The 42,129-nt window shown below is 52.0% G+C and carries 41 protein-coding genes; 24 read left to right on the top strand and 17 right to left on the bottom strand.

What is annotated here, in order from left to right:
• From IPI86_RS21235 to IPI86_RS21225, 3 genes are all read left to right on the top strand, one after another.
• A partial coding sequence (locus IPI86_RS21235; RefSeq protein WP_345300026.1) for a dihydrodipicolinate synthase family protein occupies positions 1 to 831 on the top strand: 831 nt, incomplete at its 5' end.
• A gap of 79 nt (positions 832 to 910) precedes the next feature.
• A complete protein-coding gene (locus tag IPI86_RS21230; RefSeq protein WP_345300025.1) occupies positions 911 to 1,852 on the top strand; it encodes a proline racemase family protein in 942 nt (313 codons plus the stop codon).
• 38 nt (positions 1,853 to 1,890) lie between these two features.
• Complete coding sequence (locus IPI86_RS21225; RefSeq protein ID WP_345300024.1) at positions 1,891 to 2,781, top strand: R2-like ligand-binding oxidase; 891 nt, start codon at positions 1,891 to 1,893, stop codon at positions 2,779 to 2,781.
• A gap of 125 nt (positions 2,782 to 2,906) precedes the next feature.
• On the opposite strand, the gene IPI86_RS21220 is transcribed toward IPI86_RS21225, so the two are convergent.
• Positions 2,907 to 5,024, bottom strand: coding sequence for a PAS domain S-box protein (locus tag IPI86_RS21220; RefSeq protein WP_345300023.1), 2,118 nt, complete (start codon positions 5,022 to 5,024; stop codon positions 2,907 to 2,909).
• A 206-nt stretch (positions 5,025 to 5,230) separates the two neighbouring features.
• Here IPI86_RS21220 and IPI86_RS21215 point away from each other — a divergent pair, with 206 nt between their 5' ends.
• The 13 genes from IPI86_RS21215 (at position 5,231) to IPI86_RS21155 (ending at position 18,746) form a co-directional block, all read left to right on the top strand.
• Positions 5,231 to 6,694 (top strand): CDP-glycerol glycerophosphotransferase family protein, encoded by a 1,464-nt coding sequence (locus IPI86_RS21215; RefSeq protein ID WP_345300022.1) that lies wholly within the window; start codon positions 5,231 to 5,233, stop codon positions 6,692 to 6,694.
• A gap of 39 nt (positions 6,695 to 6,733) precedes the next feature.
• Positions 6,734 to 7,339, top strand: coding sequence for a hypothetical protein (locus IPI86_RS21210; protein WP_345300021.1), 606 nt, complete (start codon positions 6,734 to 6,736; stop codon positions 7,337 to 7,339).
• 67 nt (positions 7,340 to 7,406) lie between these two features.
• A complete protein-coding gene (locus IPI86_RS21205; protein ID WP_345300020.1) occupies positions 7,407 to 7,838 on the top strand; it encodes a hypothetical protein in 432 nt (143 codons plus the stop codon).
• A complete protein-coding gene (locus tag IPI86_RS21200; RefSeq protein ID WP_345300019.1) occupies positions 7,835 to 8,365 on the top strand; it encodes a hypothetical protein in 531 nt (176 codons plus the stop codon). The genes IPI86_RS21205 and IPI86_RS21200 overlap by 4 nt, the downstream gene beginning before the upstream one ends.
• A gap of 77 nt (positions 8,366 to 8,442) precedes the next feature.
• Positions 8,443 to 9,948 carry a glycosyltransferase family 39 protein gene (locus IPI86_RS21195; protein WP_345300018.1) on the top strand — a complete coding sequence of 502 codons (1,506 nt, stop codon included), beginning with the start codon at positions 8,443 to 8,445 and terminating at the stop codon, positions 9,946 to 9,948.
• Positions 9,949 to 11,403: a hypothetical protein gene (locus IPI86_RS21190; protein ID WP_345300017.1), complete on the top strand. Its 1,455-nt coding sequence runs from the start codon at positions 9,949 to 9,951 to the stop codon at positions 11,401 to 11,403. It begins immediately after the preceding gene.
• A complete protein-coding gene (locus IPI86_RS21185) occupies positions 11,400 to 12,320 on the top strand; it encodes a sulfotransferase (RefSeq protein WP_345300016.1) in 921 nt (306 codons plus the stop codon). Before IPI86_RS21190 ends, IPI86_RS21185 begins: the two co-directional genes overlap by 4 nt.
• Before the next feature lie 24 nt (positions 12,321 to 12,344).
• On the top strand, positions 12,345 to 13,112 hold the full coding sequence (locus tag IPI86_RS21180) for a glycosyltransferase family 2 protein (protein ID WP_345300015.1): 768 nt from the start codon (positions 12,345 to 12,347) through the stop codon (positions 13,110 to 13,112).
• A 68-nt stretch (positions 13,113 to 13,180) separates the two neighbouring features.
• On the top strand, positions 13,181 to 13,795 hold the full coding sequence (locus IPI86_RS21175) for a hypothetical protein (RefSeq protein ID WP_345300014.1): 615 nt from the start codon (positions 13,181 to 13,183) through the stop codon (positions 13,793 to 13,795).
• Positions 13,796 to 13,803: 8 nt separating this feature from the next.
• Complete coding sequence (locus IPI86_RS21170; protein WP_345300013.1) at positions 13,804 to 15,291, top strand: O-antigen ligase family protein; 1,488 nt, start codon at positions 13,804 to 13,806, stop codon at positions 15,289 to 15,291.
• On the top strand, positions 15,288 to 16,013 hold the full coding sequence (locus IPI86_RS21165; RefSeq protein WP_345300012.1) for a sulfotransferase domain-containing protein: 726 nt from the start codon (positions 15,288 to 15,290) through the stop codon (positions 16,011 to 16,013). Before IPI86_RS21170 ends, IPI86_RS21165 begins: the two co-directional genes overlap by 4 nt.
• Positions 16,014 to 16,082: 69 nt before the next feature.
• Positions 16,083 to 17,834, top strand: a complete 1,752-nt coding sequence (locus IPI86_RS21160; RefSeq protein ID WP_345300011.1) for a GAF domain-containing sensor histidine kinase — start codon at positions 16,083 to 16,085, stop codon at positions 17,832 to 17,834.
• A 3-nt stretch (positions 17,835 to 17,837) separates the two neighbouring features.
• Positions 17,838 to 18,746 (top strand): alpha/beta hydrolase, encoded by a 909-nt coding sequence (locus IPI86_RS21155; RefSeq protein WP_345300010.1) that lies wholly within the window; start codon positions 17,838 to 17,840, stop codon positions 18,744 to 18,746.
• On the opposite strand, the gene rdgB is transcribed toward IPI86_RS21155, so the two are convergent.
• The 15 genes from rdgB to trmD form a co-directional block, all read right to left on the bottom strand.
• Positions 18,743 to 19,339, bottom strand: coding sequence for an RdgB/HAM1 family non-canonical purine NTP pyrophosphatase (rdgB, locus tag IPI86_RS21150; RefSeq protein WP_345300009.1), 597 nt, complete (start codon positions 19,337 to 19,339; stop codon positions 18,743 to 18,745). The genes IPI86_RS21155 and rdgB overlap by 4 nt on opposite strands.
• A 23-nt stretch (positions 19,340 to 19,362) precedes the next feature.
• On the bottom strand, positions 19,363 to 20,388 hold the full coding sequence (queG, locus tag IPI86_RS21145; RefSeq protein WP_345300008.1) for a tRNA epoxyqueuosine(34) reductase QueG: 1,026 nt from the start codon (positions 20,386 to 20,388) through the stop codon (positions 19,363 to 19,365).
• 48 nt (positions 20,389 to 20,436) lie between these two features.
• A complete protein-coding gene (locus tag IPI86_RS21140) occupies positions 20,437 to 21,057 on the bottom strand; it encodes an NBR1-Ig-like domain-containing protein (RefSeq protein WP_345300007.1) in 621 nt (206 codons plus the stop codon).
• 25 nt (positions 21,058 to 21,082) lie between these two features.
• Positions 21,083 to 21,784, bottom strand: coding sequence for an NBR1-Ig-like domain-containing protein (locus tag IPI86_RS21135; protein ID WP_345300006.1), 702 nt, complete (start codon positions 21,782 to 21,784; stop codon positions 21,083 to 21,085).
• Between the two features lie 186 nt (positions 21,785 to 21,970).
• Positions 21,971 to 23,206: an NBR1-Ig-like domain-containing protein gene (locus IPI86_RS21130; RefSeq protein ID WP_345300005.1), complete on the bottom strand. Its 1,236-nt coding sequence runs from the start codon at positions 23,204 to 23,206 to the stop codon at positions 21,971 to 21,973.
• Positions 23,207 to 23,327: 121 nt separating this feature from the next.
• Entirely contained in the window at positions 23,328 to 24,287 is a 960-nt protein-coding gene (locus IPI86_RS21125) for an NBR1-Ig-like domain-containing protein (RefSeq protein ID WP_345300004.1), read from the bottom strand.
• Positions 24,288 to 24,371: 84 nt separating this feature from the next.
• Positions 24,372 to 25,340, bottom strand: a complete 969-nt coding sequence (locus tag IPI86_RS21120; protein ID WP_345300003.1) for an NBR1-Ig-like domain-containing protein — start codon at positions 25,338 to 25,340, stop codon at positions 24,372 to 24,374.
• Between the two features lie 239 nt (positions 25,341 to 25,579).
• Positions 25,580 to 26,125, bottom strand: a complete 546-nt coding sequence (locus tag IPI86_RS21115) for a hypothetical protein (protein ID WP_345300002.1) — start codon at positions 26,123 to 26,125, stop codon at positions 25,580 to 25,582.
• 142 nt (positions 26,126 to 26,267) lie between these two features.
• Entirely contained in the window at positions 26,268 to 27,803 is a 1,536-nt protein-coding gene (locus tag IPI86_RS21110; protein ID WP_345300001.1) for an ABC transporter ATP-binding protein, read from the bottom strand.
• A 9-nt stretch (positions 27,804 to 27,812) separates the two neighbouring features.
• On the bottom strand, positions 27,813 to 28,925 hold the full coding sequence (locus tag IPI86_RS21105; protein WP_345300000.1) for an ABC transporter permease: 1,113 nt from the start codon (positions 28,923 to 28,925) through the stop codon (positions 27,813 to 27,815).
• Positions 28,926 to 28,933: 8 nt separating this feature from the next.
• Positions 28,934 to 30,061, bottom strand: coding sequence for an ABC transporter permease (locus IPI86_RS21100; protein ID WP_345299999.1), 1,128 nt, complete (start codon positions 30,059 to 30,061; stop codon positions 28,934 to 28,936).
• Positions 30,062 to 30,202: 141 nt separating this feature from the next.
• A complete protein-coding gene (locus IPI86_RS21095; protein ID WP_345299998.1) occupies positions 30,203 to 31,249 on the bottom strand; it encodes a BMP family ABC transporter substrate-binding protein in 1,047 nt (348 codons plus the stop codon).
• Positions 31,250 to 31,377: 128 nt separating this feature from the next.
• Positions 31,378 to 32,367 carry a BMP family ABC transporter substrate-binding protein gene (locus tag IPI86_RS21090; RefSeq protein ID WP_345299997.1) on the bottom strand — a complete coding sequence of 330 codons (990 nt, stop codon included), beginning with the start codon at positions 32,365 to 32,367 and terminating at the stop codon, positions 31,378 to 31,380.
• Between the two features lie 10 nt (positions 32,368 to 32,377).
• Positions 32,378 to 33,658, bottom strand: a complete 1,281-nt coding sequence (locus tag IPI86_RS21085) for an MFS transporter (RefSeq protein ID WP_345299996.1) — start codon at positions 33,656 to 33,658, stop codon at positions 32,378 to 32,380.
• 125 nt (positions 33,659 to 33,783) lie between these two features.
• Positions 33,784 to 34,590: a tRNA (guanosine(37)-N1)-methyltransferase TrmD gene (gene trmD / locus IPI86_RS21080; RefSeq protein ID WP_345299995.1), complete on the bottom strand. Its 807-nt coding sequence runs from the start codon at positions 34,588 to 34,590 to the stop codon at positions 33,784 to 33,786.
• 105 nt (positions 34,591 to 34,695) lie between these two features.
• Between trmD and IPI86_RS21075 the strand changes: the two genes are divergently transcribed.
• Positions 34,696 to 35,397 carry a phosphatidate cytidylyltransferase gene (locus IPI86_RS21075; protein WP_345299994.1) on the top strand — a complete coding sequence of 234 codons (702 nt, stop codon included), beginning with the start codon at positions 34,696 to 34,698 and terminating at the stop codon, positions 35,395 to 35,397.
• Between the two features lie 92 nt (positions 35,398 to 35,489).
• On the opposite strand, the gene IPI86_RS21070 is transcribed toward IPI86_RS21075, so the two are convergent.
• Complete coding sequence (locus IPI86_RS21070; protein WP_345299993.1) at positions 35,490 to 36,236, bottom strand: PIG-L deacetylase family protein; 747 nt, start codon at positions 36,234 to 36,236, stop codon at positions 35,490 to 35,492.
• Positions 36,237 to 36,486: 250 nt separating this feature from the next.
• On the opposite strand from IPI86_RS21070, the gene IPI86_RS21065 reads away from it, so the two are divergent.
• The 7 genes from IPI86_RS21065 to IPI86_RS21035 all read left to right on the top strand — a co-directional run bounded on the left by IPI86_RS21065 (position 36,487) and on the right by IPI86_RS21035 (position 42,111).
• Positions 36,487 to 38,010: an aromatic amino acid ammonia-lyase gene (locus tag IPI86_RS21065; RefSeq protein ID WP_345299992.1), complete on the top strand. Its 1,524-nt coding sequence runs from the start codon at positions 36,487 to 36,489 to the stop codon at positions 38,008 to 38,010.
• A gap of 124 nt (positions 38,011 to 38,134) precedes the next feature.
• A complete protein-coding gene (locus IPI86_RS21060; protein ID WP_345299991.1) occupies positions 38,135 to 39,109 on the top strand; it encodes a substrate-binding domain-containing protein in 975 nt (324 codons plus the stop codon).
• A 19-nt stretch (positions 39,110 to 39,128) separates the two neighbouring features.
• Entirely contained in the window at positions 39,129 to 39,338 is a 210-nt protein-coding gene (locus IPI86_RS21055) for a TOBE domain-containing protein (RefSeq protein WP_345299990.1), read from the top strand.
• A gap of 3 nt (positions 39,339 to 39,341) precedes the next feature.
• The gene (locus IPI86_RS21050) at positions 39,342 to 39,815 is read left to right on the top strand and encodes a hypothetical protein (protein ID WP_345299989.1); all 474 of its coding nucleotides are present in this window, start codon (positions 39,342 to 39,344) and stop codon (positions 39,813 to 39,815) included.
• An 82-nt stretch (positions 39,816 to 39,897) separates the two neighbouring features.
• On the top strand, positions 39,898 to 40,620 hold the full coding sequence (locus tag IPI86_RS21045; protein ID WP_345299988.1) for an ABC transporter substrate-binding protein: 723 nt from the start codon (positions 39,898 to 39,900) through the stop codon (positions 40,618 to 40,620).
• Entirely contained in the window at positions 40,571 to 41,146 is a 576-nt protein-coding gene (locus IPI86_RS21040; protein WP_345299987.1) for a hypothetical protein, read from the top strand. Before IPI86_RS21045 ends, IPI86_RS21040 begins: the two co-directional genes overlap by 50 nt.
• Positions 41,147 to 41,157: 11 nt before the next feature.
• Positions 41,158 to 42,111: a substrate-binding domain-containing protein gene (locus tag IPI86_RS21035; RefSeq protein WP_345299986.1), complete on the top strand. Its 954-nt coding sequence runs from the start codon at positions 41,158 to 41,160 to the stop codon at positions 42,109 to 42,111.
• The last annotated feature ends 18 nt before the right edge of the window (positions 42,112 to 42,129 follow it).

Here is a 42,129-nt window from a genome sequence, read left to right as displayed (position 1 = left end):
TTCAACGCGGACGAAAGCATCAACTACCCCGTCCTTGAACAACTGATCGAATACCTGATCGCCAACAAGATCGCAGGGCTTGTCCCTGGCGGCACCACGGGCGAAGTCTACGCCTTCACCGAAGCCGAACGGCTGGATATTTTCAAATTCACCAAAGAGAAAGTCAACGGGCGGGTGACGCTCATTGCAGGCACCAACTCTGGCGCCACGCGCGACGTCGTCCGCTACTCGCAGATCGCCGAGGGCATGGGCTACGACGCGCTCATGGTCGCCGTCCCGCCGTATTCACGTCCCAACCAGCGCGAACTGCTCGCGCATTACGAAGCCGTCGCCAAAGCCGTCAAAATTCCCATCGTGCTTTACAACTTTCCCTGGCGCGCAGGCACCGAAGTCAGCTACGAAGTGATGGACGGTCTGACCAAATACGATCACATCATCGGCATCAAAGAAGCCAGCGGCGACATGTCCCGCGTTTATGAAATGCATCTGCGCTACGGCGACCGCTATCAAATGATCTGCGGCTCCGACGATCAGGCGCTCGACTACTTCCTGTGGGGCACCACCTCATGGATCGGCGGCGCCGCCTCCTGCGCTCCGCTCGAACATCACAACGTCCTCGAAGCCGCGCTCGCCAACGACTTCGTCACCGCCCGCAAGCACATGGACAAGCTCCTCCCGCTCCTCCGCAACATGGAAAGCGGCGGCTACACCCAAAAGGTCAAAGTCGGCTGCGAACTGCGCGGCATCCCCGTTGGAAATCCACGCCAGCCGCTGTTGCCATTGTCCGCTGAAGACCGCGCTGAATTTGAGCGCATCTTCAAAACCATTTAAACCACGGAGACACTGAGGCACGGAGGAAACTTTAAAACTCTTGTGTCTCCTTGGTTATTTCATCCTTGATGTCTACCCAATGAAAAGAATCCCATTCTTGGACTCCCACACCGGCGGAGAACCTACCCGCCTCATCACCTCGCTTCCCTTCGACCTCGGAACTGGTTCCGTTGCTGATAAATTATCCACGCTGAAAAAGAATCACGACGACCTGCGCCGCACTGTCCTGCTCGAACCCCGCGGCTCGGACGTGCTCGTCGGCGCGTACCTCGTCCCGCCCGCCGACCCGACCTGTCAATTCGGAGTCATCTACTTCAACAACGTCGGCTACCTCGGCATGTGCGGACATGGCACGATTGGTCTCATTGCATCACTGGCATATTTAGGAAAAGTCCAACCTGGCGTGATTCGGGTGGAGACTCCTGTTGGGGTGGTGGAAGCAACTCTGCACAAGAATGAAGCAGGCGAGTATCCCAATAAAGTTTCGGTGCAAAACATCCCCGCCTATCGCCACTTGACTCACGTCCCTGTCACCGTTGACGGCAAAACCATCCACGGCGACGTGGCGTGGGGCGGCAACTGGTTCTTCCTCTGCCACGACCACGGACTTGAAGTCAACATGCAAAACCTCGAAGCGCTGACCGAATTCTCGTGGCGCGTCCGTGAGCAATTCACCGCCAACGGAATCACTGGCGCAAACGGCGCAGAAGTTGACCACGTCGAGTTATTCGCATCCACACCTGAAGCCGACAGCAAAAGTTTTGTCCTCTGCCCAGGCAAAGCCTACGACCGCTCTCCCTGCGGAACAGGCACCAGTGCAAAACTCGCTTGTTTATATGAAGATGGAAAATTGCAAGAGGGACAAATCTGGAAACAGCAAAGCGTCGTCGGCAGTATCTTCGAGGGCAGTATCCAGATTCAGGATAACCGAATCATCCCAACGATTACGGGCGAAGCGTGGGTCATGTCCGAAGGCACGATTTTGGTGGATGAACGCGATCCGTTTGGAAGCGGCATATAATCTTCAACTTGCAACCTTAAACCTGAAACTGGAATCCCATGACCCACACCTCCTTCGCCACCACCACCCGCGGATTGAATCGCGACCTGCCGCCCATGCGGCTGTACGAAAAAGCCAAGAAGCTCGGCATTTGGAATCCATCCGATATTGATTTTTCAAAAGACAAAGCGGATTGGGTCAAGTTCACCGATGAAGAAAAGGATTTGTGCCTTTTGCTGCTCTCGATGTTTGTGGCTGGCGAAGAAGCCGTGACCCTCGACCTGCTGCCGCTGATCCAAGCCGTTGCGCAGGAAGGCCGCATCGAAGAGGAAATGTATCTCACCACTTTTCTCTTTGAAGAAGCCAAGCACACCGATTTCTTCAGAAGGTTCATGGACGAAGTCGCCGAAGCAGGCACGGACCTGACTCGTTATCACAGCGACAACTACCGCCAGTTATTCTACGAAGCATTGCCTTCTGCATTGAACGCCCTGCGCGTCGATGCATCTCCCGCGAATCAGATCGCCGCATCCGTCACCTACAACATGGTCGTCGAAGGCGTCCTCGCAGAGACGGGGTATCACGCCTTCTTCACCATGCTCGAACGCAATGACCTGCTCCCCGGCCTGCGCAAGGGAATTTCCCTGCTCAAACAGGATGAGTCGCGTCACATTGCGTATGGCGTGTATCTGCTCTCGCGGCTCATCGCCGCCCATCCGCAGGAATGGGACAATCTCCAAACGCAAATGAATACCCTGCTCCCCTCCGCCATCGGCGTGATCGGCGATGCCTTCGCCCGCTATCAAATCGTCCCGTTTGGTCTGGTGGAAGAGGACTTCGTCAACTACGCCATGTCACAATTCGGCAAACGCTTCGAACGCCTCGAAAAAGCCCGCGGCGCAAGCCTGGATGAGATCAATCGCGTGGCACGTGAAGCGGAAGAAATATAACTGGGATATACCTGCATTTCAACATATATGAAATAGACTCTATCGGAAATTAAATCGGGAGGCTGATTCACGCAGAAAACGCAGATTTTTCTTTTTTCGAATCAGACAGAATAATCAGGCCCGCATTACTTGTCCATTTCTGATGAATAAATTACGGATTGGTTGCGCCCTGCTTTCTTTGCTACGTATAAGGCTTTATCTGCAAGCCGTACCAGTTTTTCCAAACCATTTTTTTCGTTTGGCAGTGTTTCGGCTATACCAATGCTAATCGTTACGTTCTTGCGTTCCTCTTTGTGACCCAGAAAAGAAGATGCAATATGCTTGCGGATATCTTCAGCAACCGCAAAAGCATCTTTTGATGTAGTATTGGGAAGCACAACAACAAATTCTTCGCCGCCGTAGCGGGATAAAACATCAGTTTCACGCAGACGTTTTTTGGCAATCTGCACCACATGTTTCAGCATTTCATCCCCCAATTGATGCCCGAAGGTATCGTTAAATTTTTTGAATTTATCGATATCGAACAAGATGATCGAAAGCGGGTGAAGATATCGATTCGCCATGGCGATTTCGTAGGTGGCAATTTCAAAAAAATGACGATAGTTTTTTGCGCCTGTTAATCCATCCGTACGCGCCAAATGATGTTCGCGGTCAAGGGCCTGTTCGAGCTCGCGTTTTTTTTCTTCAATGACTCGATACATCTGAGTAAGTTTTTCTTCGGCACGTTTGCGTTCGGTAATATCGGCCGTCACAACAACGGCCTTCTCGTGTTGAAAAGGAAGCGGGGCGGCGCTCACAGTAGTCCAGATTGTATTGCCATCTTCAGTTATTACACGCATCTCAATGTCGAAGATCGATCGTTGTTCCTGTATGGCTCTTATGGTGGGAAATTCTTCGAGGGCAAAGGGTGTGTTATCGCCGTGGAGATACTGGCGGTTTCTATACGACGCGGCGAGCAAACCTTCTTTGGAGATGCTGAGAATTTTTTCAAGCCTGGAGTTCATATCCACAATAACTCTGTTTTCGTCAATGATTGAAACTCCAACAGGTAGAATCTCGAAAAGCCTTCTCCATTTCTCCTCATTTGCACGCAAGGTTGCTTCCGCCTGTTTCCTGTCAGTGATTACCCTCAGGATGACCATAATTTCTTTTGGAGTTCCATCCGGGTTACTATTTATTATGATCTCACGGCTTTCAACCCACTCCCACTGTCCATTCTTATTTTGTATGCGGTATTCCATGCCTTCGTTTCTTTTTCCGCCAAGAAGTCTTTGCCAATAATCGGAGACAGCCGCTACATCTTCCGGGTGAATGTATTTTAGTAAGGAACCTTGCGCCATTAATTCATCGCGGTCGTAACCAAGAAAGGTGTTCCGGTTAAAGTATGTGACTTGCCTCTGTTCCAAATCCAGCGTGTAAATTGCATCGGGAAGATTATCCGTCAGATGGCGAAAGAGATTACGGTTTTCCTTTAATTTGGTCTCGGCCTGCTCTTGTTTCGTCATATCGCGGATAATGGTGACGGTTAATTTCCCTCCGTCATAATCTGTAAATAAATTGCTTGTCAACTCAATGGGGAATTTCGTTCCATCCCTGCGTATCCCGGTTAACTCGCCGCGAAATCTGCCAGTCCTTTCTCTTTCTCTCAAAGCTTCCATCAAGCGTGGATCGCTGACGTCCAGCAATCCGCTGCGCCCAAGCATACGAATTTCATCTTCGGTCCTGTCAAACATGCGGCAGGCCGCAGGGTTTGCAGTCAGAATACTACCATCCGGAGCGGTGAGTAGAATGGCATCCATACTGTTTTCGTAAAGTTGGCGAAAACGAGCATTTCCCTCTTCATTCACTTTTTCCGCAAGTTTAGCGCCTGTAATATTTTCGTGCAAAACAATTACGTAGGTTTCCCCTTTGTATTCAAAGTGTTTTGCGCGGACGGTAAACCAGCGCGCCTCAGTGGGGGAATTGCATGGATATTCCAACAGGAATTCATTTTCCTCTCCCCGAAAGACGGCATGGATCCCTCGTAATGTCTTCTCAACAGTATCATCGTGCTCGCTCTGCAGCGCCTGTTCGCAAACAGCCAGATAATTCACGCCAACGTAAAACTTGCTGTCGGAGCAGTCGTTTTCCCGTGCAAACTGCTTCCATGATTCGTTTACATCAATAATCTCCCCCTGTGAATTGAGGATTGCGATATGAGCTGGGAGGGAATCCAACAGTTCATCTGCAATGCGCTTTTTCACAAGGTGTTGCATGTGCGCCTCCAGAAACGTTATGGGGTCTATGGCTTATAATAATACAAAACCAAGAATATATCACCTATTTAAAGATAACCGATGGGTGAACGCCAGGGATATATTTTCCTATTCCATTTGGCATGTGTTGTCAGGTTAGAATCTGTTCTCGAAACAGAAACAAATCCCAGTCAAAAAGAAGCGAAATCCATTCAGTGACCAAACGCATTTTCATCTCTGCCGACCACGGCATGGCAATCATCTATTTCCTGCAAAGCGACGTCGTCTCGACCCTGCTCGCGCAGCGTGCGGGCGTTGAGGTCGTCGTCCTCACCGATGACGACACCAAAGAAAAGATCGCATCGCGTTTCACTCGTCCCGGCCTCACCTTCGAAGGGCTGCGCCTCAAACAAGCCAACGACTACGCAAAAAAAGTTCAACCAAGAATGCAATGGCTGCTCGGCTACCTGCGCCGTGTGGGCGGCTCGCGCCGCATCAACACCGAAGCCATGGACAGCCACATTTGGGAGGTCTGGGGCGAGAACGGCTGGAAATTCCGTTTGGGGATTTGGATTCCCTCCGCGTTGATGATTCTCCTCCTGCGGAATTTTTCCTTCGCCCGCAAACTTTTGGTGCGGATGCAAAACCGCTTCACGCCTACCCCGGGCCTGTACACTGACCTCTTTGACAAATACCAACCTGACATGGTCATCGCCTCCACCCCAGGCTGGCGCATGGACCGTTATCTCCTGCGCGAATCTGCCCGCCGCGGAATCCCGAACATGACCGTCATCGTCGGCTGGGACAATTCATCCAGTTACAACGTCAGCGGCGCAGACGTGCAGTGGGCCACCTGTTGGTCTGAGTTGCAAAAAGAGGAACTCGTCAAAGGTTCAGATTGGAACCCCGAGCATGTGCATGTCGGCGGCATCCCTTCGTATGACGGATATTTCCGCAAGTCATGGCTCATGCCGCGCGACGAATATTTCAAACTGCACGGGCTTGACCCCAAGCGCAAATTAATTTCTTACGCCAGCAGCTTTGTCCATTTCGCGCCGAACTTCCCGAACATCGAAGCGCTGGCAAAACTGGTTTCATCCGATGCGCTGGCGGAGCCTTCGCAATTGTTGATCCGCCTGCATCCGAGTCACTTTCAAGACAAGCCGAAAATTTTTGCAGACGAGCGCGCACAGGTCTTTGAATTGGAGAAGAAATATCCCAACGTGCATGTCGTTCAGCCCGTAGCCTTGGGCGGGTCCCTCGGTTATTACGGCGGCGAAGACATGGACGAGAAAAGCTCCATGATGGCGTATTCAGATGTAGTGGTGACTGTCTATTCAACGATGCTGGTCGAGACCGCTGTCCACGATACGCCGATGATCGCGGCGACTATAGATACCCCAGGTGGATGGAACAAGCCAAAGAAATTCTCGCTCTCGCTGAAAGAGATCGGCGACTGGCCCACGCATCAACGCTTCCGCTGGGCGAAAGCGGGACGTGTTGCGGAAAACGAGGATCAACTTCGGGACGCGTTAAATCTCTATTTAACAGATTCAACTGTCGACGCAGCCCAGAGGCGGAAATTCGTCGAAGATGAGATCACATTTACAGATGCAACATCTGGAAAGCGGACAGCGGAATTTATCTTACAGGTCTTGAAAAAACAGCCTGTCGAGTAGACCTCTTTTTCATGGTAAAAATGGGGGCTGGAGAAACAAATGAACAAGAAACAACTGACCATCCTTTCCATCCTCGTCATCTTCACTCTATCGGCCTGCGGTGGCGCTTCCGAGCCCACCCTCACCGCAGCGGACGTGGAGGGCACGGCCGTAGCCAATGCATGGATCGCGCTCACCCAGACACAAGCTGCGCTCCCCACTCAAACACCCTCCCCCATTCCCACCGAAACCTTCACGCCCTTACCCACCATGACGGCGCCTGCGCTCATCCTGCCCACGCTGGCCCCGCCTACACTGGCTGTGGCCACCAATCCAGCGGACGATCCCTGCAACCTGCCGCCGCCCGCTGAACCAAAGGGACTCACGGTCAAGGTCAAGTTCGTCAATAAATCAGGCGGACAAGCCGCCCTGTCGTTCGGCATGAACTTCCCGAACAAGATCGGCGAATGCGGCACCTACGGCTATACACTCGGCCCGTTCGACGAACCGACCGTCACCGTGCTGGCGGGCTGTTATTGGGGCTACGCCTGGATCACCGGCGACAAGCCTTCTGTGGCCAAGACAGGCGATGCCATTCTGTGCGTCGATGACCCCAACGAGGTGCGCGCCATTTGGATCACCTCTGAAAATATCGGCTTCCATTAGCCTCAAACGGACTCCAACGTCGGGGACGTTGGAGTTTTTTACTTTATCAACCATGAAACCAAAAACCATGTCCCTCTTTTATTTTTCGATCACTCTGGCCATCTGCTCCAGCGCGCTTTATCACTTTGTCGCCAAAAGCACACCTTCAAACGTGAATTTCACCGTTTCGCTTTTGGTGACCTACGCCGTCGCCTTTATCGTTACGCTGTTCACCTTCTTTTTCTTCCCCGCAAAAAACGGAATCGCCGCCGAGTTGAAACAACTCAACTGGGCCAGCATTGGGCTGGCAGCCGCCATCGTCGGCATCGAGTTCGGATTCCTGCTCACCTACCGCGCAGGCTGGAATCTCGGCATCGCCGCCGTGCTGGTCAATGTGGTGGCATCGCTCATCCTTGTCCCTGTGGCGATCTTTGTTTTCAAGGATGAAATCTCATGGGTGAACATTCTCGGCATTTTGATTTGTTTAGCTGGGCTGGTCATGCTAAACTGGAAGAGATGAACAAAACAATTATCATAATTCTTCCTCTGCTTCTACTGGTCGCAATTCTTACATCCTGCGTGCCAACGTCTGCCCCCATCTACTTACCCACCTTTATCCCCACCCTTGCATCCACTGCCGCTTCGAGCGTCGAAATCAAACTTCCCGTCGTACAAACAGTGGAATCTTATTACAAACAGATCAACGACGCCCAATCCCCCAACGACCTCATCAAACTGTGGGACATGCTCTCCAGCGAAGAGCAATGCAACCCAAGATATGGTGGATGCGACCTTAGCTACTTCCAAACCTGGTGGTGGAAGTGGAAAGTGATTTACAAAATATACGAGTGCGGAACCAATACTGTCATGGCAGAAGAAAGCCGCTACCCGCGGGAAGCTGATCCAGCCACGGCGACTCTCAAAGTGAGCTTTATCAGGTTCCAATTGCTTCAAGGGGACGAAAAGATTTTCATCACAAAGGGACAAGCCGTTCCACAATTGGATGCAGGCTGCGTTCTGGCAATTGACAGCGCCGCCAGCCCGTAAAGAAATCCGTTTCCGTCCGTAAATCCGCAACAGAGTCCGTTTATTAAATCCGTTACAATAGGCGGGCTGTGTCAGAAATGAAAGTTTCCTTTTTCTCCTCCCGTTTCGCTCAAATTGCCGCGCTCGTTCTGCTTTTGGGTCTTGGGCTTGGAATCCGCCTCTACGACCTCACCGACCTCCCGCTCGATTTTCATCCCACGCGCCAACTACTCTCCGCGCTCAAGGCGCGCGGCATGTATTATCAAACGCTCAGCGATATTCCCACGGAACAAAAAAGCTTCGCCGTACAGCAATGGAAGATCCGCGCGGCAATCGAACCTGAGATCGTCGAGCGCCTCGTCGCATTCACATATCAATTCACAGGCGAGCAGATTTGGGTTGCAAAAATTTACTCCTCGGCATTTTGGGTCATCGGCGGAATCTTTTTATTTTTGCTGGCGCGTCAACTCACCTCTGTTGACGGCGCTCTCGTTGCCACAGCCTTTTATCTTTTCACGCCCTACGCCGTCGCTGCCAGCCGCAGTTTTCAACCCGATCCATTGATGGTGATGCTCATCATCATATTTTGGTGGGCGGTTTATAAGTGGAGCGACGACCCAACTTCCTATCGATGGGCGATCCTCGCAGGTCTCTTCGGCGGATTCGCCATTTACGTAAAATTCGTCGCGGCATTTTTTGTCATCGGCGGCGGGTTGGGATCCATTCTCAGACGAGAGTCTCTTTTTGAAACGGCACGCAGGCCGCAGGTCTATGTCATGACCGTTTTGGGCATCCTGCCAGGCGCGGCGTACGTTATCTACGGCGTATGGATCGCGGGCTATCTCGGCCAGCAATTCGGCGGCCGATTCATCCCAGCGCTTTTTCTGAGCCCATCCTATTATCTCGGCTGGGTCGGAATGCTCAACATCGTCATCGGTGGAATTGCCTTGATGTTGGGATGGCTCGGTTTATTTTTTGTGGATGAAAAAAAACGCCGCTTCTTTCTTGGACTTTGGGGCGGGTACGCCCTCTTCGGCATGTACTTCAACTATCACATTTCCTCGCACGACTATTACAGCCTGCCGTTGATTCCCATTGTGGCCTTGTCACTCGCGCCTTTGGCAGAATGGTTCTTCACTCAACTCACAGCATTGACGCCAACACGCCTCGCCCGTTTTTCTGCTTTCGGCCTTTTGCTGTTCGGAATTTTCGCCTCCTTATGGAATATCCGCGCCGAAATGAAAGCGACCGACTACCGCCCCGAAGCACAAATGTGGGCAGAGATCGGCAAGACCCTCGGAGATAAAAACACCGCAGGCCTCACACAAGATTACGGCTCGCGCCTCGCCTACTGGGGCTGGACGAGCATCACCACATGGCCCACCTACGGCGACCTCGTTTATCACGATGACCTGCGCGGCGCTCAACTCGAATTCGACGGGTTATTTGAAGACATCGCCCTCAAAAAAGAACTCTTTCTGGTAACCGATTTTGACGAATTAAAACGCCAGCCATTGCTCAAGGAAAAATTATCAGGTTATCCCATCTTTGCCGAAGGCGATGGCTACATCATCTTCGATCTCACCTCTACAGGCTTACAATAAATGACCCAAACAAAAAAAACATCCTTTGACTTTCTCACCATCGCCACGGGGTTGGGTGCGGCCTTCTCGGCTTTTGCGCTCGGAGTATATGCCTACCTCGGCATTTTCTCCCGCCACCTCGCCGACGATTATTGCAGTGTGGACTTTATCCGCACCAATTTTTTCAGCGCACTGCTAAACAACTACATTTTCGTATCAGACCGTTACACCAACTTCATGCTCATCGCATTGAGCGAATATATTTCACCGCGCACCGTGACGATCCTGCCCGCCTTATTTATCGCCCTCTGGCTGACAGGCATCGCGTGGATGTTATCTGAAGCCAGCCGCTTTAGCAAAAATGGCTGGTCGAAACTCACCATCGCCGCGCTCACCTTTTTGGTGGTGTTCTTTGCCTTGCTGCAAGCGCCCAACCGTTTTCAAATTTTGTACTGGCGGTCCGCCATGTCCACACATTTTGCGCCGCTGGTCTTCATGCCGTTTCTCGCGGCTTTCATTTTGAAGGTCATCACCGAATCCGAAGCAAAATCTGCCTCCTTTTGGAAATACGTTCTCGGCTTTTTCATCGCCTTCATCATCGGCGGATTCTCCGAACCGACCGTTGCGGTGATGATCACCCTGCTGGCCCTCGCCTTCGCCGCCACCTGGAAATGGATGTCACCTTCCACCCGCAGCACCGCCCTGAAAATGATCGGCTGGTCGCTGGCTGGCGCGGTGCTGGCATTGCTGATCATGGGGCTGGCTCCCGCCAATTATTACCGTGTCAGCCTTGGCAAGGAACCGCCAACGATCTTCTTCCTTGTTATCCGTTCTTTTCAATACGGACTCAACTTCATTGATAATTCATTCAGAACGCTGCCCCTGCCGACCCTTTTCACAGTGGCGATGCCGTTTTTCATGTTCTACAACATGTACGCCTCCCCCACTTCCACCTTGACCGAATCCCAGCGCAAACTTGCCCGCACCATGTTAATAGTCATTCCCGTACTTTCTTATCTGCTCATCGTCGCCAGCTTTGCCCCCAGCGTGTATGGACAGTCCTTCCCCGTGGAGCGCGCCCGATTTGCAGGTCAGGTCAGTTTGGTGGCTGGGTTGATGATCGAAGGTGCACTGCTCGGAAGTCTGCTCGCGCAGTGGCGGCCTGCTGCCCTTGAAAAGCTGCCGCTCAAATTGGCATCTGCTGTTTTACTTGCGGTGGCGGCGTTTTATCCTTTGCGCGCTGGCTGGCTGGCACTCAACGACATCCCAGATTACCGCACCCGCGCCGAAGCCTGGGATACGCGTGTGATCCAGATCAATGACCTCATCGCACAAGGCGAAACCGACTTGCTGATCGTCCAACTTGATGGCGTGGAAGGCGTCAAGGAAATGGAGATCACAGAGAAACATTGGGTCAATCGCTGTGCCGCGAAATATTACGAGGTCAACTCCATCCGCACCGCGCCGCCAAAATGAACATGAAACAGCCGATCCTCGTCACAGGGGCGCACCGCAGTGGAACCACCTGGGTTGGCCGCATGTTGGCGGCGAATCCACAGACCGCTTATATCAGTGAGCCGCTCAACGTACTGCATCGCCGCGGCGTGTATCGCGCCGATGTTCAACACTGGTATCAATACATCACCGCCGAAAACGAAGGCGCATACCTGCCTGCCTTCCATGAACTATTGAATTACCGTTATCACCTTTTCGCAGAGATTGGCTCGATCCGCTCGCAAAAGGATTTCCTGCGCATGGGCCGCGACCTTTCCATTTTTATGAAAGGCAAATTGCAAAATCAGCGCGTCCTGCTCAAGGACCCGTTCGCGGTTTTCTCTGCGCCGTGGTTCGCAAAAACATTGAATTGCCAGATCGTCATCACCGTACGTCACCCCGCTGGGTTTGCCAGCAGCCTCAAACGCCTCAACTGGCCCTTCGATTTCCGCGACCTGCTCAACCAGCCGATGCTGATGCGCGACCATCTCGAACAGGATCGTGCCGAAATGGAATCGATTCCAGCGGATGACATCATCGGTCAATCGTCCCTGCTCTGGCGGATGATCTACCGCGCGGTTCACTCTACCCGTGACCTGCTCCCCGAAATCAAAATTGTCCGCCACGAAGACCTTTCACTTGACCCCGTGGCAGGGTATAAATCCCTATACGAGTCTCTCGGCCTGACCTTTGACGAAAAAGTGCGCGACACCATCCTCAATTCCAGCAGTTCCGAAAACCCGACCGAACTCTCGAAGAAAAGAGTCCACTCGGTGAAATTGGACAGCCGCGCCAACATGGACAACTGGAAAAAACGCCTGACCGCCGAAGAGATTCTCCGAATCCGCAAGATGACCGAAAGCGTCTCTCACCTCTTTTACTCCGACGCCGAATGGTAACCATTTTCTAATCCCTGATTTCTAATGTCAAACCTCCCACTCGTTTCCATCATCACGCCTTCCTTCAATCAGGCGCAATTTCTCGAAGCCACGATCCAATCGGTGCTTGGGCAGGAGTATCCACGCATTGAGTACATCATCGTGGATGGCGGCTCCAAAGACGGCAGCGTGGACGTGATTCAAAAGTATGCGGGTAGAATCGCCTGGTGGGTCAGCGAGCAGGACAAGGGTCAGACCGATGCGATCAACAAGGGCTTCAACCGCGCCACAGGCGACATCCTCGCATGGATCAATTCGGACGACACCTATCATCCGCAGGCGGTTGCGCAGGCTGTAAAATATCTTATGGAAAATCCAGAGGTGGGGCTGGTGTACGCCGACTGCAATTACATTGACGAAGCTGGGAACGTAATCGGAAAATTTCCCGCCGCGCAAACAGATTATCGCCGCTTACGCGAAGGCTACGTCCATATTCCGCAGCAGACGATGTTCTTCCGCGCAAAATACTGGAAGGAGCTCGGCCCGCTCGACCCATCTTTTTATTTTGCAATGGATTATGATCTTTGGACGCGCATTGCGAAACATGCGCCATTCAAATATATCGCAGGGCAAACGTGGGCGAATTTCCGCATCCACAATCTCGGCAAGACCACCTCTGCTGATGACCGCTGCTGGCCCGAAATGATTCGCGTGCATTACCGCGATGGCGGCAGTTTTCTCTCCATCATTGTGGCGAAACATTATTTGAGAAAAATAATTGGTCCACTTTGGAAATGGCGAATTAAGAAGTAATCCTTCTATCCTTCGACTGCATTTCTCAAAGTTCACTCGTCACTCCGCTCAGAACGGAGAAACACAATATGAATCATCTTCTCACCTCCCCCTCTCTTGAAGACTTCATCCGCCTGCTTAAGGCATGGCGCTTTTGGATGTTTGGCGCGCTCGTTGGCGCGATCATCGGTGCTGTGGTTTATTATGCGGCTCCGCCGCCATTTCGCGCGCAGGCCACTGTCAATGTGGATTTCAATTTGGAGCAAGCCTGGCCGAAGGAAACGGATCGTCAGCAGTTTTATTATCTCGAACGCGAATCGCGCAAATTGGAAGAGATCGCCTGGTCTGATGAAGTGCTGGGACGGCTATCATCTGAATTCGGCATTCCCTTAGAAGAACTGCGCAGGGGCAAACTGCAACTCAGTCAACCTGCTGAAGCAGGCTGGCATTTCTACGCCGATGACGATGATTCACAATTCGCCGCATCGTTGGTCACAACCTGGGCGGAGGCTTTCGTTGCCGAAACCGAAGCGGATGTGGCCTCAGGCACGATCAACGAATTCGTCCGCCTCGAAGCGACTCAGTCTGAAAGTATTGCCAAAGAGAGAAGCATTCCATTAAGTAGTTATCTATTGGCAGGTTCTATCGGTTTTCTCATGCTGGCTATATTTGCATTACTTTTCATCAAGCCCAATAATAAATGAAGACCTCCGTGTTCTCTGCGACCTCAGTGGTAAACAACCCTCACAAAATCTCCCGCATCCTTTGGGGTGCGGCGTTGCTGACTTTGCCTGTAACCAGTTTCCGCTGGTTTCCATTTTTGGGTGAAGGCACATTGGTTCGTCCGCTGGCGATGTATCCGCTGGCGGTTTTGATTCCGCTGCTGCTGATTCTGGCGTGGCGCGGAAAAACAAAGCTCAATTGGTCAGGCGCGTTGATTCCGCTTGGGGTGCTGGTCCTGTTCATGGTGGCAGCGACCAGCTTCGGGGCGTTGATCGATCCGATCCCATTGCGCGGGCAAACCTATTCAGGCAGAGCCATCCGCGCGCTCGCAACTCTCTTCATCGGCATCGCCTTCTTCATCGCCGCCCTATGGATGAACAAAGACGAAGATGATTTCCGTTTCACGGTCAAATGGCTGTTTGCGGGATTGTGCCTCGATCTTGCATGGAGCGGTTTGCAGGCAGTCACGTTTTACACGGGCCTGCTCGAAAAAGAAATGGTGACGCACTGGCAGCGCGCATTTTCAATGCGTGAACTCGTGCGCACGAATCGAATCTCTGGCCTTGCATATGAACCCGCCTGGCTTGCGGGACAATTCGCGACGACCTTCATCCCATTTTTATTTGCCGCCGTGCTGACGAATTTCCGCATCACACGACTGAAATGGCTGGAACCTGTTCTACTGGCATTGTCTTTGCTGGTGGTTTTGGCAACCTACTCACGCGGCGGATTGATCACCACCATTGCCGCGGCTGGGTTGACATTTTTATTCATGGGCCGCGATGTCACCCGCTCGGTGTGGAATTGGTTCATCAGCGGTTTTCGCGGACGTGTTTTGGAAATGGCATTTCGAATCGGAATCATCGTCGCGATCATTGGCGCATTCGCAGGCACGTTCCTGTTCCTCAGCCAGAAAAATTTCTTCCGCCGTTTATGGGAAACGGACGCGCAAAGCTTGAGCGAATACATTGTGGATATCAACGCGGGCGCGCGCGGTGCATACTCCGCTGGGGCATTATCTGCTTTCGAGGAATATCCCTGGGCGGGTGTGGGCCTCGGAGCAAGCGGTTTCTACATTTACCCGAACCTGCCCGATTGGTCGCTCACCACCGTGCCTGAGATCGCCAAACAACTCAGCCCTGAAAACAGGCTGTATCCCAACCCAAAAAATCTGTACGTGCGCCTGCTGGCTGAAACGGGTTTGATCGGCTTCTTTTTGTTCGCAGCATTTCAGTTTTACATACTTGGCGATATACTCAGCCTTCTGCGCCGCAGGGAAAGCTGGGCTCGATTTGCAGCAGTGGCGGGAATATTTGCATGGTTTGCAATCACATTTTATAATTTCACACAGGATTCGCTCACAACGCCGAACCTCTGGATCATTCCGGGCATACTGGTAGGGCTTGCGGCAACCTCTGGAGACTCTTTAACAGATTCTGGGCAGGGCGTTGCACTCCAAAATAAGGAAATTAAATGATCGTACTATCCGTCGGAATGCCGCGCGCTGGGTCGGGCTGGCACTACAATCTAATTCACGATCTCATGAAAACCACAGGCTGTGCCGATGCGCGCGATATCCGCGAACGGTATCGGCTGCAAAATGTCCTCACCGAGGTCAACTGCAATATCGGTGTGCTTTCAGCCAGAAGGCTTGGACTGGTGATGATTCCCGCGCTGGTCAATACTTTCGTCATCAAGGCACACTCCGCGCCGACGAATGCCTCGCGTCTGCTCTCGACCCTGGGCAGGCTGCGCATCACATACATTTATCGTGATCCGCGCGACGCCATGCTCTCGGCCTTCGATTTCGGTCAGCGTGCGCTCACCAAAGGCCGCCCCAATGCATTCTCGCACCTGTCCGATTTTGACAAGAGCATGGATTTCATGATGGAATATGTCCACATTTGGGAAAAATGGATCAAAGAGAAGAATGTCCTCACCGCGCGCTACGAAGACCTGTTGACGAATTATGATGTTGAATCTGCCAAATTGGTCGAATATCTCAAATTAAACGGGAGCAGGCCTGAGGTCCGCAAGGTGATCGAGCAATATCGTCCAAGTACTGCGGAAGGGCAGCAGGGTCTGCATTTCTACAAGGGCAAAATCGGGCGTTTTCGCGAAGCCTACAATGACGAACAAAAATCGCTCTTAAAAGAGAAGCTTGGCCCATATTTAACTCAAATGGGCTACAATACTTAACAAGGTGTAATCTAGCTGTAAGTCACCCTGGTTGTCGTACCGGATATTTTTCGTTATCATAGGGAAGTTATGTTACGAAGATTTGATTCGCCCTACATGGCAGACTGGTTTGCCATATCTTTGAGATGGATCATTCTGGTCGGCTTTGTCGTTTCACTTGGACTCGGGGACAAACTTGAAATTGCAGTTTCGTGGCCGCTGGGGTTATTGATCGCCTGGAATCTTTTCATGACCGCGCTGGCAGGAATGAACATACGCGTGGCCTACCACCGCCTTTTCAGTACACTTGTTGATATTACCCTGGCTGGATTATTCTATTGGGCCCAAGGCGGTCTGCGCGGACCTGCGGTCTGGGCTGGCATCCTTCCGATCCTGACGGGTTCGATATTTTTTGAATTACTGGGGGCGGTGATTGCCTCCGTATTGTTCTCAGTGCTTATGATCTACATGGGCGTACAAGCCGAGGACAGCCTGCCGCTCGCCATCGCTTTTTCTGCATCCCTGATCGCATTAAGTCTGGTGTTCGGTTTTCTCGGCAAGCGTATGATCATCCATATGAGAAAGAATCGCGAACTGTGGCTGGATTCTGAAGAGAGAAAAAGCGCCCTGCAAGCCGAACGCATGCGCGCCATTTATGAATTGACGGCCGCATTATCCTCCACTTTAAGTTACAAACGTGTGCTTGAATCTGCACTTAACCTGAGCGCTTCCGCATTAAATCCCGACCCTGAACAACTGCATAGTGATCCCCTCGTTGGTGTGGTGATGCTGTTCAACGGCGGCAAATTGCGGATCGGGTCGGCGCGGCGCTTCACTACTGCCGATATGCGTGTCACCTTTGATGCCGCGGAAGGCATCCTCAAAAAGACAATCGACGAAGGCGAGCCGCTCTGGTTCAAAGACATCGGCTATGACCCCGAACTCGGCCGCGTGATCGCGCTCCGCAATTGTACGAGCGGATATTGTTTCCCCTTGCGCAGCGGATTCAATGTGTACGGTGTGCTGTTATTCGCCCATCCTGACTCGGAGTATTTCACAATGGAGCGCCGCAACCTGCTCGATATCATTGGCCGTCAAGCCGTGATCGCGATCCAGAATGCGCGTTTGTATCAGGACCTTGTCGAGGAAAAAGAACGCATGGTGGAGATCCACGAAGAAGCGCGCAAGAAGCTGGCGCGCGATCTGCACGATGGGCCCACCCAATCTGTCGCGGCCATTGCCATGCGCCTCAACATCATGCGGCGCATGCTGGCAAAGGATGTCAATTCTGCCGCCGATGAAGTGGTCAAACTGGAAGAGCTGGCGCATCGCACCACCAAGGAAATCCGCCACATGCTCTTCACCCTGCGCCCGCTCATCCTTGAATCGCAAGGCCTCGTTGCAGCGATCCAGGCCATGTCAGATAAAATGCAGGAAACCTATGCCCAAAAAGTGACGCATAATATCGATGAAAGAGTGACCACTCAATTGGAAATGGGCAAGCAGGGCGTGATCTTCTATATCATTGAAGAGGCCGTCAACAACGCCCGCAAACACGCGGCGGCTGAAACCATCGCCGTCAGCTTAACTCAAATGGATGCGGGTATTGCCCTGTTGGAGATCGCAGATAATGGCATGGGCTTCGACGTAAAATCCATAACCGAGGCATACGACAAACGAGCCAACAGCAGCCTCGGCATGGTAAATTTGCGTGAGCGTGCAGAACTTGTAAACGGATTATTCCAACTCGATTCCACGCTGGGGAAGGGCACCAAAGTACAGGTCTACATTCCCCTCACCGAGGAAGCTGCAGACCGCCTGCATCACATGCGTTCAAAATAAAACATGCCTACCGCAGCAAATCTATATTACTTTGCCCACGAGGCAGAAGAAGATACTCCTACAAAACGCCCGCCCGTAATCCTCATTCATGGAGCGGGCGGTAATCATTTATCGTGGCCGCCGCAGGTTCGCCGCATGGTGGATGAAAAGGTGTATTCGCTCGACCTGCCCGGGCACGGAAAATCCGAGGGGAACGGCAGACAATCCATCGATGATTATGTTGATGATGTGCTTGCATTCATGCAGGCATTGAAACTTCGCACTGCTGTCTTTGTGGGCGTTTCCATGGGCGGCGCCATCGCGCTCGCGATCGCAGCAAAATATCCGCGAAAAGTACGCGGACTGGGTCTGCTGGGCAGCGGCTCGAAAATGCGCGTGGCCTCCCTCATTTTGGAAACAGTAGGAAGCCCCAATACATTCGAATCCGCGGTCGAATTGATCAATGAAAGCTGTTTTAGTGCAGATGCCCCGCAAAACTTGAAAGACCTCTCAAAACGTCAAATGCTCGATGTGCGCCCGCCCGTGCTGCTCGGCGATTTTCTTGCCTGCAATGAATTTGACGTAACCAGCCAGTTGAAAAAGATCCGCGTCCCCACCCTAATCATTTGCGGTGTGGAAGACAGGATGATGCCCGTAAAATATTCCGAGCTGCTGCAGGAAAACATGCCCAACGCCACGCTTCACATTGTGGAAAACGCAGGGCATCTCGTCATGGCTGAGCAGCCCGATATCGTGGCAGATCTGCTAAAAAAATTCGTCGATTCAATACCCATCCGCACGAGGAAGACGAAAAAAGACCGCGTCGAACTTAACGTTGAAGTTGATCCTGCCCAAGAGACAGAATCAACATTTCAAGCAGATTCTACCAATTCACCAGAGACGAACAGCACCGAACAGAGATCGGTCAGTTAAAAAAATATTTCTCTCAAAATAGGCATTGCATTCATCACCGCCCTGGCCCGATGGCTGAGGCGGTTTTTTTCTTCCATTTCCAACTCAGACATGGTCTTACCCAGTTCAGGCATGAAGAAAATGGGATCATAGCCAAAGCCGCCTGTGCCGCGTTCCTCGGGGATGATCTCACCGTAGCAATCGCCATCGGCGATTTTCACATCCTCGCCAGGAACCGCGATGGCAATCGTGGCATGGAAGTGCGCTGTCCACGGGCGCGATTTGTCTTTTAGATTTTCAACCATGTACGCACGGCGATCTGCATCGTCTGCGCCGGGCTTGGGATGATAGCGCGCGGAATACAAACCTGGTGCGCCGTCGAGTGCATCTACTTCAAGACCCGAGTCATCGGCGAGGGAGATCAGTCCGCTGGCTTGGGCGAAAGCGATGGCTTTCTTCGAGGCGTTCTCAATGTAGGTCGCGCCATCTTCCTCCACATCGAGATTCAGGTTGATATCGGCAGGAGTGACAAGTTCAACATCCAATTCTTTGAGAAGTTCCTGAAGCTCTTTTACTTTGCCTTTATTATTTGTCGCGATAAGAAGTTTTTTCATTTCATTTTCCAGGAGTGCGGACTTCAATCCGCATTTATTTTTTGGACAGCCCATTTCGCATGTTCGCGGATCATCGGTTCTTCGTCTTGAGCGGCTTGTTCTAAAACAGGAAGGTCATTTTCATTGCCGTTGTTTCCAACAGCAACAGCCAGGTTGCGGAGATAACCACGTCGCTTGGCACGCTTTATAGGACTCTTCTTGAAGCGCTGATTAAATTCAACGGATGTCAGAAGCAGGTCAGAGGTCAAGACAGGAAGCGGGATTTTCGATTCGAAAGCGGGATCTGCCGGGGGTGAGAATCGATTCCATGGGCAGGCTTGTTGACAGGCGTCACATCCGAAAATCCAATCCTGCATAAGCGGACGTAATTCTTCGGGGATGTCGTCTTTGAGTTCGATGGTGAGGTAGGAGATGCAGCGGCGCGCGTCGAGGGTGCGATTGGGGAGGATGCATTGCGTGGGGCAGGCTTCGAGGCAGCGCGTGCAGGTGCCGCAGTGATCGGTGATGAGGGCGTCATCGGGTTCGAGTTCGATGCCGAGCAGGATTTCAGCGAGAAAAAATGCGGAGCCCATCTTTGGGTTGATGAGCATGGAGTTTTTGCCGATCCAGCCGAGGCCTGCGCGTTGGGCAAGTTCGCGTTCGAGAATGGGACCTGTATCGGTGTAATAACGATTGGGGACGGGATGACCGATTTGCTCTTCAATGAATTCCACGATCTGTTGCAGGCGCGGGGGGATGATATCGTGGTAGTCATCGCCGAGGGCGTAGGAGGAAATGCGAAGGGTTGAAGGTTGAAGGTTGAAGGTTACAGGTTGGTATGGCAAGGCGAGGACGAGAATGGATTTACATTCGGGGAGAATTTGTTTGGGGTCCGCGCGGCGGATGCGATTGCGTTCTTCGGCGAGGTAGTTCATTGTGCCGTGTTTGCCCGCATTGATCCATTCTTCGAAAATACCGTAGTCCATAGGTGACTCGCAAGAAGTAACGCCAGCCAGGATGAATCCCAGCTGGCGCGCTTTGTCTTTAATGGCTTGCTTGAGGTCGGACAAGTTGATTTTGAGAAATGGTGTGCTGATTTACCAGATTATGTGGACGCACTAACGATATTTACGAAAATCTTTAAGAATGGCTTTGCCAAAGGTAACGCCCTTGGAGTTTGCCATTTGCCATGCGCTGGTGTATTCGCCGATCTGATCGGGGGCTTTGAAATTGACAGACACTTCCACTTCCTGACCCACTTCAACCAGGCCGATGGGAACGGGCACGCCGCCCATCTTATCACCATAGGCATAAACGAGGCCATAGCCATCACCCCAGGCACAGATGCCTGTGTTCTTGATCTTCCAGGTTTTGACAAATTCCTGTCCTGGCGTCATGGCGGTGCCATCCAAAATGGTGACATCCACTGTGGCGGCGTCAAAGGAATAGTCATCGCAGGCTGGGCCCGCAGGAGTGCCAAGCGCGATCTGGGTCGGGTCGGTTGAAAATGCGATGGTTGGAGTTTCAGTGGGTGGAGGTTCAGCGGTGAATGTCGCTGTGGGAGGCATCGGGGTGGGTGTGAACGCGGCGGCTGTAAGAGTGAACTCCGCAACTACTGTAAATGCCGCAGAGGTGCGAATGGCAAGCACATCGGGCGTCGGCACAACGGGAGTGGCAGGTGCACAAGCAGCCAGGATCAGCGTGGTAATTACTGCAAAAATGACAAATCTAACTTTCATGGTTCCTCTCTTGATTATCTGCCGACTATTTAATGACGTATTTAACCCATACCATGGAGCCGAAGTAATTACCTTCGTCATCTCTCATTTTCCAGGTACCGATATATTCACCAGGCGCGTTATTGGTGACCAGCTTCAAGACAAACGAAATGTTGGCGCCCGTTTTGACGTAATCTTCAGCTTTTTTGATGACAATATCGGAACCTTTGAAACCCGGTGTGGAAAAATCGGGGAGGAAGGCAAAGGTGTACCCCTCATCCCATACACAAGTACCAGTGTTCAAAAATTGAAAGACTTTTTCGAAAGCCTTCCCGCGCTGCAATACGTCACCGTCAAAAGGCTCACTCTCCTTGACCAAAATCCCGTCATTGCAGCCGTTCTTGGTTGTGATAGTTGCAAAAACGGATACAGTTGGCACAGGGGAGGCCAGAGGAGTGATCCCCAAAACAGGCTGCTGGGTGTTAAAGGGAATGGGAGTGGCACCACCACCGCCAACCGACGCAAACGTGGCAGGTGCCGAAAGTGTGTTTGTTGGCAGGAGGGTATTGGTCGGCAAAGGAGTCGGGGAACTTTGCGCCGCAACCTGGGTCAAAACAGTATTAAATGCCTGTGTCTGTACCGCGCCCAGATCCTGCGTGGGGACCGGAGTGGCTCCCAGATTACAGGAACTGAGGATCATGGCAAGCATGGAAAAGACCGCCAGCCAAAAAAATTTACGAACTCTCATTATAGGTACCTCCGAACATAGTTAACTCAAACTGCTGCCTGTATTCTCTGCTCTGGTCTTACCAGGTTTTCTTAACACAAAGCCGTCAATCCGCCAGTTTTTAATAGCGTCTATGCGCCCTCGCGTTAAATTTCCTGTGAATCTTGTTAGACAGCAACTCGATTAGTTAACTTTATTATAACGCACCTACGGCGTGGGCGTGCTGGTGGGCGTTGCGGTGGGTGTGGGGGTCGGTGTGAAGGTCAGCGTGGGCGCCGCTGTGGGTCCGGGCGTCCCCTGCCGCAGGATAAACGGATGCAGCCAGATCGCATAATCCTGATTCTGTCCGCCGTTGGCAGTGACCACGAGGATGAGCTTCACTGAATCACCGGCCAGTGAACTCAGGTCAAAATCAATGGGGTAAGAATTGCCCTCATACACTTCATTCCAGTGGAATAGATTTTTTACCGTCCCGTTCTTCTTGTAATCGAGGCGAAATACAACATCACATTTCTTCGCTTCGTATTGACAGCCCACAATCGTGCGGAAGTGATCCCCTGCTTGAATCGTGAAGGCTGGGTACTCTCCGCTGACCTCGCCATGCCGCACATCCTGCGGCACAGTGAGCAGGCTGGGGTTATTCTCGGTCACACCGTTTTCCATCACAAGGGAATCCAGCCTTAGAACATAACCGTTGGGGTCGCTCACCTTGCCGGGGCACGGAAGAGCAACGTCTTCATTTCGCCAATCGGCCTCACAAAAATGTTCCACAAAACTATAAGCCATGTAGGAGGCTCCGGGCACTCTGATCTCAACCCAAAATGCCTTCTCCGCTTTATCGCCGATCCCAAAATTTACGCCATTCGTGTTGCGAAGTTTCCAATAGCCAAGATACTCCCCTTCTTCACTGGGAGCGGTCAGCTTTACAGTAATATCAATCGAAGCGCCAGGGCTTACAGATCTTGCGAGCGTCGAAACGGCTGGGCCGCTCATTGGATAACCGCCAGCGAAAACAAGCGAGTAGGATGTCGTCCATGTGCAAGTGCCGACATTCTTAATGCGCCAGGTCTTCTCGAAAGTGGTGTTACGCGTTACGGGCGTACCATCCGGGTAGGTCATATCTTTGACGAATTCCGCCGCGTCACATATAGACGTTGGAACTGGTGGGTCATAAACGGGGCGATTCGTCGCTGTAGCAACAGGAAACCCAGTTGGAGGCGGACCCGGGCTATACGTGGGCAGGGGCAGGCCCGGGGTGGCTGTCGGCAAGAGCACTGCCGGTTGTGTAGGATCAGCTTCAAGGGTCAGGGCAGACGCGGTATACAGTTCATTCAAAGTGGCAAATGTATCAGGCGTCGCAGTGCTGTTTGCAAAATTACAGGCCAGTTGAACGGCCGTCAAAATTGCAACAAAGAGAAAAACAGGTGTTTTTTTCGTAAACATGACACTTCTCCGGAAGATGGGTTCCCAGTAACAAGGACGCCTGACAAATGCGTTTGGTTCCGTCTAGAAAAGAAGCCAGCTTGCGCTGGCTTCCATTTGCTCAAGAGGGAATTCGATGAAATTACGAACTTCCACACAAATAGGTGAATTCCGCATGTGGATATTCCTGCTGAACCGGATCCACGATCACGATGGCCATCCATTTTGTGCCCGGGGTACTTCCGAGATGGAGTTTCCATTCGCGGGATATGGTCAACGTGCCAGCAGCATCCATTTTCAATATTTTCGGATTGGAGTTGTTGTTATCGCTTTGCATCCAATAGTAGCTGAATTCGATCGGGCCGTTGCTAGTGAATGTGGCATACACAATGTGATTCACATTCGCAGGGCATCCCGTGGCAGGATCGCGTACAACATTGTATTCAACAGAGGTAATGGCAAACCCCGGGTTGGCAGAGGATGAGACAACGATCTCCGTATAGAACGGCGCGCTGTACTCCCCCACACCAAACTCAACGCCGTCCGGCGTTTGGAGCATCCATCTGGATGTGTAGGTTGCATCGGCTTGCGGGGCGATAAACAAAAGGGAGATGGGCACAATTTGCCCAGGATCCACCGCCTGGGGTAGGTTGTAGACATAGGCGCCGCCCAAGACATCGTCGCCGCGGAAGACGATCTTGTAGCTGGTATCCCATGAACAGGGACTCGTGTTCTTGATCTCCCAGGTCTTGGTAAAAGCCTGACCAGGTTTGAAGATCGTTCCATCCGGAATGTTCTCGCTGATGAGGCTTGCCTGGGCGCATTCAGATACCGATGGGTTGCGGGTTCGCGTGGGGGAAGCGACCGGGGCAAGCGGTGTAAGGGTGGGCGCAAATAACAGGGGGGTCGATGTGAAAACAGGAAGTTCGGGAGTGGGAGTACCTTCGCTGATGTTAAGTGCAGCAACAGTCTGCGCCACAGCGGTCTGCATGCCACTGGTGTCTTGCGTGCTTTCCGGTGTTGCTCCGCTGCCACAGGCTGTTAGGAGTAAAGAGGAGACAGCAATTGAGGTGAATAGTATATATCTGATTTTTTTGAACATTTTTTTCCTTTCGCGCTGATAATTATACTGTTAAACAGAAGCGCCCGGTTTTCCCGGGCGCGTTCCATTTTATATCGAAACTCGTTACGGACAGGTAAACGTGGCGCGCCCAAATTGCTTTTGGTTCGGCGAATCGATGTAAACATCGACCCAGGCGCTGCTGCCCGGCTTATTAAAGGTCATGGGAATGCTTGGGCTGGTCTGCGTGCCCGCTGAATTGAAGCTCAGGGTGGCTGGATAAGGATCCGCAGACCCGTCGCTGAACACCCGATGCAGGGTAACTGTACCCGGTCCACTCGTTGTAACGCTGAATGTGTAATTGAAATTCGGGCATGAGCCCGTCACATTGAAGAGAACACTGGTGACGGTAAATACAAAGGGAGTGGAAGTGATGGTAGCCGTGGGTGTAATCGTGGCTGTGGCACTCGGCGACCCGGTAGTTGTATTCTGGACTTTAATATCCACATAGAAGGATTTACCTTGATATCCGCTGACGACAGGGACAAGGACATTTCCATTCGTCGTGATGCGCCAATAGCCTTTATAAGTGCCGGTCGTGGTCGGGGCAGTGAGATTGACTTCAAGATCAATTTCCTGCCCGGGGCCAACAGTGCTGATCGGCTTGGAAGCAGGGCCACCCATCGAGTCGCCGCTGTCAAAGACCAATGAAAAACCTGTCCAGGTGCATGAGCCGATGTTCTTGATGCGCCATTTTTTGACGAATGCCTGGCCAGGGGTCACTGCTGTACCATCCGGGAAGGTCACATCTGTTATAAATTGAGCGACATTACAATTGGAGGTGGCCGTCGCCGCTGAAGTGCTGGTGATGATGGGCAGGGGAATCGGTGTAAGAGTAGCAGTCACAAGCGGGGGAGCTACAGTAAAAGTCGGTGTTCTGATAACAATTGCGGAAGTCGCGCTTAACAAAGCCTCAACAGTTTGTGCGGCAGAAGTACTTGCAATATCTTCAACATTGTTCGAGGGCAGGTTGCATGCGCTTAAAAACAAGGTGAAGATAATCAGCAGGTGAAATAAGCGGATTTTTTTCTTCATGATCTTCTCTCCTTTGAATTCGTGATATTGTACCGCAGTCAAGTTCCAGCATATTTATATCAATTCGGGTATGACGGCTTGAATATGTTCATTGACTCAGCGGACCATTTGCTTTAACGCCCATTCGCATTTATTTGTTCCCAGAATAAAATTTAATTTGAGTATCTTTTCCAGTCAAAGATTACAACAAAACAGCGCAAAATCGAGTGATTTTGCGCTGTTGCATATGCGAATTAGTTTTATTGACCTTGAACCTGCAGAATGTTCACTTCACCATTCAACGGGTAATAGGCAATCAGGATCTTATTGTTGCCGTGAGTAAAAAGGGCCACGGTACAGAGATACCCTTTCTGGGTTGTAACTTCCTCGGTCTTCTCAAGAACCCAGCCATTGTTTTTTGCCTGCTGGTCATAATAGGCTAGGACAGTTTCCCAGGTGGTTGTGGCAGGCACAGCAGTTATCAATTGAAGATCGCCGCTAATCCCCGATTGTTCGCGAAGAATGGCAACAAAGTAATTGACATCATCCTTCGGTTCAGATTCGCCCGGCATCGGAGGGAACATAAAACCATCCATCTCATCCGCGACGCCTGCATCGGCGGGATCTGCAGGGACATCCACCGCTGCGCCGGGATCGGCGGGCGCACCAGAATCAGCTGGAGCACCCGCATCGACAGGGGCGCCCGAATCCACCGGGCTTTCTGTGGCAGCAGCATTTCCGCCGCCGCAAGCTGATATGCTGACAGCCAGCATAACAACGATCAGTATATACATGTATTTCTTCATTTTTTTATCTCCTTAATATTTGGAACATTACAAAACCGCTTCCCTGCCAGACCAGCCGAAAGGATCTTGATAAGTCAAATTGACATCCAAGCCTGTTCTCAGCCAGAAATACAGGGAAGTGATATTTTACAACAATATGGATTTATGCTTGTGCAGCTTCCACGTGGGCGCCAGCCATCCACAAGCCAAGTTGTTCGCGGGTGGCCTTCTTCGAATCCACCACAGCCACGATCTGGCCGCGATACATGACAGCGATGCGGTCAGAAAGCGCCATGACCTCGTCCAGTTCAGCGGAAATGAGCAGGACCGCCACACCACGATCACGCATCTTGATGATCTCGCTGTGGATGTACTCAATAGAACCGACGTCCAAACCACGGGTGGGCTGGTTCGCGATAACAAGCTTTACATTGTGGCGACTCAATTCACGTGCCACGATCACCTTTTGCTGGTTGCCGCCGGAGAGTTTCCCGGCGTTCACGAACGGAGAAGGTGTACGAACATCGAATGCATCAATCAGTTTGCGCGCGTTTTCATCAAGCGCCTTTTGTTGAATAACGCCGCGACTGCTAAAGGGCGGACGATAATAATCACAGAGGGCCATGTTGTCGGCGACACTATAGGACAGAACAAGTCCGTGGCGCTGGCGATCTTCCGGAATGTGGGCCAAGCCTGCCTCAGTCATGACCCGCGGCGATTTGCCGGTCAGGTCGATCCCATCCATGGTTACTTTTCCGCCGGTCGGGGCACGCAGGCCGGTCAAGGCTTCTGAAAGTTCGGTCTGGCCATTGCCTTGAACACCGGCAATTCCAAGTACTTCGCCGCCGCGTACTGTAAAGGAAACATTGTGAACCGTTTCCAAGTCGCGTTGGTCGCGCGCAGAAAGGCCTTCCACTTTAAGGATATCACCGCTGGCAGCGTGATCCTTCTTTTCAACGGTGAGGATCACCTGGCGACCTACCATCATATTAGCCAATTGTGCTTCGTTCGTCTCCGAAGGCTGAACCGTGTTGATCACACGACCTGCGCGCATGACTGTAATGCGGTCTGCCACGGCGAGGACTTCCTTGAGTTTGTGAGTGATAAAAATAATGGATACACCGCGTGCTGTCAGGTCACGCATAATACGGAAAAGGTCTTCCGCTTCCTGCGGAGTGAGAACGGCGGTTGGTTCATCGAGAATAACGATCTCTGCATTGCGATAGAGCGTTTTGACGATTTCAACACGCTGTTGCAAACCAACAGGTAGGTCACCAACCAGTGCATTCGGGTCTACATCAAGACCATACTGTTTGGATATTTCGTTAATTTTTGCAGCAACCGTAACACGGTCCAGTGAGCCTCGTTTGGTTACTTCATCGCCAAGCATGACATTTTCCGCCACGGTAAAGACGGGGATGAGCATGAAGTGTTGATGCACCATGCCAATGCCAGCCGCGATGGAGTCATTGGGAGATTTGATCTCAATCGGCTTTCCGTTGACGAAAATCTCGCCTTTGTCCGGGAGATGCAAACCATAGATCAGATTCATCAATGTGCTTTTCCCAGCACCGTTCTCTCCTAATAGGGCGTGGATCTCACCTTTGCGCAGGTCAAAATTGACATTGTCACTGGCGAGCACACCAGGGAATTGCTTGGTAATATTTTTTGCTTCCAGGACGATATTTGCTTCTGTCATGTCCGCCTCCTATTTCTCGTACGGAACGCCATCAGCAGCAGGCGGCGTGGTCTTGCCGATAATGCCCGTCAGGATGAACATGGTGAGAATATACGGTGTAAGCCCAACAATATAGGATTCCTGCAGGAACGACCATTGTGGAGGAATGACATCGCGGAAGATCTGCATATTGATGAGAAGTGCCTGAGATGCACCGAAGACCAGCGAAGCCGCCCATGCGCCGATGGGAGTCCAGTTTCCGAAGATCATCGCTGCCAGTGAAATAAAACCGCGTCCATTTGTAAGCAGAGGCTCAAAAGACGGGACTGATTCGATCGTAAAGTACGCACCAGCCAACCCGGCGAACATGCCGCCGATCAGAACGTTTGCGTAGCGCATCTTGATCACATTGATGCCCACTGTATCAGCCGCTTTGGGGTGTTCACCCACCGCGCGGGTGCGCAATCCCCAACGCGTATTGAACAACACATAGTGAGAGAAGAACACCAGCAGAATGGCGCTGATGGCAATCGGCTTTTGATCGAACACACGATTGATCGCCGCCAGGTTTTCGAGGCAGGAAGCAGATGTTCCGCAAACGGATGTAAAAATCTCTGTGAGTGGAACGTGAATGGTGGGTAAAACTCCCGGGGAGCTTGGCACACTGCCTTTAAATACACTGGTTGCCCCGAAAAACAATTGACGATTCAAAAAACCTGTTAAACCAACAGCCAGAATATTGATGACCGTTCCGCCGATGATCTGATCCACTTTGAAGGTGATGGAGAGGGCTGCATGAAGCAATGCCATCAGCATACCAGTGAGTATTGCGAACATCACGCCGAGCACAATGCTGATCGAAGGCGGAATCTTGAAAATATGATACATGTAAATGGCGCCCAACCAGCCGAAGAAAGCAGAGGTCAGCATCATACCTTCGATGCCGATATTAACCACCCCAGCCCGTTCGCAATAGACACCGGAAAGAGCGCCCAGAGCCAACGGTGTGGCGACTGCAATGGTGGTGGCCAGCATACTGGTGATGATCAACACAGGCGGTTGTTTCACCTGTCCGATCATGACGACTGTGCCAAAAAGAACAACGATGATCAAGGCAATAAAGCCAAAACGTTTCCAGTCCATTTTTTCTCCTAGCCTCCCCAGCCCCGGGTAAGTACGACGCGTTCACCTTTGGATTTGATGCGATAGATATACCGTACGATCGCATCCGCTGCAACAAAAAGCAGAATGAACGCCTGGATCATGGAAATCAGGTCCACTGGCATTTGGGTAAGGAACTGCATGCGTGTCGCCCCATTGCGCATTGCCGCAAAAAGGAAGGCTGATAGTACAACCCCCAAAGGATGTGACTTTCCAAGCAGGGCAATGGCGATGGCATCATAGCCATACCCGATCGAAAAGCCAAGTTCATGACGGTAATTCAAGCCGGTCACTTCAATTGTGCCTGCAAGGCCAGCCAGCATACCGGAAAGCGCCATGGTAAGGATGATAATTCGCTTGACATTAATACCGGCATATTTCGCAGCATCCGGGTTCAAGCCCACGGTGCGGATCTGAAAACCCACGGTCGTTTTATTAAGTAACCACCAAATCCCAAACGCAACCAGCAAAGCAAGAATGAATCCCCAGTGCACACGCAGCCCATCGAAGATCGGAGGGATCCGCGCACTATCCGCGATCAACGGTGTACGCGCGATCACGTTGGTTGGGCTTCTATCCTTCATCACGCCGTTCAATAAAAAGGATGTGGTATTGAGTGCAATGTAGTTCATCATGATGGTATTGATGACTTCATGCCCGCCCGTATACGCTTTTAACCATCCGACAATGGCCGCCCAAAGGCCGCCCATCAATACACCAAAAAGGACCGCCAATGGAAGATGAATAATCGCAGGCAGATCGTAGCCAAGCCATTCAGGCAGGGCGTAACCGATCAATGACGAGGCAACTGCACCAACCGCCAGCTGACCTTCAGCGCCAATATTGAACAACCCGCCTTTGAAAGCCAGCGCAACAGCCAAGCCTGCAAAGATATATGGAGTCGCCCAAACAGCGGTTTCACTTAATGCCTTCGTTGAGCCAAATGAACCTTCGATCAACCCCCGGTAGGCTAATATGGGATTTCCGCCTACAAATGCGATAATCACGCCGCCAACAACTACCGCTGTCAGAATCGCCAAAAATGGGACCAGGCTGTTATCTGAAATCGTCTGCAATATTTGTTTTATCAGCGAATTTGATTGCTTTTCTTCTTGCATCCTTCGCTCCAGTGGAACTGTGAATTGTAGGACAATTATATCAAACAAGCCGCCTGGAAACCCCATACCGGTATTACAAAATCAAATAAAAAAGGGAAAGAGACTCGCGCCTCTTTCCCTCTCTCTTACAACGTGAAAAACTTACGGCTTGACAGGAGCAACGTTGGTCTTGATGGAGCCGTCGAGCAGACCCTTGTTGATCTCTTCCATGGTGGCCTTGACATCAGCGGGGACGCTGCTATCGAGATCGTGGAACGGAGCGTAACCAGCGGCGCCGAAGACGTTGCCATCAGCGATGGAACCATCTTTGGTGGCCTTGATCAGGTCGGCAACTCCGGGGGTGATGAGCTTCATCGCGGAGGAGAGCATGCGGGAAGCAGCTTCGGGCAGGGTCAGGTACTGGTCGGTGTCCACGCCGATGGCGTAGGCGCCAGCCTGGGCGGCGGCGGTAATAGCACCGTTACCGGTGAGACCACCACAACCGAAGACGGCATCAGCGCCCTGGTCCATCATGGACTTGGCAGTCTGAGCGCCCCATTCGGGATCGGTGAAGGTCTTGTCGAAGCCCACATCGCTGTGGTACACAACGAATACTTCGGTGGTGGTTCCGTTCATGCCATCAGCATAAGCGGCGCCGGCTTTGTAGCCTTCACCAAAGCGCCAAACGGGAGGAACCACATCGGTACCGCAAACGGCGCCGATCTTGTGGCTCTCAGACATCATCGCGGCGAGGGCGCCAACGAGGAAGCCAGCGTTGTCTTCGGGGAAGTTCAAACCGGAAACGCCAGCGACGGTTTCAGCCTGGAACTGATCCACGCCGATGAAGCGGACGCTCGGGTAGGTCGCAGCGGCGGCAGCGGTTGCTTCACCGAGACCGAAACCAACGGTCACGATGACATCGTAACCAGCATCACCGAACTGGGCGATGTTCTTGGCGTAATCCTTGGCATCGGATGTCTCAATGAATTGAACAACATCAGCCACGCCATCAGCCTGGGACTTCTGAACGCCTTCCCAAGCGGACTGGTTGAAGGATTTGTCATTGATCTTGCCCACGTCGGTCACGAGACCCACGCAGAACACTTCTTCCTTCGAGCAGTCTTCAGCGGTCGGCGCACTTGCACCGCAGGCAGTGAGGACCATCGAAGCGACGATCAACAGAGCCATTACAAAGTAAAGCTTTTTCATTTTTTCTTCTCCTAAGAATAGGGTTTTAAAAGTCTGCCTTTTTGGCAAAGCCTTTACGACTTTGCAAGTATAAATCTTTATATTTTATTGTGCAAGCCTGAACTATTACAGACATATTTCAAGCCAAATTATGGCTTTTGAGGTGACACATTCGTCTTAATTTCACCGTTCAAAAGCCCCAAAATCACAGAATCCAGTTCACGAGCCAAACTTTCGGGGAATTTCTGATTAAACGGCACATACCCAAACTGACCATTCGCCTGCTCCCAGACATTTCCGCCCCGCAGCAAGCGGATCATATTCTGGACCTCGAAACTGGCCCTGCCATAGACAGAGGAAACAACCCCGTAGCCCGCTGCACCCTGATCCCGCTCCGCACCAATGGCTTCAACCTGCTCATCCAACGCCGCGCGGAGTGCCCCCTCCCCCGTGACGCCGCCCGCTGCAAAAATCACATCCGCACCCTGCCGAATTAAAGCCAGCCCCGTTTCATATCCCCAATCATCGTCTATGAAAAGACTTTCGCGGCTGGCATTTTCACGATAGGTCACCATCACCTTGATGTTCTCATCCACAGACAACACCCCGGCGCGGAAACCTTCACAATACCGCCACATCGAATCGATCTCGCTTGTCTCGCAAGCCGCGCCGACAACTCGCATTTCAGAAAGACGGGCTGCCATCACCCCCGCCAGAAACCCCATTTGGTCTTCTGCAAATGTAACAGAGGTTAAATTCGGGCGCACCTCCGCTTGAGGCTGGGATATGCCCACGAAAACAGAATCAGGATACAGGTCCGCACCACGAAGCGTTTCGTCATCCATGCCCGGGCCTGTCGTGAAGATCACATCAAATCCTCGTTCCGCAAAATAGGCGATGTTCTTTTCGTAATCACGCGCATCGACCGATTCGATGTACTCAACCTGATCGGCCAGCCCACCCGCCTTGGATTCCTCCAACCCGTCCCAGGTTTCTTGATTCATACCGTGGTCGTTAATACCGCGCGTATCGGTGACCAATGCCGCGCAAAAGACTTCTTCACTAAAACAATCTTGCGATTGCATGCAGGCCGTGAGAGCCGTCAATGCAATCGCAAGAAGAAATATTTTAAATTTCAATTTTTTATTCCTAATTTACTTGTGACGCTTCTCCGCGTTTGACGCCAAGCATCAGCCACAGTGCAACCATCATGAATAACGGCGAGATCAACATAATGATGTTGTAGTTTCCCCCGGTCAATTCAATGGCCCAGCCGTTCACGTTCGGGCCGACGATCGCAGAGAAGGTGGAGAACAGGTAATACAAACCCGTGAAAGTGCCGATGCGCGCCGCATTGGTCAAATCCACGATCATGGGCAGGGAGTTGATATTGATCAACGCCCAGGCCGCGCCGCCAAAGATCAGCAGGACGCCCGCCAACGTAAGCATGCGCGGACCACCTTCCACCAACGGAATACCAACCAAGGGCAGAGGCGCGATGCCCGTCAAAAGCGCCTTCGCGGGGGTCACGTAAAGCAGTACGAGCATGATGGTCAATGTGATCAAACCGATCGAGATCGTGGTTCGGCGTCCGATCTTGCCTGCGATAAACCCAGACGGGATGGCAAACAGCACGAAGAACAACGGCAGCACCGACAACAAGGTTGCGCCATCGCCTTCATGCAAGCCGAGATGATTCTTGGCATACAACGTGAAGAAGGTTTCTACAGCAGAAAAGCCGATGAACCAGAAAAAGATGGCAAAAAGAATGCGAAGTCCGCTTTTATCTTCATCATTGATCACTTCGCGCAGACTGGCAAACATACCGGGTTGCGCTTCCGTGGTTGAATATTCCTTCGGTTCTTCGATGAAGAGGTAAACGATCAAAGCGGAAAGCAAAACCAAGCCTGAACCGAGCCAAAACGGAAAATTGGGACTCATCTTATACAAAAGGCCGCCCGTTTGCAAAGCAACAATTGTGCCAATGCCGCCCATAAAATTGATGATGCCATTCGCCTGCGAGCGGAATTCAGAAGGTGTAATATCGGGCATCAACGCGATGACGGGCGTGCGCCAAAATGCGGCACTCAAAAGCAATGTACTCGTGCAAGCCACGAATAAGGGCAATATGGCTGGCAATGGGATCAACCCAAAGGCCACGGCTGTGATCGGCGCACCGATCAGCAAAAACGGAATACGGCGGCCCATGGGGGTGCGTAATCGGTCAGACCACGCGCCAACGGGCGGTTGAATAAACAAAGCTGCAATATTATCCAATGTCATGAAAAAACCCACCACGATGGGAGAGAGGCCGAATTTTTCCGAAAGAAAGATCGGGACGAAGGCGTTATACACACCCCAGACCACACTTAAACCAAAAAAGCCAAAGCCGAGCAGAAAGGTCTTGCCGTAATTCAATCGTGATGACATCGTTTCCTCCATGCAATGGGTACAGGGTGAAAGTTACAGGTTGAAGGTTGCAGGCTTGAAAGTTGAAGGACTTGGGTGAGCAGTCGATATATCAACATTCCAACTTACGAACTTTCCAACCTGCCTTATGAACTTTTCAACTTTTGGATAAATTTCAGGTCTTCCTTCGTCAATTCGGCCTTTTCAAGCATGTCCGGCCTTTTCTTGAAGGTCCGCTCCAAGGCTTGTTGCCGCCGCCATTTGTCTATTTTTGCGTGGTCACCGGAAAGCAGAATGTCGGGAGCCTTCCAGCCGCGAAACTCGGGCGGACGGGTGTAGTGTGGATATTCAAGCAGGCCCATGGCATGCGAGTCATCCTGCGCGCCAGTAGGGTCACCTAGCACATCGGGGAGTAATCGCGCAATGGCGTCAATGAGAATGAGCGCGGGAAGTTCCCCGCCTGTGAGCACAAAATCGCCGATGGAAATTTCATCGGTGACAAGATGTTCGCGGATGCGTTCGTCGATGCCTTCGTAGCGGCCACAGATCAGGGCAATGCGCGGGTGTGCGGAAAGTTCCTGGGCGATGGTTTGATTAAAGACACGTCCCTGCGGGGTGAGTAAAATGATCGGGATGTTTGAATCAGGATTCGGCGGAGTCGGTATCGCTTCGTCCCGAACGGAATCCAAGGGTTCTTCGAGGCTGTCGTTGAAATGCGTGTTCAATCCAATGACAGTTTCAACCGCCTCGAAAACGGGGTCGGGCTTCATCACCATTCCGCCGCCGCCGCCGTAGGGGGTGTCGTCGGTCATGTGATGCTTGTCATGGGTATAATCGCGGATGTTATGCACACGCACATGAATCAATCCCCGTTCGCGGGCACGTTTGATAATACTGGTGTCAAGATACGAGGGGAATACTTCGGGCAAAAGGGTGAAAACCTCAAATTGCATGAACGGATTTTAGCATAGAAAATTAGACAGGACATCTTTTTACCCAAATACGGGTTTTAGACTATCGAACCAATCGACCACACCACCAAACGCCAGGAGTTTTAAGTGAATAACTATATCGCCCTCATCATTACCTTTGCCGCCTCGCTTTTGTTTTTGCGTTCCATGGATTTCATCGCCCATCGGGGCTGGATGGATGGAAAACTCAGCCGCAAGGTCATCCACATTGGCACGGGTCCCCTCTTCGTGTTGTGTTGGTTCCTTTTCAATGATGCACCCGAGGCCCGCTGGCTTGCGGCGTTGGTGCCTTTCGCCGTGACAGCGCAATTTGCGTTGATCGGGCTAGGGGTATTGAAAGATGAAGCATCTGTGCAGGCCATGTCACGCACAGGTGACCCGAAGGAAATTTTACGCGGGCCGCTTTATTACGGCATTATGTTCGTCGCTCTGACGTTGATCTACTGGCGCGAGAATCCCATCGGCATTATCGCGTTGATGATGATGTGCGGCGGCGATGGCATTGCAGATATCGTTGGGCGGCGCATCCCTTCGCCCAAACTGCCATGGAGCAAGGAAAAATCCATTGCGGGCATGGTCAGCGTTTTCGTGGGCGGCCTGTTGATGGCAGGCATCATGATCTACATTTATGTGGCGGCTGGCGTTTTCGCATCCCCGTTCACCCATTATGTTTTACCGATCACGCTCATTGCACTCGCGGGTGCAGCAGTTGAGTCATTGCATTACAAGGATATTGACAACGTGACCATGACTCTCGCTTCGGCGTTGATCGGCGGTTTGTTCTTCTAAAATCAATTGCCACAGACAAAAAGGATTTTTTAACGCAAAGACGCCAGAGACTAGTCTCTGGCGTCTTTGCGTTAATTTAAGCGGAGATTCGGCTACTCACCCGGTATATCATCCTCTTTTTTCAAGATCATCACTTTATAGGCTTCGGCAAAGTCGAGTCCTTTTTCTTTGCCTTCCTCTTTTGCCCACTCGTGCATCCAATCATCCACATCATGGGTATCAGACTGGCTAACGTGTTTCTTCAACGCTTCGATCTTGATGTCGATGGTTTCGCCGATATCGACCCAGGTATCGGATTTTTCCGACCCGTGAATATACAGCCGCTTGACGTTGTGCGGTTCATACCCCGCTTCGAGCAGGTCGGTGAACATGAGCCTGGTCCCAGCTGACGGGAAGACCGCGTACGTGGCCGCTTCTGCCGCAGCACGATGATCCGGGTGGTTGATGTATCCGTTTCCGTAGAACCAGGCCGAAGGGTCGCCCGATACGACAACGTCAGGTTTGTACATGCGGATGAGTCGTGTCAAGTCTTTGCGCAGGGCGAGGCTGGCAATCAATTCTCCATCTGGATAATGAAGAAAGACGGTTTCAGCGATGCCGAGCACTTCGTTAGCGGCCAGTTGTTCCGCTTCACGCAGTTTTGCCAGCACAGGTTTATAGTCTGCGCCTTTGGTTACATCATTTGAACCAGAGTCGCCGCTAGTGATAAGAACGGAGATGACTTTGCATCCCGCTTTGGCCCATTTGGCAAGCGTGCCCGCAACAGTAAAATCCTGGTCATCGGGGTGGGCCTGAATGGACATTGCGATCTTTGGGAGATATTCTTTTTCGTTGGACATGGCGGTGATTTTACCAGAGGGTTAAAGTCAGAGCGCCAGGGGCTGCCGACCCTGGCGCTCTTTCTACAAGGAGGAGAAGAGAAATGAGCTTGTGTCATTACTTTATCATAGGCATTCAAATACTACTTGACGCCAACCCTACGCCTCTCCCATGATTACGCAACGTCTGTCCTGCCTTCTTCCTGCGTCGCTTTTCACAATATAATGAAAGCGAAGTACAATTTCAAAATATCAAAAAGGAGATTTGCCCATGACCATCACACTGAATGGATCGGAACTTACAGTTGAAAAACTTGTTGCCATTGCCCGCTTTAATGAGAAGGTTGAATTAGCCCCCGAAGCACTGGAGCGGATCAAGGTTTGCCGCGCGATGCTGGAGGAAAAACTTGCCAACAAAGAGATCATGTACGGTACGAATACCGGCATCGGCGAGTTCTCCGAAAAGATATTGAACGATGAGCAGGTGAAGGAATTCCAAAAGTATTTGATCTACAACCATGCAGCAGGCATTGGTGACCCCGCACCCATTGAACACGTCCGCGCGGCGCTGGCTGGGCGCATCAACGTCCATGCACATGGAAATTCAGGCTGCAGACCCGAGATCACTCTTACACTGGTGGAGATGCTAAATAAAGGCGTCACACCAGTTGTTTGTCAAAAGGGGTCGGTGGGTGCAAGCGGCGACCTCGCCCCGATGGCGCAAGCCGCCCTGCTTCTCATGGGCGAAGGGGAAGCCTTCTACAACGGTGAGCGGCTTTCCGGTCACGATGCGATGGAGCGCGCGGGAATTCCAATTCCAGGTTTGCAGGCGCGCGATGGACTTGCCGCGATCAACGGCTCCAATCTGTTGACGGCCATGTCCGCGATTCATATTTACGATATGGAACGCTTCCTCAAGCAGGCTGAGATCGCCGCGGCGATGTCCATTGAAGCGTTGCTCGGGAATATGAAGCCGTACAACTCGAAATTGCATGAATTACGCGGCTTCAAAGGCGCGATCACTTCCGCAAAAAATATCGCCACACTGGTCGAAGGCTCAGACCTGACGACAGGCAAAATGAAAACAAAGGTGCAGGATGCCTACTCGATGCGTTCCACTCCGCAGGTGATCGGCACGGCCCGCGATGCGGTTGCCTATGCGCGGTCACAGGTTGAGATCGAGTTGAACGGTGTGGGCGACAACCCAATCTTCGTCCCTGAACTGAAGTTGACTCTCACTGGTGCAAACTTCCAAGGCTCTCCCGTTGCGCTCCCGATGGATATGGCAGGCATTGCCATCACGATGGTATGTGTTTTATCCGAACGCCGCTTGAATCGATTGACCAACCCCGCTCTTTCGCAGGGACTGCCTGATTTCCTCGCCCATGAGCCTGGCTTCTACTCTGGGTTAATGCTCAGTCAATACACTGCCGATCATTTGATCGTGGAACAAAGAATCCTCTCCACGCCTGCTTCGATCCAATCCATCCCCGCCGCAGCCGACCAGGAGGATTTTGTCTCGATGGGCATGAACACTGCCCTGAAGAACGGACAGATTCTGGATAACGCCTATGGCGTGCTTGGCATCGAATTCATGGCGGCGGCACAGGCGCTCGACTTCCGCGAATTCACCCCGGGCAAAGGGTCACTTAAGGCACGCGAAGTGATTCGCAGACATGTGGACCATCTTGAAGTGGATCGCCCGTTGTACAATGACCATAACAAGATGAAGGCGCTGGTAAAATCGAACGAGATATTGGAAGAAGTGGAAAAAACGATCGGGAATTTAGGATAAGCACAAAAGAGACCGACGGCAAGTCGGTCTCTTTATTTAAAAGTGTAAACATTGATTCCGCTTGACACAACCTTAGTTTGCTCGTAGACTCTCAATTAAGCTCCCCCTTAATCGAAAGATGCCCATGAAAACAGTCCAAACCATTCAATCCTTCGACCAGATCAAACTGCTGGCAGATGCACGTCGAATGGAAATTCTGCGCCTGCTAATGGCGGCCCCCGCCACGCTCACAATCCTGGCACGGATCTTGAAGCAGTCCCCTGCATGGGTGCGGCATCACATCCTCGCGCTTGAATCTGCGGAGCTGATCGAAGTATCTGAACTGCGCAAAACGGGGAAAGTGACCGAAAAATTCTACCGCGCCAAAGCCGCGGCCTTTCTTTTACAGGAAGTTGTTCTGCCGAAAAGCAAAAAACAATCCATCATCTTCTCAGGCAGCCATGATCTGGCACTGGAAGATATCGCTGAGCACCTCAACAAACACGTCACCTTGTTGAGCATGCCCGTCGGCTCACTGGATGGGTTGGTCAATTTACGGCAGGGATTATGCCAGATCTCCGGCGCACACATTTTAGATGAAACAGGCGAATACAACACCCCCACCGTCCGCCATTTGTTTCCAGACCGCAACGTGGAATTGGTCACGCTGGCCTATCGAACCCAGGGCCTGATGGTGGCATCGGGCAACCCCAAGGGAATCAAAAAAATATCCGACCTTGCAAGCGAAAATGTCAAATTTATCAACCGCAATTCAGGCTCGGGCACGCGCATCTGGTTCGATAACGAATTGAAAAAACTAAAACTCGACCCGGCACAAATTCCCGGCTACGACCAATCGGTCAAAACCCACAGCGAAGCCGCGCAGGCGGTCTTCACCAAAACAGCAGATGTTGCCCTCGGCCTGCAAGCCGCAGCCAAACAGCACGAATTGGATTTCATCCCCCTCTTCGAAGAACGCTACGACCTGATCCTGCCGCGTGAAAACGAAGAAGTCCTTTCACCGCTGCTGGATTACCTGCAAACCTCGGCATTTCGCTCGTCGCTGGGCAGGCTGGTCGGCTACAACCCAACGCATAGCGGTGAACAGATCGCCGTGTAAATCTACAAGGAGAAACATCATGAAACTCAGCGCAAGAAATGTTATCAAAGGCAAAGTGACAAAGATCGTCAAGGGAGCCGTCAACTCTGAAGTGACTATCGAAGTTGCGGGTGGAACCCAGATCGTTTCCATCATCACCAACTCTTCCGTAAAAAGCCTCGGCCTCAAAAAAGGCAAGGAAGCCTACGCTGTCATCAAGGCATCCAATGTGATGGTTGCAGTTGACTAAGAAATGAAAAAACTCCTGCTGGTCATCTCCATTTTTCTTTTGACCGCCTGCGGCGCGCCTCCCACCGCCCCGATAACTGCTGAAGCGTCAGTGACAGAAGTCTCAGCCTCAGCCGCTCCCACCGAAGAACCAGTAATCGAACCCTCTTCGCCCGTTCTGTTCAAGATCGTCAAAGCCGATGGCTCAACTTTCGATGTCACCCTCGAAGCAATCAAAAGCCTGCCGCTCACCCAGATCACCGTGGACGGAAAAGTGCAGGAAGGCCCCAAATTGCTTGATGTGCTGGCTCTGGCTGGCGTGACAGAATTCACCGAAGTCAGTCTGAGCGGCACGGGTTCACCATCCACGCTCACGTTCGAGCAGGTGAGCGAAAACACCATCCTCGATTTCAGCAATCGCGGCACCATGAAACTTGCCACCACCCATATCCCCAAAGCCGATTGGACAAAAGACATTGCCGAGATCACTGTAAAGTGATTCACAAGCGTCTGTGCTTTTTTATTTTGCATTATCTATTAAGTAAATACTTAGATGAGTCTTATTCAAAAAAGGTGAAGGAATGCATTATCTGATAGGAATTGACGACACCGATAATCTCGAATCACGCGGCACAGGCCATCGTGTTCGTCAACTCGCAGATTGGCTGACCGAGAATCAACTGGTTTCACCGCTTGGCATCACACGCCATCAATTGCTGGTGGATCCGCAGATTCCATACACCTCTCACAATAGTTCAGCCTGTTTATCTGTTGAAACGAACAAGCCCGATGACGTTTGGGAAGCCGCGCAGGAATTCCTGCTGCGTGAAAGCGCCCAAGGCTCCGATGCGGGACTGGCTCTCGCCAAATGGGATGTGATCGACAAATGTGTGCTGTCTTTCGCCAGCCGCGCAAAACTCACAGTGCTGACCATGCTTGAGGCGGAGCAAACAGCTTCACAGTCTGGAATAAGACTCGTCGGTCTCACAGGCACACACGGTGGCATCATCGGCGCATTATCCGCAGTGGGGCTGCATCGCGCTGGTAATGACGGTCGCTTCCTGTGGCTGCCCGGACTGCGTGATCTAAAAGGCAAATATCCCGTTTCAGAAATTTATGCAAGAGGTCACGTGGACCGCGTGTGTACATTGAGCCATGTGGATCTGCATACCAAAACCATCGTTGACGTTGGAGAATGGGTGCGTCCTGTTCTGCGTGAAGGCAAGGCCACATTATATGTTGAGGAGATCAATCATGAATGGCACATCATCCCTAAAGAATATATCAAAAAGCTTTCCAACTGAGTGGGCGCTCCCCTGGTGGGAAGCACTACTCCTGATCGGTGGCGGCGTGACGGCCGTGGTTCTGCACCGCGCCTACGATCTTTCGCTTGGCATGCCCGGGCATCACGGAATCGAGTGGATGGCTTTGATGATCATCGGGCGCGCGTCTTCGCGCTTTCGTGGCGCGGGCTCGCTCACAAGCATCGGTGCTTCGTTTGCATCCACGCTGCCGTTTTTACAAGGCGAGAATCCATTTACCTGGCTGTTCTATCTGTTGCCCGGCCCTGTCATGGATATCGCCTATCGCTATCTTCCGCGTTATGCAAACAAACTCTGGTTCATGATGGTACTTGGCGGACTGGCTCATGCCACAAAACCCGTCGGCCAACTAACGATGAACCTGATTACTGGCTGGCCGTTCGGCTCCTTCCGCTACGGAGTGGCCTTCCCATTCGTCAGCCATTTCTTCTTCGGGATGATCGGTGGATTGATCGGCGCGTTGATCGTGCTGGGCATCCATCGTATGTCACCAAAATCTGAAAAGTGAGGAATAGAAAAATGAAACAAACACGCAACATTTTATTGACACTCGGATTGATCCTGGCGATTGCTTTATCCGCCTGCGGATCACCCGCCCCGACAGCTGCCCCTGCCACAGAAGCACCGGTTGCAACTGAGGCACCGGCTACTGAAGCCCCAACCGAGGCTCCCACCGAAGCGCCCGCTGCCGCGCCCGCCAACCCCAACCTGATTCTCGCCACCACAACCTCCACACAGGATTCAGGCTTGCTGGATGTACTCGTCCCCATTTTTGAAGAACAGAGTGGGTACACCGTGCAGACCATCGCCGTCGGCACTGGTGAAGCCCTCAAGATGGGCGAAGAAGGCAATGCCGATGTATTGCTCGTCCATGCCCCCTCTTCCGAAGTGACCTTCATGGATGGCGGCTTCGGCAAGGATCGCATGCTCGTCATGCACAATGACTACATCATCGTCGGCCCCGCCGCTGACCCTGCTGGCATCAAAGGTCTCGGCCCCAAGGACGCTTTCGTTGCCATCTACAACGCTGGCGCGCCTTTCGTCTCCCGCGGCGATGACTCCGGCACACACAAGAAGGAAGTCAGCTTCTGGACCAAGGCCGAACTCGATCCACGCACTGAAAAGCCCGCCTGGTTCATCGAAACAGGCCAAGGCATGGGTGCATCGCTCACCGTCGCTTCTGAAAAGGGTGCCTACATCCTCACCGACCGCGCCACCTACCTCGCCAACAAAGCCAACCTCCAGCTTGAAATTTTGCTCGAAGGCAACAATGCCCTGTTGAACGTTTATCATGTCATCACCGTCAACCCTGATAAGTGGACAGCGGTCAATTATGATGGTGCCATGGCCTTCGCCAAATTCATCACTGATCCCGCCACCCAGGCAGTCATCGCCGAATTCGGCATGGACAAATTCGGCCAGCCGCTTTTCTACCCCGATGCCGACAAGACCGACGCGGATCTAGGGCTGTAAAAGTAAAAATATCTAACC

This window comes from Candidatus Villigracilis affinis (genome assembly GCF_016705895.1).
Taxonomy (GTDB): Bacteria; Chloroflexota; Anaerolineae; order Anaerolineales; family Villigracilaceae; genus Villigracilis; species Villigracilis affinis.
This window is presented reverse-complemented; position numbering and strand designations above follow the sequence as displayed.

What these genes read in the sequence shown, in the direction of transcription:
- IPI86_RS21230 (WP_345300025.1), top strand. Translation starts at nt 911, where the DNA reads ATGAAAAGAATCCCATTCTTGGACTCCCACACCGGCGGAGAACCTACC.
- IPI86_RS21225 (WP_345300024.1), top strand. Translation starts at nt 1,891, where the DNA reads ATGACCCACACCTCCTTCGCCACCACCACCCGCGGATTGAATCGCGAC.
- IPI86_RS21210 (WP_345300021.1), top strand. Translation starts at nt 6,734, where the DNA reads ATGAACAAGAAACAACTGACCATCCTTTCCATCCTCGTCATCTTCACT.
- IPI86_RS21205 (WP_345300020.1), top strand. Translation starts at nt 7,407, where the DNA reads ATGTCCCTCTTTTATTTTTCGATCACTCTGGCCATCTGCTCCAGCGCG.
- IPI86_RS21200 (WP_345300019.1), top strand. Translation starts at nt 7,835, where the DNA reads ATGAACAAAACAATTATCATAATTCTTCCTCTGCTTCTACTGGTCGCA.
- IPI86_RS21195 (WP_345300018.1), top strand. Translation starts at nt 8,443, where the DNA reads ATGAAAGTTTCCTTTTTCTCCTCCCGTTTCGCTCAAATTGCCGCGCTC.
- IPI86_RS21190 (WP_345300017.1), top strand. Translation starts at nt 9,949, where the DNA reads ATGACCCAAACAAAAAAAACATCCTTTGACTTTCTCACCATCGCCACG.
- IPI86_RS21185 (WP_345300016.1), top strand. Translation starts at nt 11,400, where the DNA reads ATGAACATGAAACAGCCGATCCTCGTCACAGGGGCGCACCGCAGTGGA.
- IPI86_RS21180 (WP_345300015.1), top strand. Translation starts at nt 12,345, where the DNA reads ATGTCAAACCTCCCACTCGTTTCCATCATCACGCCTTCCTTCAATCAG.
- IPI86_RS21175 (WP_345300014.1), top strand. Translation starts at nt 13,181, where the DNA reads ATGAATCATCTTCTCACCTCCCCCTCTCTTGAAGACTTCATCCGCCTG.
- IPI86_RS21165 (WP_345300012.1), top strand. Translation starts at nt 15,288, where the DNA reads ATGATCGTACTATCCGTCGGAATGCCGCGCGCTGGGTCGGGCTGGCAC.
- IPI86_RS21160 (WP_345300011.1), top strand. Translation starts at nt 16,083, where the DNA reads ATGTTACGAAGATTTGATTCGCCCTACATGGCAGACTGGTTTGCCATA.
- IPI86_RS21155 (WP_345300010.1), top strand. Translation starts at nt 17,838, where the DNA reads ATGCCTACCGCAGCAAATCTATATTACTTTGCCCACGAGGCAGAAGAA.
- rdgB (WP_345300009.1), bottom strand. Translation starts at nt 19,339, where the DNA reads ATGAAAAAACTTCTTATCGCGACAAATAATAAAGGCAAAGTAAAAGAG.
- IPI86_RS21140 (WP_345300007.1), bottom strand. Translation starts at nt 21,057, where the DNA reads ATGAAAGTTAGATTTGTCATTTTTGCAGTAATTACCACGCTGATCCTG.
- IPI86_RS21135 (WP_345300006.1), bottom strand. Translation starts at nt 21,784, where the DNA reads ATGAGAGTTCGTAAATTTTTTTGGCTGGCGGTCTTTTCCATGCTTGCC.
- IPI86_RS21130 (WP_345300005.1), bottom strand. Translation starts at nt 23,206, where the DNA reads ATGTTTACGAAAAAAACACCTGTTTTTCTCTTTGTTGCAATTTTGACG.
- IPI86_RS21125 (WP_345300004.1), bottom strand. Translation starts at nt 24,287, where the DNA reads ATGTTCAAAAAAATCAGATATATACTATTCACCTCAATTGCTGTCTCC.
- IPI86_RS21120 (WP_345300003.1), bottom strand. Translation starts at nt 25,340, where the DNA reads ATGAAGAAAAAAATCCGCTTATTTCACCTGCTGATTATCTTCACCTTG.
- IPI86_RS21115 (WP_345300002.1), bottom strand. Translation starts at nt 26,125, where the DNA reads ATGAAGAAATACATGTATATACTGATCGTTGTTATGCTGGCTGTCAGC.
- IPI86_RS21110 (WP_345300001.1), bottom strand. Translation starts at nt 27,803, where the DNA reads ATGACAGAAGCAAATATCGTCCTGGAAGCAAAAAATATTACCAAGCAA.
- IPI86_RS21105 (WP_345300000.1), bottom strand. Translation starts at nt 28,925, where the DNA reads ATGGACTGGAAACGTTTTGGCTTTATTGCCTTGATCATCGTTGTTCTT.
- IPI86_RS21100 (WP_345299999.1), bottom strand. Translation starts at nt 30,061, where the DNA reads ATGCAAGAAGAAAAGCAATCAAATTCGCTGATAAAACAAATATTGCAG.
- IPI86_RS21095 (WP_345299998.1), bottom strand. Translation starts at nt 31,249, where the DNA reads ATGAAAAAGCTTTACTTTGTAATGGCTCTGTTGATCGTCGCTTCGATG.
- IPI86_RS21085 (WP_345299996.1), bottom strand. Translation starts at nt 33,658, where the DNA reads ATGTCATCACGATTGAATTACGGCAAGACCTTTCTGCTCGGCTTTGGC.
- trmD (WP_345299995.1), bottom strand. Translation starts at nt 34,590, where the DNA reads ATGCAATTTGAGGTTTTCACCCTTTTGCCCGAAGTATTCCCCTCGTAT.
- IPI86_RS21070 (WP_345299993.1), bottom strand. Translation starts at nt 36,236, where the DNA reads ATGTCCAACGAAAAAGAATATCTCCCAAAGATCGCAATGTCCATTCAG.
- IPI86_RS21065 (WP_345299992.1), top strand. Translation starts at nt 36,487, where the DNA reads ATGACCATCACACTGAATGGATCGGAACTTACAGTTGAAAAACTTGTT.
- IPI86_RS21060 (WP_345299991.1), top strand. Translation starts at nt 38,135, where the DNA reads ATGAAAACAGTCCAAACCATTCAATCCTTCGACCAGATCAAACTGCTG.
- IPI86_RS21055 (WP_345299990.1), top strand. Translation starts at nt 39,129, where the DNA reads ATGAAACTCAGCGCAAGAAATGTTATCAAAGGCAAAGTGACAAAGATC.
- IPI86_RS21050 (WP_345299989.1), top strand. Translation starts at nt 39,342, where the DNA reads ATGAAAAAACTCCTGCTGGTCATCTCCATTTTTCTTTTGACCGCCTGC.
- IPI86_RS21045 (WP_345299988.1), top strand. Translation starts at nt 39,898, where the DNA reads ATGCATTATCTGATAGGAATTGACGACACCGATAATCTCGAATCACGC.
- IPI86_RS21040 (WP_345299987.1), top strand. Translation starts at nt 40,571, where the DNA reads ATGAATGGCACATCATCCCTAAAGAATATATCAAAAAGCTTTCCAACT.
- IPI86_RS21035 (WP_345299986.1), top strand. Translation starts at nt 41,158, where the DNA reads ATGAAACAAACACGCAACATTTTATTGACACTCGGATTGATCCTGGCG.